General features: G+C 62.0%; 23 protein-coding genes and 2 pseudogenes. 16 read left to right on the forward strand and 9 right to left on the reverse strand.

The annotated features are described in order from the left end of the window. Window positions 1–249 precede the first annotated feature (249 nt). Entirely contained in the window at window positions 250–1,821 is a 1,572-nt protein-coding gene (locus tag NTD82_RS11100) for a TerC family protein (RefSeq protein ID WP_262128782.1), read from the forward strand. Here NTD82_RS11100 and rarD read toward each other — a convergent pair. Continuing rightward, window positions 1,784–2,671 carry an EamA family transporter RarD gene (gene rarD / locus NTD82_RS11105; protein ID WP_095157506.1) on the reverse strand — a complete coding sequence of 296 codons (888 nt, stop codon included), beginning with the start codon at window positions 2,669–2,671 and terminating at the stop codon, window positions 1,784–1,786. The genes NTD82_RS11100 and rarD overlap by 38 nt on opposite strands. 43 nt (window positions 2,672–2,714) lie before the next feature. Next, on the reverse strand, window positions 2,715–4,295 hold the full coding sequence (locus tag NTD82_RS11110; RefSeq protein WP_262128783.1) for an EAL domain-containing protein: 1,581 nt from the start codon (window positions 4,293–4,295) through the stop codon (window positions 2,715–2,717). Between the two features lie 362 nt (window positions 4,296–4,657). Here NTD82_RS11110 and hppD point away from each other — a divergent pair, with 362 nt between their 5' ends. Beyond that, on the forward strand, window positions 4,658–5,734 hold the full coding sequence (gene hppD / locus NTD82_RS11115; protein WP_262128784.1) for a 4-hydroxyphenylpyruvate dioxygenase: 1,077 nt from the start codon (window positions 4,658–4,660) through the stop codon (window positions 5,732–5,734). Window positions 5,735–5,905: 171 nt separating this feature from the next. On the opposite strand, the gene NTD82_RS11120 is transcribed toward hppD, so the two are convergent. Together NTD82_RS11120 and NTD82_RS11125 are read right to left on the reverse strand one after the other, a co-directional pair. After that, on the reverse strand, window positions 5,906–6,706 hold the full coding sequence (locus NTD82_RS11120) for a CSS-motif domain-containing protein (RefSeq protein ID WP_095157512.1): 801 nt from the start codon (window positions 6,704–6,706) through the stop codon (window positions 5,906–5,908). Between the two features lie 140 nt (window positions 6,707–6,846). Further along, entirely contained in the window at window positions 6,847–7,551 is a 705-nt protein-coding gene (locus tag NTD82_RS11125; protein WP_262128785.1) for a type 1 glutamine amidotransferase domain-containing protein, read from the reverse strand. Window positions 7,552–7,697: 146 nt separating this feature from the next. On the opposite strand from NTD82_RS11125, the gene NTD82_RS11130 reads away from it, so the two are divergent. Together NTD82_RS11130 and NTD82_RS11135 are read left to right on the forward strand one after the other, a co-directional pair. After that, a complete protein-coding gene (locus NTD82_RS11130; protein ID WP_262128786.1) occupies window positions 7,698–8,168 on the forward strand; it encodes a nucleoside deaminase in 471 nt (156 codons plus the stop codon). A 25-nt stretch (window positions 8,169–8,193) separates the two neighbouring features. Continuing rightward, the gene (locus NTD82_RS11135) at window positions 8,194–10,260 is read left to right on the forward strand and encodes a PAS domain-containing sensor histidine kinase (RefSeq protein WP_262128787.1); all 2,067 of its coding nucleotides are present in this window, start codon (window positions 8,194–8,196) and stop codon (window positions 10,258–10,260) included. Here NTD82_RS11135 and NTD82_RS11140 read toward each other — a convergent pair. The 5 genes from NTD82_RS11140 to NTD82_RS11160 form a co-directional block, all read right to left on the reverse strand. Next, window positions 10,212–11,189, reverse strand: coding sequence for a lysylphosphatidylglycerol synthase domain-containing protein (locus NTD82_RS11140; protein ID WP_262128788.1), 978 nt, complete (start codon window positions 11,187–11,189; stop codon window positions 10,212–10,214). The two genes, NTD82_RS11135 and NTD82_RS11140, sit on opposite strands and share 49 nt — an antisense overlap. After that, a complete protein-coding gene (gene clsB / locus NTD82_RS11145; protein WP_095157521.1) occupies window positions 11,186–12,397 on the reverse strand; it encodes a cardiolipin synthase ClsB in 1,212 nt (403 codons plus the stop codon). Before clsB ends, NTD82_RS11140 begins: the two co-directional genes overlap by 4 nt. Continuing rightward, window positions 12,394–13,176 (reverse strand): endonuclease/exonuclease/phosphatase family protein, encoded by a 783-nt coding sequence (locus NTD82_RS11150; protein ID WP_095157523.1) that lies wholly within the window; start codon window positions 13,174–13,176, stop codon window positions 12,394–12,396. The genes clsB and NTD82_RS11150 overlap by 4 nt, the downstream gene beginning before the upstream one ends. Continuing rightward, window positions 13,173–14,804 carry an ATP-binding protein gene (locus NTD82_RS11155; protein ID WP_095157525.1) on the reverse strand — a complete coding sequence of 544 codons (1,632 nt, stop codon included), beginning with the start codon at window positions 14,802–14,804 and terminating at the stop codon, window positions 13,173–13,175. The genes NTD82_RS11150 and NTD82_RS11155 overlap by 4 nt, the downstream gene beginning before the upstream one ends. Window positions 14,805–14,919: 115 nt before the next feature. Beyond that, window positions 14,920–15,975, reverse strand: coding sequence for a tetratricopeptide repeat protein (locus tag NTD82_RS11160; RefSeq protein ID WP_095157528.1), 1,056 nt, complete (start codon window positions 15,973–15,975; stop codon window positions 14,920–14,922). Window positions 15,976–16,145: 170 nt separating this feature from the next. On the opposite strand from NTD82_RS11160, the gene NTD82_RS11165 reads away from it, so the two are divergent. From NTD82_RS11165 to NTD82_RS11220, 12 genes and pseudogenes are all read left to right on the forward strand, one after another. Further along, window positions 16,146–17,858 carry a ShlB/FhaC/HecB family hemolysin secretion/activation protein gene (locus NTD82_RS11165; RefSeq protein WP_262128790.1) on the forward strand — a complete coding sequence of 571 codons (1,713 nt, stop codon included), beginning with the start codon at window positions 16,146–16,148 and terminating at the stop codon, window positions 17,856–17,858. Between the two features lie 30 nt (window positions 17,859–17,888). After that, window positions 17,889–39,833, forward strand: a complete 21,945-nt coding sequence (locus NTD82_RS11170; RefSeq protein ID WP_262128791.1) for a hemagglutinin repeat-containing protein — start codon at window positions 17,889–17,891, stop codon at window positions 39,831–39,833. Further along, on the forward strand, window positions 39,833–40,108 hold the full coding sequence (locus tag NTD82_RS11175) for a YrhB domain-containing protein (protein ID WP_069023864.1): 276 nt from the start codon (window positions 39,833–39,835) through the stop codon (window positions 40,106–40,108). Before NTD82_RS11170 ends, NTD82_RS11175 begins: the two co-directional genes overlap by 1 nt. A gap of 51 nt (window positions 40,109–40,159) precedes the next feature. Continuing rightward, window positions 40,160–40,471 carry a polymorphic toxin type 50 domain-containing protein gene (locus tag NTD82_RS11180; RefSeq protein WP_410017041.1) on the forward strand — a complete coding sequence of 104 codons (312 nt, stop codon included), beginning with the start codon at window positions 40,160–40,162 and terminating at the stop codon, window positions 40,469–40,471. Beyond that, entirely contained in the window at window positions 40,468–40,773 is a 306-nt protein-coding gene (locus tag NTD82_RS11185; RefSeq protein ID WP_053255812.1) for a hypothetical protein, read from the forward strand. The genes NTD82_RS11180 and NTD82_RS11185 overlap by 4 nt, the downstream gene beginning before the upstream one ends. Before the next feature lie 273 nt (window positions 40,774–41,046). After that, entirely contained in the window at window positions 41,047–41,436 is a 390-nt protein-coding gene (locus NTD82_RS11190; protein ID WP_262128793.1) for a contact-dependent growth inhibition system immunity protein, read from the forward strand. 210 nt (window positions 41,437–41,646) lie between these two features. Further along, window positions 41,647–42,322 (forward strand): annotated as a pseudogene (locus tag NTD82_RS11195) (transposase). 60 nt (window positions 42,323–42,382) lie between these two features. Beyond that, window positions 42,383–42,805: a hypothetical protein gene (locus NTD82_RS11200; RefSeq protein WP_262128794.1), complete on the forward strand. Its 423-nt coding sequence runs from the start codon at window positions 42,383–42,385 to the stop codon at window positions 42,803–42,805. 265 nt (window positions 42,806–43,070) lie between these two features. Further along, a complete protein-coding gene (locus NTD82_RS11205; RefSeq protein ID WP_262128795.1) occupies window positions 43,071–43,427 on the forward strand; it encodes a hypothetical protein in 357 nt (118 codons plus the stop codon). A 384-nt stretch (window positions 43,428–43,811) separates the two neighbouring features. Further along, window positions 43,812–44,162, forward strand: a complete 351-nt coding sequence (locus tag NTD82_RS11210) for a hypothetical protein (RefSeq protein ID WP_262128796.1) — start codon at window positions 43,812–43,814, stop codon at window positions 44,160–44,162. A 21-nt stretch (window positions 44,163–44,183) separates the two neighbouring features. Beyond that, on the forward strand, window positions 44,184–44,714 hold the full coding sequence (locus NTD82_RS11215) for a contact-dependent growth inhibition system immunity protein (protein ID WP_262128797.1): 531 nt from the start codon (window positions 44,184–44,186) through the stop codon (window positions 44,712–44,714). Window positions 44,715–44,852: 138 nt separating this feature from the next. Next, a pseudogene (locus NTD82_RS11220) lies at window positions 44,853–47,600 on the forward strand (DUF637 domain-containing protein); the annotation flags it as partial.

A 47,600-nucleotide genomic window follows, 5' to 3' on the forward strand; every position in this document is an offset into this window, starting at 1 on the left:
GGGCGGACATTTTTTTTTTGGTTGGGGGGCGGGGGGGCCCCCCCCACGGCGGCAGAGCGGCCCTGAATTTGCCGCCACAGATTGAAATACTTTCCCTGTGTAGTAAAACGCCGCTACAACTGTAGGATCAACGTCCCTTTTTTGATCTCAGGTTGATATGACAGCGTTCTCGGAGCCCCCCAGTAGCAGGCCTTTCCGGCCTTCCTTTCTTCACCGTCCTTGCGACGCTTCCTGCATGAGTGCCCAACCATGGAATGGCTAGCCGATCCCACCGCGTGGCTGGGACTGGCCACGCTGATCGTCCTTGAACTGGTTCTGGGCATCGACAACCTCGTCTTTATCGCCATCCTCGCCGACAAACTGCCGCCCCATCAGCGCGACCGCGCGCGGGTGATCGGTCTGTCGCTGGCGCTGATCATGCGCCTGGGCCTGCTGGCCTCGATCTCGTGGATGGTGACGCTCACCGCGCCGCTGTTCGAGGTGTTCGACAAATCCTTCTCCGGCCGCGACCTGATCATGCTGTTCGGCGGTGTGTTCCTGCTGTTCAAGGCCACCATGGAACTGCACGAGCGCCTCGAAGGCCATGTGGTGCAAGCCAACGGCCCGGTCCGGCATTCGGCGTTCTGGCCGATCGTGGCGCAGATCGTGGTGCTCGACGCGGTGTTCTCCCTCGACGCGGTGATTACCGCGGTCGGCATGGTCGAACACCTGTCGATCATGATGATCGCGGTGATCTTCTCGATCGGCATCATGATCGTCGCCAGCAAGCCGTTGACCCGCTTCGTCAACGCCCACCCGACGGTGATCATGCTGTGCCTGGGCTTCCTGATGATGATCGGCTTCAGCCTCACCGCCGAAGGTCTGGGCTTCCACATTCCGAAGGGCTACCTGTACGCGGCGATCGGTTTCTCGATCCTCATCGAGCTGTTCAACCAGTTGGCCCGGGCCCGCCGCAAGCGCAGCCTGCAGGAACACCGGCCGCTGCGTGAGCGCACCGCCCATGCCGTGCTGCGCCTGCTGGGCGGACGCCGGGTCGAGGCCGACGAGGTCGGTGAAGATATCGCCGACCTGGTGGGCGACGGCGAGGAACAGGTGCTGTTCGACCGCCGCGAGCGGGTGATGATCAGCGGTGTGTTGAACCTCGCCGAGCGACCGATCAAGACGGTGATGACCGTGCGCGCCGAAGTCGATGCCATCGACCTGGCGCAGCCGCCCGAGGTGATCCGCAACGCGCTGATCAATTCCTCGTATTCGCGCCTGCCGCTGATCCGCGGTGGCCGCATCGAGGAACCGCTGGGCTACGTGCACAAGAAGGAGTTGCTCAAGGCCATGCTCGCCGGCGAGCAACCCGACCTGGAGCAACTGATGCGTGCGCCGCTGAACCTGCTGGAGAGTTTCAGCATCCTCAACGCGCTGGAGCAGATGCGCGCCGAGTCGACGCACATCGCCTTCGTGGTCAACGAATTCGGTGATTTCACCGGCGTGTTGACCATGACCGACATTCTTGAGTCGATCGCCGGCGAGTTGCCTGACGCCAGTGAAGTGGAAGGCCCGGGCATCGTCGCCGACCAGGAGGGTTACTTGGTCAGCGGTGCGCTGAACCTGCGCCAGATCCAGGCGCAGATCGGTTTTGCCGCCAGGCCGACCGACGACTACCAGACCCTCGCCGGGCTGGTGATGAGCCTGCTCGATCGCCTGCCGAGGGTGGGCGACCAGTTGGCCTGGAACGACTGGCGGATGACGGTAGTGGAGGTCGAGGAACGGCGGGTGCGGCAGGTCCGCCTTACACCGGCCGGCGCCGCTGACGGAGCAGGTGCCTGACGCCTTCGAGCACCAGCACCACCACCGCCAGCCAGATCGGCAGGTACGTCAGCCATTGATCCTGGGCGATGCTTTCGCCCAGGAGCAGGGCCACCATCACCAACAGCACCGGCTCGACGTAGCTGAGCAGGCCGAACAGGCTGAACGCTAGCACCCGGCTTGCCAGCACGTAGCTGATCAGCGCCAGGGCGCTGATCGCCCCCAGCAGCGGGATCAGGCCATAGAGTTGCGGATGGCTGGCCAGGTCGTCCGCGCTCAGCGGGCCCTTGATCACGAAATACAGCGCCGCCGGCATCAGCAGGCACATGTCCGCCCACAGCCCGCCCAGGTGATCGGTGCGCAGCCGTTTGCGCAACACGAAATAGATCGGATAACCACCGGCCACCACCAGGGTTTCCCAGGCGAAACTGCCGTGCTGGAACAGTTCGTGGCCAACGCCGGTAATGGCAAAAAACACCGCCACTTTCTGCAGGCGCGACAGGCGTTCGCCGTACACCAACCGCCCGGTCAGGACCATGGTCAGCGGCAGTAAGAAATACCCCAGCGACACTTCCAGGCTGCGCCCGTGCAGCGGCGCCCAGAGAAACAGCCACAATTGCACGCCCATCAGCGCCGACGTGCCGCACAGGCCAAGGAGTAACGCCGGGGTCCGGCGGATGCGCGCCAGCAGCCCGGTGACCAGCGGCCAGTCGCGGCTGATCAGCATGAACAGGGTGATGCATGGCAGGGTCAGGAGCATGCGCCAGCCGAAGATTTCCTCGCCATCGAGCGGGGCGAGGAGGGAGGTGTAGTAATACATCACGGCAAACAGGCAGGATGCCATCACCGATAAAGCAATGCCTCTGGACAAGGGGGCCTCGATACAACGAAAAGCGGGGGGAAGGATTGACCGGTCATGATCTCAGGGGCACCACCGGTTCGGCAACCGTCGCCCCGGTCGGTTGTTCGGCCAGAGCGTTGATGAAGTCGTTCAGGGGCATGGGCCGGCCAAACAGGTAGCCCTGTTGGTAATCCACCTGGTAGCGGGCCAGGTAGTCGCGTTGCTCGGTGGTTTCCACGCCTTCGGCGACGATGCCCAGGCCGAGCTTGCCCGACAGCTCGATGATGCTGTCGAGAATGTGCAGCGACAGCGCATCGACGCCAATCATGGCGACGAAGCTCTGGTCGATCTTCAGGTAATCCACTTCGAACTGGCGCAGATAGCTCAGGCTCGACTGGCCGGTGCCGAAATCATCGATGGCCAACAGCACGCCGAGCGCGTGCAGGCGTTCGAACAGGTGGTCGGTGGTGTCGCTGGGGATGATCGGCGTGCGCTCGGTCAGTTCCAGGGTGAGCCTCACCCGACCGGGCGGGAAGCGCGCCAGCAGTGCCTGGCAATCGTCGTACAGGGAGAGGTCCTGGCAGTGCGCGGCGGTGATGTTGATGCCCAGGTGGAAACCGTCCTCGAAGGTATGGGCCAGCGGCGCCAGTTGCTCGCCGACCTTCTCCATCAGGCGCCGGGTCATGGGCACGATCAGGCCGCTGTGCTCGGCGTAAGGAATGAACAGGTCGGGGCGCACCAGGCCCTCGCGCGGATGCTGCCAGCGCATCAGCACTTCGGCGCCGGACCAACGGTAGTCGCCGTTGCGCACTACGGGCTGGAAGTAGGGGAGGAATTCGTCGGCATCCAGCGCCCGTTGCAGCTCCGCCCGATGCGACGAAGCGCGGCGCAACTGCCAGTAGCAGGCGGCGCCGGCGCTGACGCCGAGAAACAGCAGCAGGCCGAACAACGCCGGGTATTCGCTGCGTATCAGTTGCCAGGTCTGCCCGGGGCCGAAGCCGCTGTGCAGGGAAAAGGCATAGCGCTGCGAGCGCACTTGCTCGGCCGCCAGGGCGTAGCCGGGCACCGGGCCGTCGTTGACCTTGCCGCGCTGGTCGATCCAATGCCCGCCGACCTGCAGACGCAGGTCGATGTTCGGTGCGATAAGACGCAGGGCGCTGGTCAGGTGGTCGCCGTCGAGGGTGCTGATGGCGCCTTTCTCGCCTTCGGTGAGGCGGTACACCAGCAGCGGATGGCCGGGTGACACCGAGTTGCCGTTCATCAGCCACAGGCTACCCTCGGTGTAGTCGGCCGGATTGACCTTTTCCCGGAAGTCGCCGAACAGCGAGGTGCAGTAGATCTCGTCGTGGAAGGTCAGGTTGGTGGAGCGTACGAATGAGCGCCGGGTGACCTGTTCGCGCAGCGCCAGGTTGACCTGCTCGCAGGGCTGGCCGGCCAGTGGCAGCAAGTCGCGGGCGGCACCGGCGACGTTGTCCAGCACCCGCTCCAGGTGGCTGACCGCTTCATGCGCGCTGCCCAGCGCCCGCGCCTGCAATTCGCGTTGGGCCTGCCAGTGCATGATCGCCAGGCCGCAGACCACCGGGACCGCGCCCACCAGCCAAGGCACCAGGCGGCGCGTGAGGCGGCCGCGGTTACGGGAATACTGCAGAGGCATGCCGGGTCCGTCCGTGTGTTTGGTGTTCGCTCATGATAGCGGAGAGATAACCGGGCGCCGGGGCGGGGCGCCTGCTATCGGTTGTAGGTGGGGCGGGGCCTGTACGCGGTGCGCGACAAATTCATTTACGCCCTGTAGAATCGCGTTACGCATACAATAATAAGGTTCCCCGCCTCATGGGGAATCAAGCCCGCCGGGAATGGTCCCCTATGAAGTGTCATGGGTTCAAACTGATTTATGGTGACTACCTCGCCCGCAGTGTGAGGGGCATCTCTTGCGCGCCACCAGATTCTTCCGCATCGACCGCAGGTAACGCTGGCTACAACCGTTATTGAACCGTTTTGATGATGAGGAATACGAACATGGCAGATATCTTCGAGAACCCGATGGGCCTGATGGGCTTCGAATTCATTGAATTCGCCTCGCCGACCCCGGGCACCCTTGAGCCGATCTTCCAGATCATGGGCTTCACCAAGGTCGCCACCCACCGCTCCAAGGACGTCCACCTGTACCGTCAGGGCGATATCAACCTGATCCTGAACAACGAGCCGAAAAGCGTCGCGTCGTATTTCGCCGCCGAGCATGGCCCGTCGGTCTGCGGCATGGCCTTCCGCGTGCGCAACGCCCATGCCGCCTACGCCCGGGCCCTGGAGCTGGGCGCGCAGCCGGTGGAAATCGAAACCGGCCCGATGGAACTGCGCCTGCCGGCGATCAAGGGTATTGGCGGTGCGCCGCTGTACCTGATCGACCGCTTCGAAGAAGGCAGCTCGATCTATGACATCGACTTCAACTTCATCGAAGGTGTCGACCGCAATCCGGTCGGCGCCGGGCTGAAGCTCATTGATCACCTGACCCACAACGTCTATCGCGGGCGCATGGCCTACTGGGCCGGCTTCTACGAGAAGCTGTTCAACTTCCGCGAGATCCGCTACTTCGACATCAAGGGCGAATACACCGGCCTGACTTCCAAGGCCATGACCGCGCCGGACGGCATGATCCGCATCCCGCTGAACGAAGAGTCGTCAAAGGGCGCCGGGCAGATTGAAGAGTTCCTGATGCAGTTCAACGGCGAAGGGATCCAGCACGTCGCCTTCCTCACCGACGACCTGCTCAAGAGCTGGGATACCCTGAAACAGATGGGCATGCGCTTCATGACCGCGCCGCCGGAAACCTACTATGAAATGCTCCAGGGTCGCCTGCCGGATCACGGCGAGCCGACCGAAGAACTGCAGTCCCGCGGGATCCTGCTGGACGGCTCGTCCAACCCGGATGACAAACGCCTGCTGCTGCAGATCTTCTCGGAAACCCTGATGGGCCCGGTGTTCTTCGAATTCATCCAGCGCAAAGGCGACGATGGTTTCGGCGAGGGCAACTTCAAGGCACTGTTCGAGTCGATCGAGCGTGACCAGGTTCGTCGTGGCGTGCTTAGCGCCGACTGACTAGCTGAAAGCAAAAAAACGCCGGCATGCCGGCGTTTTTTTATGGGTTTTCAGTGGCCCTTCGCGAGCAAGCTCGCTCCTGCACGAGCGGCGCGGCTCATGATGCTGTAGGAGCGAGCTTGCTCGCGAAAGGCCCCACAGGTTCAACCGCCTTGCATCCTTAAGCCCATTTCACACCCGCCGCGCGGTGGGCTGGCGTCGACGGTACATCGCCCAGTAGCTACCGATGGCGGTCATCAGGCCGACCAACAGCAGCGACGGGGCGACGGCCAGGCTGTTTTCCAGCAACTGCCGGGCGGTGTGGCCCGGCCGATAGCCGACGTGCAGGGTGTAGCCGTACATCGGCGAGACCAGGCTCGCGTACTGCTCCATGTCCACGATGCCGGCGTTCTCCTGCACCTCGCCGCTGGCGCCGATCGATGTCGGCCCGAATTGCAGGATCACATTGGCCGGCTCACGGATGCCATTCAGCAGGCGCTGAAGAATCGCGCCGTCAGCCACCGCCAGTACACCGTAGGGATATTCCTGCAAGCGGTAGTAGAGAATCGCCGAGTCCGGGGTGTTGTCGTTGCCCGGTTCCAGGCGCAGCCGGTGATTGAAGTAGTCGCCGGGATCCACCAGCAGCCCGGACTCCCCGCGCAGGGTGCTGCAATAAGCACGATTCTCCCGGACCAGTGTCAGCGAACGCAGCTCGGGATTTGCCACCACCTCGGTGTACAGCGTCGGCAGGGCCTTGTCGCACGGTAACTCTGCGAGGTTGAGTACCTTGTTGCTGGCTCCGTGCAGGGACTCGATCAGCCCGTCAACGCGCCGCAAGGCTTCGCGCTGGGCGGCATCGACGGACTCTTCGAGCTTCTTGTCCACCTGCCACGCCATCACCAGCAGGCCGCAGGCGACAGGTGCCAGACCGATCAACAACGTGGTGAGCAGTTCGAGCAGCGCACGACCGGAATCAAAAGTACGAGAGGGCATGGTTCACCTATGTTGGAGGGCAGGGCCCGGCGTGGGGAAAGTCGCCGGGCCGAAGCCGATCAGCATAAGTGAGCGCTATACACCACTCCTGTACGAGAGCCAGACATGGCGTGTGTGAATGGTCGCTTCGTCGTCGCTGGCTAACGGCCGCTTTTGCCTGCCAGGGCGGCCACCACCAAGTGGCCCACCGCGGCGCCGGAGGCCGGGTTCTGCCCGGTGATCAGCCGACCTTCCTTCTGATCGGCAATGGCGAAGGCTTGCCAAGGCTCCTCGGTCTTGCAATAGAGGCCGCCGCGGGCGCTCAGCTCGGTTTCGGTCAGGTAGGGCACGACTTTGTCCAGCTCGACCAGTTGCTCCTCGATGTTGGAGAAACCGGTCACTTCGCGGTCCTTGACCAGCAGGCTGTTGTCGCTGAGCTTGATGTTCAGCAGGCCCACCGCACCATGGCAGACCGAGGAGACGACACCACCGTTCTCGAAAATCTGCCGGGCGATTTCTTGCAGGTCATGGTTGTCGGGAAAGTCCCAGATCACACCATGGCCACCGGCGTAATAAATGGCCTGGTAGTCCCGGGCCTTGACCTGGCCCGGCGCCAGAGTGGTGCCAAGGCGGTTCATGAAGGCCTTGTCGTCGTACCATTGCCAGTCGATGTCCTGGGCCATGCTCAGGCTGTGCGGGTCGACCGGCACATAGCCGCCGGTGGGGCTGACGTAATCGACGTGGTAACCGGCCTTTTGCAGCACATCGGCGAAATGCACCGCTTCGCCCAGCCACAGGCCGGTGGCGCGTTTCAGGTTGGGGTATTTGGCTGTGTTGGTCAGCACCACCAGAACTTGCTTGCTCATTGCGGTGATCCTTTTGAAGGGGTTGCACAGGCGGCAATTCGTGGACAGCAAAACGTATACAGCATAGTCGTCCAGGAAAAGCCCGCCATCGGCTATGGCGATGTGCTAGCGTTTAACCTTGATGCCTTGAATCAGGAGAGCCGGACATGGCAGGTGCCCAGGAGCAATCGCAGGTTTTCATGCAGGCCGCCATCGACGAGGCGCGCAAGGGGCTGGCAGAAGGGGGCATTCCCATCGGTTCGGTGATCGTCCACGAGGGCCGGATCATCGGCCGTGGCCACAACCGCCGGGTGCAGCAGGGCAGTGTGGTGCTGCATGGCGAGATGGACGCTTTCGAGAACGCTGGCCGGCAGAACGCCAGCGTTTATGCCGAGGCCACGCTGTATACCACGCTGTCGCCGTGTTCGATGTGCAGCGGGGCGATCCTGCTCTACGGTATCCGTGAAGTGGTAGTTGGCGAAAACCACACGTTCCTCGGCGAAGAAGCCTTGTTGCGGGAACGTGGGGTGCAGGTCACAGTGCTACAGGATGAGCACTGCATCGGGCTGATGCGCCAGTTCATTCAGGCGCAACCCGCCCTCTGGAACGAAGACATCGGGCAGGAGTCCGAAGCCTGAGTACCTGTAAGGAAGCGACTCGAACATGCACATCATTCATGTCGAACCCCGCCCGCTTCAGCAAGGCGGAATGAGCGAAGAGGTCCGTCAGTTCGACTGGAGCAAGACCTCCCTTGGGCCGATGCATCGCTGGCCGGCCTCGCTGCGTATCGCCGTCGATTTGTTGCTGGCGTCCAAGTTTCCCGGCTGCCTGGTCTGGGGCCGTGACATGGTCAGTATCCACAACGATGCCTTCGTGCCCATTCTCGGCACCAAGCCGGCGCCCTTGGGGCGTGGCTTCCACGAAGTCTGGAGCGACGTCTGGCACGATGTCGGCGCCTTGGCGTTCCGGGCCCTGCAGGGCGAGGCGGTGTTCCAGGAGAACCTGCCGCTGGTGACCAGCCGCAACGGCGTGCTGGAGCAGGTTTATTTCACGTTTTCCTACAGCCCGGTCCGGGACGAGAACGGCGATGTGGTCGGTTTTCTCGACACCGTGCTGGAGACCACCAGCAACGTCGAATCGGAACGCCAATGGCGTGATCTGGCCTGTTCGTTCGAGAAACAGGTTCAGGAGCGCTCCACCGAGCACCAGCGTTTGTGGGAACTGTCCAGCGACCTGATGCTGGTGGTGCAGGGTGATTTGCGCCTGCGCATCGTCAACCCGGCGTGCCGGCAACAGCTTGGCTGGGACGACGGGATTGTCGGGCAGACCCTGCTCGATATCGGTCACCCGGATGACGCCGCCAATCTCGCCCAGTTGCTCGATGGCACCCAGCAAAGCGGCGAAGGGCGCTTGCGCCATGTCGACGGGCACTACCGCTGGTTCAGCTTCGGCGTCATGCCCGGTGCCGGCAGCGTTACCTTGGTGGGGCGCGACATTACCCAGGAGCGCGAGCGTGAAATGGCCTTGCGCCAGGCCGAGGAACTGCTGCGCCATGGCCAGAAGATGGAGGCCGTCGGCCAGTTGACCGGGGGCATGGCCCACGATTTCAACAACCTGCTGGCGGGCATCAGCGCCAGCCTGGAAATGCTCGAACGGCGCGTCGCCAAGGGCCAGACCCAGGACCTCGGCAAATACCTGCACGCCGCCCGCCAGGCTTCCGAACGTGCCGCGCAACTCACTCACCGGCTGCTCGCCTTCTCCCGTCGCCAGCCGCTGTCGCCGCGTCCCACCGACCTGAACGACCTGCTCAATGACATCCAGCCGCTGATTCTCCAGGTGATAGGCCCGGACGTGAACCTGCAACTCCAGGTCGACCCGCGGCCCTGGCTGATGCTGGTCGATATCAGCCAGATGGAAAACGCCCTGATCAACCTCTGCGCCAATGCCCGCGATGCCATGAACCGCCGTGGCAGCCTGAAGATCAGCACCAGCAATGAGCGTTGCGAGACCGCCATCCCGGGGCGCGATCTGCCGCCCGGCGACTACTGCTGCCTGCGGGTGGAAGACGATGGTTGCGGCATGGCCGCAGAGATTGTGCAGCGCGCCTTCGATCCGTTCTTCACCACTAAACCCGTGGGCGAGGGCACTGGCCTGGGCTTGTCGATGGTCTACGGTTTCGTCCGCCAGTCCGGCGGCGGCGTGTGGATCACCTCGGAAGAGGGCCGCGGCACCCGCATCGAATTGTTGCTGCCGCGCTACGTCGGCCCGTCGCTGCCGCTGCCGCAACCTCTTAAAGTGCTGCCGGCAAGCCCGGCGCAATTGCGCAACGAGCGCATCTTGCTGATCGATGACGAGCCGAACCTGCGCATGTTGATCAAGGAGGCGCTGATGGATCAGGGGCTGGAGGTGCTGGACGCCGCGGATGCCACCAGCGGCCTGGCGTTGTACGACAGCGCCGGCCCGATCGATCTGGTGGTTTCCGATATCGGCCTGTCGGGCGGGATCAGCGGCGTTCAGGTAGCACAGCGCTTGCGCAGCCGTTCACCGGACCTGCCGGTGCTGTTCATCACCGGATTCACCGAAGAGGCCCTCGACCCCCGCGATATGCTCGCACCGGGCCTCGAACTGATGACCAAGCCCTTCGGCCTCGACGCGCTGGTGCATAAAGTCACCGCCATGCTTCACCCGACCCGGCCACTGTTGGCGGAAGGGGAGGTGCGTTCAGTCTGACCGGCCCGGCTGGCCAGACGCTCCAGCACCAAATACACCGCCAGCGCCACCAGCAACGGCAGCAGGAAATACACCGCCCGATAGCCGATCAGCGCCGCCAGCAGCGTGCCCTGGCTGTATTGCCCTTGCAGCAGGGTGATGAACACACTCTCCAGCACCCCCAGCCCCGCCGGGATATGAGTAATAACCCCGGCAATGCTGCTGACCATCAGAATGGCGAGAATGGTCGGATAGCCGGCCTTGTCCGGCAGCAGCGTGTACACCACCAGCCCCATCAGCGCCCAGTTGCCGGCGCCCATCACTGCTTGCAGCAGCGCCAGGCGCCAGGACGGCAGGCGGATTTCCTGCCCGCGTACCTGCCATTTTCGACGTCGGGAGAAGCGGCATGCCAGCAGGTACGCCAGCGCCACCAGCAGCATGCCGATACCGATCAGACGCAGCCCGGTGCTGCCGATTTCCAGCCCCGCCGGCAGGCGCGGGAATCCCATGGCGAAAAGGCTGCCGGCCACCAGCAGATAACCCAGCCAGTTGGTGACCAGGCCAAGGCCGAGGATCCGGGTGATGGTCGGCGTGTCCAGTCCCAGCCGTGAATACAACCGATAGCGCAGCGCCACGCCGCCGACCCAGGCGCTCAGGTTGAGGTTGAAGGCGTAGCAGACGAACGCCAGCGGCAGCACGCGGCGCACCGGCAATGTGTGCCCGGTGTAGCGCCGGCCCAGCAGGTCGTAGCTGGCGAACAGGGTGAAACTGCAGGCGACGAACCCGAGGGCGGTCAGCAGTACGCTGGGGCGGTAGGAGGTCAGTGCCTGCCAGACCTCGCCCCAGTCCTGGTTGCGCAGCAGCATGAACAACAGCACCGGGACGAGGATGAAAAAGGCCACGGTCAGCACCTGCCGTGCGCGTTTCCACAGCGAATGACGACCCTTCATGACAGCCGCTCCTGACCGATGTCGGCCTGGTACAGCGGCTTGAGCCGTGGCTTGTGCGCCGGCAGCCAGCCGACCAGCGCGGGAAAGTAGCGGGTGAAGTGGAACGTCAGGAAGATCAGCGGCGCTCGCCACCAGTAGCCGCGCAGCACCCGTTGCAGGGTCACCCGCTTGCAGCGTTTGTGCATCAGCTCATCGAGGTGCTCGAACAGGCGCTGGTTGAAGGCTTCGTCGCGGATCACCAGGTTGGCCTCCAGGTTCAGCGACAGGCTCAGCGGGTCGAGGTTGCTCGAGCCCACGGTCGACCAGTGCCGGTCCACCAGCGCCACCTTGCCGTGCAGCGGGCGTTCGCAGTACTCGTGGATTTTCACCCCGTCGCGCAGCAGGTAGTTGTAGAGCAACCGCGAACACAGCCGCACCCACGGCATGTCGGGCATGCCCTGCAACACCAGGGTCACGTCGACCCCGCGGCGGGCGGCGTTGCGCAAGGCCCGCAGCAGGCGGTAGCCGGGGAAGAAATAGGCGTTGGCGATGATGATCCGTTCATGGGCGCTGACGATGGCCCGCAGGTAATGCTGCTCGATATCGGTGGGGTGCTCGTCGTTGTCGCGAATGCACAGGCGCATTCGCGCTTGCTCGCTGTCCGGTTGCAGCACCGGCGCGCGACGCCACCACGCACGGTGGCGGCCGCCAAGGCGGGCGCGGCTGTCGAGCAGCTTGAGGGTGGCCTGGCGCAGGTCATCGACGATCGGGCCGCGGACCTGCACGGCGTAGTCCTGCTTGGCCATGTCGCCGAAATCGCCCAGGTGGTCCGCCGAATAATTGATCCCGCCGATGAAGCCCAGGCTGCCGTCGATCACCAGGATCTTGCGGTGCAGCCGGCGGAACAGGTTGGTGCGCACGCCCAGGCGCATCGGGCTGGGATCGAAGGCCTGCAACTCGACGCCGGCATCGAACAGCGCCTGCAGGTACGCGTGGCTCAGTTCCGCGGTGCCGTAGCCGTCTACCAGCACCTTGACCCGCACGCCACGGCGGGCGGCGTCGATCAGCGCCTGTTGCAGTTCGAGGCCGACCTTGTCTTCGTAAATGATGAAGGTTTCCAGCAGCACTTCTTCATGGGCCTGGCGGATCGCCTCGAACGCCGCCGGGTAATATTCCTCGCCGTTGATCAGCAGTTGCACGTGGTTTTCGTCGCGCCATTCGGTGTTCATAGCAGTACCTCTACACAGAGTGGCAGGTGATCGGACAGGTGCGACCAGGGTTTGCGCGCCATCACCCGTGGCGCGCGGGCCCGGGCGTTGCGCAGGTAGATGCGGTCCAGGCGCAGCAGCGGCCAGCGCGCCGGAAAGCTGCGCGCCGGCGCGCCAAATGTCTGGCTGAACACTTCGAACAGGCCGCTGGCCGCCAGCACCTGATCGGCGCGCTGGCGCCAGTCGTTGAAGTCGCCGGCCACCACCACCGGGGCGTCCGCCGGCAGGCTGTCGAGCAGCCGGCACAGCAGCGCCAGTTGTTGGCTGCGCTGCTTTTCGTCCAGGCCCAGGTGCACGCAGATGGCATGGAGCTGCTGGCCGGCCGGCAGCGACAACACCGAATGCAGCAAGCCGCGCTGCTCGCTGCCGCCGACGCTGACGTCAAGGTTCTGGTGCTCGAGGATCGGAAACTTCGACAGCAGCGCGTTACCGTGCTCGCCGTCCGGGTACACCGCGTTGCGCCCGTAGGCGAACACCGGCCACAGGCTGTCGGCGAGAAATTCGTATTGTGGCTGCGGCGACCAGCCGGGATAGCGCTCGCCGTGGCGGCTGTGGCTGCCCAAGACTTCCTGGAGAAACACCAGGTCGGCGTGGTGGCTGCGTACCGCCTCGCGCAATTCCGGCAAGACGTAGCGCCGGTTCAGCGGGCTGAAGCCCTTGTGCACGTTCACCGTCAGCACCCGCAGGACCTCCAGCGGCGCCACCTCGGTCAGGTCCACCGGGCGTTGCGCCTGACTCATGAAGTGCCCTCGCTACTCAGCATCTGCGCCACCTTGTCTTGCAACTGGCCGAAGCTGAAGGGCTTGTTCAGCACCTGCATGCCGGGGTCGAGACGGCCCAGATGGGCCGACGCCTGCTCGGCATAACCGGTGATAAACAGCACCCGCAGGCCGGTGCGCAACTTGCGCGCCACCTCGGCCAATTGGCGACCGCTCATGCCGGGCAGGCCGACATTGCAGATCAACAGGTCATAGGCCCGGCCGGAGCGCAGCAAGGTCAGGGCCAGGTTGCCGTCGGAGACGTCCTGGCACTGGTAGCCCTGTTCGGACAAGGTGTTGCGCACCAGTTGGCGCACGGTGTTGTCGGACTCGACGATAAGCACCCGGCGCTCGTTGCTGCCCTGTGCCCTGACCGCTTCGGCGAGCACCGGATCGGGGCTTTCCGGGTGATGCCGCGGCAACAGCAACTCGACCTCGGTGCCCTGGCCGACGCGGCTGTGCAGGTTGACGTGGCCATGGGACTGGCGGCTGAAGCCATAGACCATCGACAGGCCGAGGCCGGTGCCCTGGCCCATCGGCTTGGTCGTGAAGAAGGGATCGAAGGCCCGGTCGACGGTGCTTTGCGGCATGCCGCAACCGTTGTCGCTGACGCTGATCCGGACAAAGTCGGAGCCGGCCAGCGGGTGGGCCTCGGGCAGCGGGCGGGGCAGGTGACGATTGCTCACCACGATACGCACTTCGCCGCCTTCGGGCAGGGCGTCGCGGGCATTGACCAACAGGTTGTCGAGGGCTTCCTGCAATTGCCGGGCATCGGCCTTGGCCGGCCACACCTGTTCGTCGATCTGCACCTGCAGGCGCACGCCCGGTCCCAGCAGGCTGCCCAGCCGTTTGCGCTCCAGCAGCGCGGCGAGTTGCACTGGGCGGTCGTCCAGCGATTGCCGGCTGGAAAACGCCAGCAGCCGATGGGTGATGCTGGCCGCGCGTTGCACCGCGCTCAGGCCGATGTCCACCAGCTTGGGGATGTCTTCGGGGCGCTTCTGGTTCAGGCGTTGGCGGATCAGTTCAAGGCTGCCGCCGATACCGGTGAGCAGGTTGTTGAAGTCATGGGCAACGCCGCCTGCCAGTTGGCCGATGGCTTCCATCTTCTCGTCGTGGCGCAGGCGCTGTTCTTCTTCGCGCAGGTGGCGCACCCGCTCCTCGGTCTGTTGCTGCAGGCTGGCCAGCTCCATGCCCTGCTGACAGGAGTAATACTGCCGGCGGCGGGCACGCAGCGATGAGTGCGTGAGGTCGAGCAGGTCCTGATCGGGGAAGGGAAACGGCAGTACGAACAGGTTGCCCAGGCCCAGGCACAGCTCGGGGCTGCTGCTCACATGGCGCTCGCCGTCGCCGAGCAACACCACCGGCAGGTCTGACCACTGGGGCTGATGGCCCAGGTAATGTTGCAGCGCCGAGTGATTGAAGCGGTCGAGACAGGTGTGGGCGATGATGGCCATGCCGGCGCCGTGGTCCAGCGCGCCGCCCAGTTCCTCCAGGGTATCGATGGCCAACGCACTGACACCGGCCTGGTCCAGCAGGCTCAGCGCCAGGCCACTGATCGCTGGCGGAGCCAGGATCAATGCACGCTCGCTGTTGGCTGACGAATCGTTCACGGTCGATCTCCTTTGATAGCGCGCAAGCGGCAGGCCGCAGGCACTGTCGCACTATCACTGGACCACGCCGTTCACGACGGGGTTCAACCGGTGTTGCCAGATGGTTCGGGGCGGCCTAGAGGCCTTGCTGCACCAGGGGATCGTCGGGGTTCTGCTGCTCCAGTTGGGCAAGCAGCACCTGCACATTCTGTAATTGCCCGCTCTCTTTCCAGTACTCGATCAACAAGACCCGTGCCTTGCGGTTCGCCGGCTGGCGGGACAGCACCGTTTCCAACTGCTTTTGCGCCGCGTCCAGCTGGTCGAGGCTGTGCAGGCTGGTGGCCAGGGTGTAGCGGTAATCGTTGTTGTCCGGCTCCAGCTCCAGCGCGCGGGAGAAGGCCAGCAGGGCGTATTCGTTCTGGCTGTGACGCAGCAACCAAAGGCCCAGTTCGTGTTGCAGGAACGCCGATTCCGGGTGGCGTTGCAGCGCCGACGCCAGCACTTCGCGGGAGGTGTCGCCCTGACCCTGGCTGTCCAGCAGGCGGACCTTGGCGGCGATGGCGTCGAGATTGTCCGGCTCCAGCGCCAGGGCGCGGTCCAGCGCCGCGTTGGCCGCCTGCAAATCCCGCTCGTGGATATACAGCCGCGCCAGGTGCACCTGGTCCTGCGGATATTCGGTGCGCAACAACAAGTCCTGCTGGTACTGCTCGAGGACTTCCTGCAGCGGCCCGAAGTACAGGCCCACTTCATCCGGCGTCAGCCCCAGCAGCGCGTCCACCGCGGCAAACCGCACGCTTTCCTCCTCGTCATCCAGCATCGGCCCCAGCACCAGGCTGCGCTGCGCCGCCGGCACCAGCGCGGCAATGCTCTCGACGGCCGCACGGCGGACCAGCGGGTCTTCGTGTTGCAGGTCCTTGCGCGCCAGCTTCAGCGCCAGCGGCGACGGGTAATTGGGCAGCTCGGCATACAGGCTGGCGCGGCGAATCGGCGACAGATCATCACGCCCCAACTGCTGATACAGCACCCGCGCCGCGCCCGGCAGCCCGTTATGCGCCTGGGCCAGCGCCTTGGCGTAGGACTGCTGCAGCGCCGGAGTGGGGGCGGGGGGATCGTTGCGCAAAAACAACCCGGCCAAGGCGAGAAGCAACAGCACGACAAGGCCGGCCAACAGATAGACACGCGGTCTGGACATGCAGAATCCGGGAAAATGGCTTACGGAAAAGGGGTCAAGCTTGGGTCAGGTAAATGGTTGAGTCAATGTGTGGGGTATTGGCTGCGGTCTTTTGGCGATATTGACGCCGGATTTCCAGCTCTTTAATATCGCGCCGCCAATGATGGCGTAGTGATATCGGAAGGATACCGATGCTGTTCACCCACCACTTTCTGCTGAGAGTGTTGCTCTGCCTCGTGGCAACGGGGCTGACCGCTTTCGCGCCCGTGTTTGCAGCCACTCCGGGCGAGCAGGACCTGATCCGCGATCGCCAGGACCGCCTGTTGCAAGAGCAGCAACGCCGTCTCGAAGAGCTGCGCGAACTGCCGGGCAATGAACCCCCGCCGGTTATCCCCGAGCCCGCGCCGGACACCCGCTGCTTCCCCATCGACAGCATCGAAATCAAAGGCGCCGACCGCCTTTCCCAGGCCGAGCGCGAGCGCCTGGCCCAGCCTTATATCGGCCAATGCCTCGGCGTGCAGCAGCTCAACGCGCTGCTCAAAGCCATCACCGATCATTACCTCGCCATGGGCCTGGTCACCAGCCGCGCCTACCTGCCGCAACAGGACTTGAGTAGCCGGCACCTGGAAGTGCAGGTGGTGGAAGGGCGGCTGGAAGGCATCAAGAGTGGCGCCGACAGTGGCTTGTCGCCGCGGGAACTGGCGATGGCCTTCCCCGGTACGGTCGGCGAACTGCTCAACCTGCGCGATATCGAGCAGATGGTCGACCAGCTCAACCGCCTGCCATCCAACCAGGCCAAGATGGAGCTGGTTCCTGGCACGACGGTAGGCGGCAGCACCGTAGAGGTCGGCAACACCCCGAAAAAGCCCTGGCGCGCCAGCCTGTCGCGTAACAACGACGGCCAGCGTTCAACAGGCGAACAGCAATGGGGCTATGGCCTGGAATGGGACAGCCCGTTGGGCCTGGCCGATCAATTGATGCTGCGCGGCGGCCGTGACGCGGTCAGCGATCACCAGCGCACCTCGCACAGCGAAATGCTCTTCTACAACCTGCCTTGGGGCTGGTGGAACTTCAGCTATTCCTACAGCCAGAGCGCCTACCGCTCACAGGCCGAAGCCAACACCTTCACCTTCAAGCAAACCGGCGACACCCAAAATCACCAATTGCGCGCCGAGCGCGTAATCCATCGCGACAGCCTGTCGAAGACGTCGCTGAGCACTGGCCTGGCCTACCTGCGCTCGAACAACTACATCGAAGACAGCCGCCTGGAAAACAGCAGCAACCGCCTCAGCGAAGCGCAGTTCGGCATCAACCACGGCCGCCGCATCGGCGGCGCGTTCGTCAACCTGGACTTGGGCATGCAACAGGGCATCGGCGCTTTCGATGCCCAGGCCGACCGCACCGCCAGCCCCAGCGACCCCGACGCCCGCTACCGCAAATACAGCCTGACCGTCAGCTACCTGCAGCCGTTCCAGATCGGTGATGAGGCTTTCAGTTTCAGCAGCCTCGCCACCGGCCAGCGCAGCGAAGACCCGCTGTACAGCCCGCAGCGCCTGAGCCTGGGCGGGTTGTCCTCGGTGCGTGGCTACAAGGACCAGTCCCTGACCGGCGACAGCGGCGCCTACTGGCGCAACGACCTGCGCTGGACTCGCCCGGTGGCGCTGGAATGGCTGCGCCCGGTTGTGGCCGAGTACGGCGCCAGTGTCGGCTACGACCAGGGCGTGATCCGCGGCGACCGCTACAACGGCGACCAACACGGACGTGTCTCCAGCAACGCGCTGGAACTGTTCGCCCGTGGCCAGCACCTGAGCGCCAGCGTGACCTTCGCCCATTCCCTGGAACGCCCCGACGTCATTACCGAGCGCGAAGCGCCGATCTATTTCCGCGTGGAGTTGCTGTTGTAACGCCCGCCTTAGCTGAATCGAGACCACGACATGGATGTCCGTCAATTCGCTTTTCTCCTGCGCCAGCCTTCGGCGACCGTGCAGCCGCGCGAGACCTTCTGCGGCCTGCCGAAACGCGCCCTGGCGTTCCTGCTCGCCAACGTCATGTTCTGGCAGCCGCTGTGGGCCCAGGCCGACGGCATCGCGGTCAGCGCTGCGGGCACCGGCCTGGCCCAGGCGGGCAATGGCGTGCCGATCATCAACATCGCCGCACCCAACGCCAATGGCCTGTCGCATAACCAGTTCAAGGACTACAACGTCGATGCCCAGGGCCTGATCCTCAACAACGCCACCGACCGCACGCAGAACACCCAACTGGGCGGGATCATCGTCGGCAACCCGAATTTCAGCGGCCGCGCCGCCGACATCATCCTCAACGAAGTCAACGGCGGCAGCCCCAGCCAGTTGCGCGGCTACACCGAAGTGGCGGGCAAGTCCGCCCACGTCATCGTAGCCAACCCCCACGGCATCAGTTGCGACGGTTGCGGCTTCATCAACACCCCGAAAGTCACCCTCAGCACCGGCAAGCCGGTGATCGAAAACGGCCAGCTCAACCGCTACCAGGTCGACCAGGGCAACGTGTCCATCGACGGCGCCGGCCTCAACGCCAGCAACGTCGACCAGTTCGAAATCATCACCCGCGCCACCCAGATCAACGCCCAACTCCAGGCCAACAAACTGGACATCGTCGCCGGCCGCAACGATGTCGATGCCCGCACCCTCGCCGCCACCGCCCGCGCCGCCGACGGCAGCCCGGCGCCGACACTGGCGATCGACTCCTCGGCCCTGGGCGGCATGTACGTCAACACCATCCGCCTGGTCGGCACAGAAGCCGGGGTCGGGGTGAAGCTGGCGGGCAATATGGTGGCCGGCGGCGATATCCAGATCGATGCCAACGGCAAACTGAACCTGGGCCGGGTGTCCGCGGGCGGCTCGGCGACGGTCAAGGCGCAGGGCGTCGATGCCCAAGGCCCGGTGTACGCCGGCAAGGACCTGGCAATCAGCAGCCAGGGTGATCTGGACAACCGCCAGAGCCTTGCCGCGCGCGACAGCATTACCCTGGACAGCGGCGGCACCCTGAGCAACCGCGGCATCATCGAGGCCGGTGTCAACGCCGACAGCAGGCGTAACGGCCAGGGCGACGTGCGCCTGTCGGCGGCGCGCATCGACAATAGCGGCACCACCGTGGTCGCCAGCCGCGACCTCAGCATCAGCACGGCGGAACTGGCCAACCAGGGCGGCACCCTGAATGCCCAGCGCCTCGCACAAATCGACGCCACGCGGCTGGACAACCAGAACCGTGGCCGGGTGCTCGGCGGCAGCGTGGTGGTCAACGCCAATCAGGTAGTCAACAGCCAGGGCGGCCTGCTGATCGGCAACGACGCGCTGACCGTCAGCGCCGGGCAACTGGTAAACCGCAACGGCGAAGTGTCGGGGCAGGGCGATGTGATCCTGCGCCTGGCGACGCTGGATAACGTCACCGGTCTGGTGACCGCGGGCCGTTCCCTGAGCCTGGACGCGACCGGCGCGGTGAACAACAGCGGTGGCCAGATCGGCGCCGCCCGCAGCCTCAATGCACGGCTCGGCAGTCTCGAACAGCGCGACGGCGGGCGCCTGCACAGCGACGGCGACTTGACCCTGGACCTCAATCGCGGCCACCTGGACAACCGCACCGGCGTGATCAACGCCAGCGGCCAGTTGACCCTCGACAACCTGAGCACCGTCGATAACCGCCAGGGCGAAATCTCCAGCAACCGCGCCTTCATCACTGCCGCGAACAGCCTCGACAATGGCGCCGGCAAACTGTTGAGCGACCAGGGGCTGACCCTGCGCATCGCCGGAGCGCTGAACAACGGCGCCGGGATGATCGCCGCCAACGGCGTGCAAATCGACGTCGCCAGCCTGCTCGACAACACCAAGGGCGTCTTGTCCAGCCGCAGCGGGCTGGACGCGCGGGTGGGTGGGGCGCTGGTCAATGCCAGCGGCAATATCTCCGCGCAGGGTGACAGCCGGCTGTCGGTTGGCAGTCTGAACAACAACGCCGGGCGCCTGCTCGGTCAGGCGGCGTTCAGCCTCGACCTCAATCGCGGCCACCTGGATAACCAGGGCGGCCTGATCAGCACCCCGGGCTGGCTGCTGCTGAGCAATCTGTCCAGCGTCGATAACCGTGCCGGCGAAATCTCCAGCGTCCATAGCTTCGCGCTGCGCAGCGACAGCCTCGACAACCGCGCCGGCAAGGTCCTGAGCGAGCAGACCCTGACCCTCGCCACGACTCTTGGCCTGGACAATCGCAACGGGTTGCTCAGTGGCGCTGCCTTGCTCATGGCGGCCGGTAGCCTCGACAACAGCGCCGGGCGCCTGACCGCACGCGATGGCGTGAACCTGCTGGTCGGCGCCGCGCTGGACAACCGCGGCGGCGAGATCCTCGCCCGTGACGTCACGCTGGCGGCGGGTTCGCTGGACAACGGCGGAGGCCGGATTCAGGCCGACACCCTGCTGGACATCGGCAGCGGCGTCCTCGGCAACCGCTACGGCACCCTCGTCAGCGCTCAGAACCTGACGCTCAACGCGGCCAGCCTCGACAACAGCTTCGGCCAACTGAGCGGCAACGCCGCACTGACCGCGGTGATCGCCGGCAACCTGCTAAATGGCAGTGGCCTGGTCAGCGCCGGCAGCCAACTGCAACTGAGCAGCGCGAACCTGTTCAACCAGGGTGGCCAGCTCAGCGCTGGCGACACGCTGCACTTGCGCGCCGGCAACCTCGACAACCGCAACGCCGGGCAGGTTTACGCGCGCAACCTCAGCGCCAGTGTCTCCGCCCTCGACCAGGAAAACGGCGGCCGTTTCTACAGCCAGGGCGACCTCAGCCTGGACCTCAACCATGGCGCGCTGAACAACCGGGGCGGCCTGATCAATGCGCCGGGCCAGTTGTTGCTCAGCAACCCGAGCGACGTCGACAACCGTCAAGGCGAGATTTCCAGCAGCCGGGCCTTCCTGTTGTCGGCCACGCGCCTGGACAACCGGAGCGGCAAGCTGCTCAGCGACCAGCTACTGACCCTGCGCGTTGCTCAGACATTCGATAACGGTGCCGGCCTGCTGTCGGCACTGCGCCTGGACGCACGCGCGGGTAAGCTCGACAACGTTGGCGGCAAGCTTAATGCCAGCCAGGACTTGAACCTCATCGTCGACGGCGCGCTCGACAACACCCGTGGCGCCATCCTTTCCCGCGACGCTGGCCTGACTGTGACGTCGCTGAACAACCTGCAAGGGCAGGTGCAGGGCGATCAGACCCTCACCCTCAACAGCAGCGGCGCGGTACTCAACAGCACCGGCAGCCTGAGCGCCGGTAATCGCCTTGTGCTCGCGGCTGGCCGCCTGGACAACCAGCAGGGCACCTTGACCAGCAACGGCAGCCTTGAGGCGAACATCGCCGGGGCGCTGTCCAACCAGGCCGGGGTACTGGCGACGGAGGGCGATCTCAGCCTTGTACTCGGCAGCCTGGACAACCAGCAGCAGGGCCGAATCAGCAGCAAAACCAATTTGCTGATCAAGGGCGGCGCGGCAAACAACAGCGACGGCGGCCGCATCAGCAGCGAGCGGCAGCTCACGGCATCGCTCACGGCACTGGACCAGCACAACGACGGCCGGCTCTACAGCCTCGCGGGCGTCAGCCTCGACCTCAATAACGGCCACCTGAACAACCAGGGCGGCCTGATCAACGCGCCGGGTCCGTTGCTGTTGAGCAACCTTGGTTCGGTGGACAACCAGGGCGGTGAAATCTCCAGCAGCCTGGCCTATGCATTGGCGACCGCCACGCTGGACAACCGTGGTGGCAAGCTGCTGAGCCAGCAACTGTTGACCTTGCGCATCGCTCGCGCGCTGGAGAACGCCAGCGGGCTGATCTCGGCGGCGGGGCTGGATGCGCGCACGGGCAGCCTTGGCAATGCCCGCGGCACGTTGAACATTGGCAACGACCTCAACCTGCGGGTCGATGGAGCGCTCGATAACAGCCTTGGCGAAATCCTCGCCCAGGATGTCGCGCTGAGCGTCGCCACACTGGACAACCGCGAAGGACGCATCCAGAGCGACCGCGCGCTCGCCATCAACAGCAGCGGCGCCGTGCTCAATGGCGCCGGCCGCCTGATCGCCGGCAGCCATTTCACCCTCGGCGCCGGCCGCCTGGACAACAGTCACGGCACCCTCACCAGCAATGCCAGACTCGACGCGACCATTGCCGGGCAATTGCTCAACCATGACGGGCTGTTGGCCGCCGCCTGGGACCTCAACCTCGGACTGGACAGCCTGGACAACCAGCAACAAGGCCGCATCAGCAGCAAGGCCAACCTGCTGATCACCGGTGGTGCGCTGGACAATCGCAACGGCACCCTTGCCGCTGACGACACACTGCAATTGACCGCCAACAGCCTCGACAACCGTCAGGGTGACCTCTATGCCGCGCGGCACCTCGACCTGCAACTGAGCGCCGCACTGAACAACGCCAACGGCGTGCTGCGCAGTGACCGCGAACTGGACCTGAAAGCCGGGCAAGTGGACAACAGCAACGGCGGGCGCATCAGCAGCGCCGGCCCGCTCAACGCCAGCGTCGCCGGTCTCGACCAACACGCCGATGGGCAATTGCTCAGCCAGTCGAGCCTGACCCTCGACCTCAATAACGGTCATTTGGACAACCAGGGCGGGCGCGTCAATGCGCCGGGCCAATTGCTGCTGAACAACCTCGGCAGCGTCGATAACCAGGGCGGTGAAATCTCCAGCAACTTGGCCTTCAACCTCGTGGCCGGGGCCCTCGACAACCGCGGCGGCAAGCTGCTCAGCGAGCAGGCACTGACCCTGCGTATCGCCCACGCCCTGGAAAACGCCAAGGGCCTGATCTCCGCGCCGGCCCTGGATATCCGTGCCGGCAGCCTCGGCAACGAGTCGGGCAAACTCAGCACCAGCGGCGCGATCAGCCTGCTGGTGGACGGCGTGCTGGACAACCAGAACGGGCAGATTCTGGCCCGCAGTTCGGTGGTCACTGCCGGCTCGCTGGACAACCGCCTTGGCCTGCTGCAAAGCGACAGCACCCTGAACCTCACCAGCCTCGGCGGCCTCGACAACCGCCAAGGCACACTGTTCGCCGCGCAGGGTTTCGACCTCGTTGCCGCGAGCCTCGACAACAGCGGCGGTCAGCTCAGCAGTGACACCCGCCTGAGCGCGCGGATCGCCAGGCAACTGCTCAACCAGACCGGCCTGTTCAGCAGCGCCGGCGAACTGCACTTGAACGCCGGCAGCCTGGACAACAGCGTCAAGGGCAGCCTGTTCGCCGCCGAACAACTGAACCTGCAACTCACAGGCTCGCTGAACAACTCCGCGGGCAGCCTTCGCAGCGACGGCACCCTGAATCTCGTCGCGGGCGAGACGGACAACAGCGACGGCGGCCGCATCAGCAGCAGTGGGCAGCTCGACGCCTCGGTCAGCGCGTTGGACCAGCACAATGATGGCCGCCTCTACAGCCAGGCCAGCGTCAGCCTCGACCTCAACCATGGCCATCTGAACAACCAGAGCGGCCTGATCAACGCACCGGGCGCGTTGCTGCTGCGCAACCTCGGCACGCTCGACAACCAGGGCGGTGAAATCTCCAGCACCCTGGCTTTCGAGCTGGCGGCGGCGAGCCTGGACAACCGCAACGGCAAGGTTCTCAGCCAGCAGGCGCTGACCTTGCGCATTGCCCGCGAGCTGGAAAACAGCAAGGGGCGAGTGTCCGCCGCAAGTCTGAACCTGAGTGCCGGCAGCCTCGGCAACCGATTGGGCACGATCGAAGCCCGCGACAGCCTGTTGGCGCAGGTCGACGGTGCACTGGACAACCAGCAGGGCACGCTGCTCGGCGCTTCTACCGTGTTGACCAGCGCTTCGCTGAATAACGATGCCGGCCTGATCCAGGGCGACACGCTGCTGGCGCTGCGTCAGCAAGGCGCGCTGCTCAACCGCGACGGACGCATCGTCACGGGCCAGACCTTGATGCTCAACGGCGGCAGCCTCGACAACAGCCGCGGCACCCTCACCAGCGACGGCGTCTTTAACGGGCAGATCAGCGGGCAACTGCTCAACCAGGGTGGGTTGCTGGGCGCGGTCGACAATCTGGTGCTCGGGCTGGGCAGCCTGGACAACCAGCAGCAAGGTCGCATCAGCAGCAAGGCCAATCTGCTGATCACCGGTGCTGCGCTGGACAACCGCAACGGCACACTCGCCGCCGACGACAGCCTGCAATTGACCGCCAACACCCTCGACAACCGTCAGGGTGACCTCTATGCCGCGCGGCACCTCGACCTGCAACTGAGCGCCGCACTGAACAACGCCAACGGCGTGCTGCGCAGCGACCGCGAACTGGACCTGAAAGCCGGGCAAGTGGACAACAGCAGCGGCGGGCGCATCAGCAGCGCCGGCCCGCTCAACGCCAGCGTCGCCGGTCTCGACCAACACGCCGATGGGCAATTGCTCAGCCAGTCGAGCCTGACCCTCGACCTCAACAACGGTCATCTGGACAACCAGGGCGGGCGCGTCAACGCACCGGGTCAATTGCAGCTGAACAACCTAGGCAGCGTCGATAACCAGGGCGGTGAAATCTCCAGCAACTTGGCCTTCAACGTTACGGCCGGGTCCCTCGACAACCGCGGCGGCAAACTGCTCAGCGAGCAGGCACTGACCTTGCGTATCGCCCGCGCCCTTGAGAACGCCAAGGGCCTGATCTCCGCGCCGGCACTGGATATCCGTGCGGGCAGCCTCGGCAACCAGTCGGGCAAACTCAGCACCAGCGGCGCGATCAGCCTGCTGGTGGATGGCGCGTTGGACAACCAGAGCGGGCAGATTCTGGCCCGCAGTTCGGTGGTCAGCGCCGGCTCGCTGGACAACCGCCTTGGCCTGCTGCAAAGCGACAGCACCCTGAACCTCACCAGCCTCGGCGGCCTCGACAACCGCCAAGGCACACTGTTCGCCGCGCAGGGTTTCGACCTCGTTGCCGCGAACCTCGACAACAGCGGCGGCCAGCTCAGCAGCGACACTCGCCTGAGCGCCCAGATCGCCGGGCAACTGCTCAACCAGACCGGCCTGTTCAGCAGCGCCGGCGAACTGCGCCTGAGCGCCGGCAGCGTCGACAACCGCCTCAAGGGCCTGATCACCGCAAGGCAAACCCGCATCGACGCGGGCAGTCTGGACAACAGTGGCGAAGGCAGCCTGCACGCCGCCGAGCAACTGACCCTGCAAGTGGTCGGCGCGTTGAACAACGCCAAGGGCGGTATCGACAGCGACGGCACCTTGAATCTCCTCGCGGGCGAGACGGACAACAGCGACGGCGGCCGCATCAGCAGTCGCGGGCAACTCGACGCCTCGGTCAGCGCGCTGGACCAGCACAACGATGGCCGGCTCTACGGCCTCGCGGGCGTCAGCCTCGACCTCAACCACGGCCACCTGAACAACCAGGGCGGCCTGATCAACGCACCGGGCCAATTGCAGTTGCGCAACCTCGGCACGCTCGACAACCAGGGCGGTGAAATCTCCAGCGCCCTGGCCTTCGAGCTGGCGGCGGCGAGCCTGGACAACCGCAACGGCAAGCTTCTCAGCCAGCAGGCACTGACCCTGCGCATTGCCCGCTTGCTGGAAAACGGCAAAGGGCTGCTGTCCGCCGCGAGCCTGGACTTGAGTGCCGGCAGTGGCGGCAACCTGCTGGGCCGTATCGAGGCGCGCGACGCCTTGCTGCTGCAGGTCGAGGGCGCGCTGGACAACCGCCAGGGCGCCATCCTTGGCGCGACCACCACGCTGGGCAGCGCTTCGCTGAACAACGATGCCGGGCTGATCCAGGGCGATCATCTGCTGACCCTCACCCAGAGTGGCGCGGCGAGTAACCGCAACGGCCGGCTGCTGGCCGGGCAGACCCTGAACCTCACGGCCGCCAGCCTCGACAACAGCCTCGGCCGCGTCGCCAGTGACGGCACGCTGGGCGTGACACTCAGCGGCCAGGTGCTCAACCAGGAGGGGCTGCTGGCTGCGGTCGGCGCATTGCAACTCAACGCCGCGAGCCTGGACAACCAGTTCGACGGCGTCATCTCCAGCAAAGACAACCTGACCCTCGACATCACCCGCGTCGACAACCGTGGCGGCAGCGTAGTGGCGGTAGGGCAGTTGCAACTCGACAGCGTCGAACTGGACAACCGTCAGGCCGGCCTGCTCAATTCCGGCAAGGCCATGACCCTGCGGGTCGCCAGCCTGGACAACCGCGCCGGTGAAGTTGCCAGCGTCGCCAACCTGATCGTCAGCGGCAGCCGCTTCGACAACAGCGGCGGCGGCCGTCTGCTGGCCAATGGCGACCTGCAACTCACCGTGACCACCCTGAGCAACCGGCTCAAGGGCGTCATCTCCGGGCAAAAATCCGTCACCCTCAATGCCGGCCAGTTCGACAACAGCGACCAGGGCAGCCTGTTCGGCAAGACCGGCCTGAGCCTGACCCTGCGCGACGGCACTGGCGCCAGTGGCCATCTGAACAACCGCCTCGGCACCCTGCGCAGCGACGGCGGGCTGACCTTCGACGGCATCAGCCTGAACAACGACGGTGGACGCGCCAGCAGTGCCGGCGCGCTGGTGCTGACGGCGCGCGATGCCGTCAGCAACCTTGGCGGCGAAGTACTTGGCAGCGGCACGCTCAGCCTGTCCAGCGCCAGCCTCGACAACAGCCGCGGGCGCATTGCCGCCGACAATCTGCTACGGGTCACTACCGGCGCCCTGACCAACCAGCAGGGTCGGTTGACCACGGTCGATCGGCTCGAACTGAGCGCGGGTCTGGTGGACAACCGTCAGGCCGGGCGCATCGCCAGCGCCAAGGCGCTGAGCGCCAGCATCACCGGCCTCGACCAGCGCAGCGGTGGCGAGCTGTTCAGTAACAGCGCGCTGACCCTGGACATGAACGGCGGCCAGTTGAACAACAGCGGCGGCCTGATCAATGCTCCCGGCCCGCTGGTATTCAGAAACCTCGCCGCAGTGTTCAACCAGGGCGGCGAAATTTCCAGCGAGCAGAGCTTCAGCCTCAGTGCGCTCAGCCTCGACAACAGTGGCGGTGAACTGCTCAGCGACCAGGCCCTGACGCTGGTGATTGAACAAGCGCTGAACAACCTCGACGGGGTGATTTCCGCCCACGGCCTCAGCGCTTCGGCGGCTTCGCTGGACAACCGCAACGGCCTGTTCAGCAGTTCCGCCCACCTGACCCTGAACCTCACCGGCAACCTGCTCAACGCCAGCGGCGAAGTCTCCGCCGCCACCCGCGCGGTGATCACTGCCGCGGGCCTGGGCAACGGCAGCGGCCAGGTCATGAGCGACAACAGCCTGGAACTGACGGTCAGCGGGCTGCTGTTCAACCAGGCCGGGACCCTCGGTGCCGGCGCCAACCTGCAAGTAACCGCGGGCAATCTGGATAACCGCAAGGCCGGCAGCCTGGTCAGCGATGGTGGCCTGACGCTGACGGTCCACGGTCTGCTCGACAACCAGACCGGCGGCAACCTGCTGGCCAAAGGCGCCATGGACCTGCGTGTGGACGCCCTCGACAACCGTGGCGGACGCGTCTCCGGGCAGCAAACGCTGGCCCTGCGCGGCACCTCGGCAGACAACCGTGACGGCGTGCTTCGCGCCAGCAAGGACGTCACCTTGCGCCTGGCCGTGCTGGACAACCGCGACGGGCTGCTCGGCGGCTCGCAGGCGCTGGACCTCGACGCCCGGCAACTGTTCAACCAGGCCGGTCTGATCAGCACCACCGGCAACCTGCTGCTGAGCGCCGACAGCCTCGACAACACCAAGGGCCGCATCGCCAGCCAGAGCGACCTCGCCGCCACCGTCGGCACGCTGGAGCAGCAGGGCGGCGAACTGGTGGCCCGGGGTGAGCTGAGCCTGACCGGCACCGCGCTGGACAACCGCAACGGCGGTCTGGTGGGCAGCACAAGAGCGCTGAAACTGGAGGTGCAGTCCGTCGACAACCGCGCCGGGGAAATCTCCAGCCAGCAAAACGTCACTTACATCGGCCAACTACTCGACAACAGCGGCGGCAAGCTACTGGCCGGGACCCGACTGGAGGCGACAATCGCCCGGGTCATCAACCAGGCCCAGGGCCTGGTGTTCGCCCAGGACGTGCGCCTGACCGGTGCGCGCCTCGACAACAACCAAGGCACTTTCGCCGGCCAGCGCTCGCTGGTGCTGCAATTGAGCGCAACGCCACAGCTCGACGGGCACCTGAACAACAGCGAAGGCCGCCTCAGCAGCGAAGGCACCTTGAGCCTCGGCGCGCAGCAACTGGACAACCGCGTTGGCAGCATTTCCAGCGCCGGACTGCTGGAGGTGCGCAGCATCGCCGGGTTGCTCAACCAGGGCGGCACCGTTGAAAGCGCGCAAGCCCTCAGCCTCAGCAGCGCCAGCCTGGACAACGGCCAGCAAGGCCTGATCAAAAGCCAGGGCGCCGCCACCGTCAGCACCGGCCGTTTCGACAACAGCCTCGGCGGTCGCCTGATCAGCAGCGCCGGCCTGGACCTGAGCGCCGGCCAGCTCAGCAACGGCGGTCGTATCGCCAGCGCCGGCCTGTTCAACGCCAGCCTGACCGGGCTGGTGCAGAGCAACGGCGAGCTGTTCAGCAACAGCCAGTTGAACCTTGACCTGAACCACGGCGACCTGACCAACCTCGGCCTGATCAACGCCCCGACCTTGCTGCTGAAAAACCTCGGCAACGTCAACAACCAGGGCGGTGAACTTTCCAGCCAGAACGCCTTCACCCTGGCCGCGCGCAGCCTGGACAACGGCAATGGCAAGCTGGTCAGCAACCTCGGCCTGACCTTGCGCATCGAACAACTGCTGAGCAACGTCAACGGCCGTATCAGTGCCGCCAGCCTGGATATCGCCAGCCTGCGCCTGGACAACGGCAGCGGCCTGCTCAACAGCCGCGGCGGCCTGACCCTGGTGACCCGCGAATGGCTGAACAACTCACGTGGCACCTTGGTCGCCGACGGCAACCTGCTGGTCAATGCGGGCAGCCTGGATAACCGCTTTGGCGAGATCGCTGGCAAGGCCGCCATCGAGCTGGACGCCGCGCAGATCGACAACCAGCAGGGCCAGTTGATCGGCACCCAGACCGTGCGCGTCGGTGCGACCACGCTGGATAACCGTGGCGGCCTGCTGGGCGCCACAAAAGCGCTGAAACTCGACATCGGCGAGATCGACAACCGTGGCGGCGAGCTGACCGGCAACGCCGACGTCACCATCAGCGGCGCGAGCCTGAACAACAGCGACAAGGGCCTGGTGTTTTCCGCGGCCACCCTCGACCTCGCGGTGCAGCAGGTGATCAACCAGACCCGCGGCCAATTGAGCGGCCAACGCGTGCTGTTCAAGGGCGGCAGCTTGGTAAACAGCGGCGGCGCCGTTATTGCCCAGCTACCGCTGTTGCTGGAACTGAGCGGTGAGCTGAACAACAGCCAGGGCCTGCTGAGCAGCGAGTCGAACCTCGAAGTCAGGGCGCGCAGCCTCGACAACAGCCACGGCACCCTCAGCAGCGGAAACGGCCTGACGCTGGTGGTGGACGGGCAGATCAACAACCTCAAGGGCGAGCTGCTCACCGACGGCGCTTTGGTGCTGAACAGCGCCAGCCTCAGCAATGAAGAGGGCAGCCTCAGCGCCAAAGGCGCGGTCACCCTGATCACCGGCGCGCTGAACAACCTCGCGGGCCGCCTCAACAGCGCCGACACCTTCAACCTCACCGCCACTCAGGTCAGCAATAGCGCTGGCAAGATCGCCAGCGTCAAAGCGCTGACCGCCAGCATCAGCGGCCTAGACCAACAGGGCGGCACGCTGTTCAGCAACACCGGCCTGAGCCTGAACCTCAACAATGGCCTGCTGGACAACAGCGGCGGCCTGATCAACACCTCCGGCAGCCTGCTGCTGAGCAACCTCAACGCGGTGCGCAACCGCAACGGCGAACTCTCCAGCAGCCAGGCCTTCACCCTCACGGCGGGCAGCCTGGACAACGGCAACGGCAAGCTGCTGAGCAGCCAGGCCCTGAGCCTGGTGATCGACCAGACCCTAGGCAATGCCCAAGGCCTGATCGGCGGCGCCAGCCTTGTGGTGCGCGCCGCTACCGTGAGCAACCTCGGCGGCACCTTGAGCAGCCGCGGTGACCTCGACCTGATCAGCAACGGCGTGCTCGACAACCGCCAGCAAGGCCTGATCAGCGCGACCGGCAACCTCACCCTGCGCAGCGGCGACCTGGACAACCGCGACGGCAGCCTGTTCGGTGTCAGTGGCGTCACCCTCACAGCGGCGGCGCTGGATAACCGCAGCGCCGGCCTGATCAACAGCCGCGGCGGCCTGACCCTCAGCGCCAGCAGCCTGAGCACCGACGCTGGCGAAGTCTCGGCCAAGGGCAGCCTGGGCCTGACCCTCGGCGCACTGCTGCTGGGCAGCGGCCGCATCGTCGGCGACCAGAACGTCAGCTTCGACCTGAACAACGGCAACCTCGACAACAGCGGCGGCCTGGTCGTGGCGAAGGGCGCCCTGAGCTTCCTGCGCGTCGGCACCTTCAGCAACAACGGTGGCGAGCTCTCCAGCCAGCAGAACATCACCGTCAACGCCAACCGCCTGGACAACAGCAATGGCCGGCTGATCACCAGCCAGGTGCTGACCCTCAACGTCTCCAACCTGATCAACCAGAACGGCCTGCTGTCTGGCTGGCAAGGCCTGAGCTTGACCGGCGCCAGCCTCGACAACCGCAATGAAGGCACCTTGTCCAGCCGCAACGGTGCGCTGGATGTGCGCTTGTCTGGCGCCTTGCTCAACGGCGACAAGGGCGCCCTGGTCAGCCAAGGTCGGATGGATGTCAGCGCCGGCAGCCTCGATAACGTTGGCGGGATTCTGTCCAGCGGCGCGCTGCAAAGCCTGGTGGTCAGCGGCCTGTTGAATAACGCCAATGGCGGCTTGATCGACAGCGGCGCCGGCCTTGACCTGATCGCCGCCACGCTCGCCAACCAGTCCGGCACCGTCAATGCACAACACGCACTGACCTTCACCGGCACCGACCTCGTCAACACCGGTGGCACCCTGGCGGGCAATGGCCAGATGACCCTGGACCTGCTGGGTTCGCTCTACAACGACAACGGCACCCTCGCCAGCGCCGGCAGCTTGCTGCTCAAGCGTGCGCTGCAAATCAGCAACCAGAACGGCAAGATCGTCAGCCAGGCGCAAATGACCCTGGCCGCGGGCGCGATGGACAACAGCCAGAAGGGCACCCTCGCCGCCAAGGGCGCGGTGCTGGTCAATGCGACTGGCCTGCTGCGCAATGATGCCAACGGCCTGATCTACAGCCAGGACGCCGACGTCCAGGTGATCGCGGCCAGCCTCAACAACCAACAGGGCGCCGTGCAAGGGCAGGGCGCTGTGACCCTCGACAGCAGCGGCGCACTGGACAACCGCAACGGCACTCTGCTCGCCCAGAGCGGCAACCTGCTGCTCAAGGCTGGCAGCCTCGACAACAGCGGCGGCACCGTCGCCAGCGTTGCGGGATTACTTGATGGCAGCGCGACCGGCGCAGTGGTCAACAACGCGGGCGGTGTGATCCAGGGGCAGCACCTGAAATTGTCCGGCGCCAGCGTCGACAACAGCGGCGGCCGCATCGCCGCCCAGACCGGCGATGCGCGGATCGGCGGCGGCAACTTCACCAATACCGCTGGCGGCCTGTACGCCAAGGGACTGGTGCGCGTCGACGGCCAGGGCTTCGATAACGCAGGCGGGCAGGTGGCTGGCAGCCGCGTCGAGCTGGCGCTCGGCGGTCAACTCGGTAACCGCGCGGGCATCGTCGAAAGCGACAGCCACCTGCAGGTGAACGCGGCGTCGCTGGACAACCAGAGCGGCGTACTGCGTGCGTTGGGTGACGCGGGCAAGACCGAGTTCCAGATAATCGGCGGCTTCGACAACCGCGACGGCAAAGTCGAGGTCAGCAGCCATGACCTGACGTTGAATACGCAGGCACTGAACAACCTCGGCGGCAGCGTGCTGCACGCCGGTGTCGGCACCTTCGATATCGCCACCGCCAACATCACCAACAGCGGCGGCACCGCCGTGACCCGCGGCGGGCTGACGCTGACGGCGGACAACTGGACCAACAGCAGCGTGATCCAGGCCGGGCGCTTGACCGTCAATGTCGGGCAGTTGACGCAGACCGCCAGCGGGCAGTTGTTGGCGACCAGCAGCTTCAGTGGAAGCGGGCGGAACTGGACCACCGCCGGCCTGATCGCCAGTGACGGCAGCCTCGACCTCAACCTGACCGGCAGCCTGACCAGCACCGGCCGCGCCACCAGCCAAGGCGCCATGAACCTCGTCCTCGGCCAACTTGAACTGAGCAGTGCCGCCAGTGTGGCTGCGGCTGCTAACAGCACGCTCACTGTCGCTGGACTGGTGAACAACGCGGGGCGGCTGACTTCGGCGGCGGATCTGAGCCTGACCGCGGAGAGTATTCGCAACTACGGTTCGCTGGGGAGTTCGCGGGCATTTACGGCGAATGCCGGAAGTTTGTTGAACGAAGGTGGGTTGATTTATAGCGGTGCTGATATGGGGCTGTATGTTGATAGCCTCAGTAACAAGAGCGCTGATGTTTATAGTTTGGGTGCGATTCGTATTGCGAAAGATGCGCAGGGTGCGCGGTCTTCGTTGTTGGAGAATATTTCTGGATCGATTGAGAGTGGTGGGGATTTCTCGATTACGTCAGCTTCTATTACGAATAAGCGAGCAGATTTTGAGACGGAGTCGCATCTTGAGTCTGGTTACATTGGTGTCAGGTGTTATTACTGCGACAGTGTTATCGATTATCACTCGGACAAGAAAAATCCCTCGCATCTGGTATGGGCGCAGACTTATAGCGGTGCGTCTGTTTCTGGTGAAGGATCTAAGCAAGCCAGCCTAGTCTCCGCCAGGAATTTTTCCATTGAAGGAGGGGCAATTGTAAATTCGAATTCGCTTATTTCTGCTGCGGGTAATTTAGACGTAAAAGTTGAGTCTTTCTCTAATTTGGGGACTTCCCTGGGTGGTTTTACAGTTCTTAAATATATCGATATTCGTGACCCGAGCTGGGAGCTTTGGGCGGAGATTCTCAGGTATAACTCAGAGAATGACCCGAATTATAACGGTGGTATGCATTCCTGGAATGCGGCCGGAGATGATTTGGTAAGGCCGGTTAAGGTTGACGGACCAAGACCTGCCAATGGTGCGGATTGGAGTTTAAGTCAAAGATTTGGAACCATCTGGAAGTACCTTGATAAGTGGAGCCCCCAGAACGGCATTCCAATTCCCACCGCCAACTATAAAGCTGACGGCGCGGTTGATGCCCCCTCCGTAATCAAATCCACCGAAGCATTTTTAGAAAGAACAATTGCGGATACCGGCTCAGACTTCCTGCCTTCAGTAGTCCAGGCCGGCGGCACCGTCTCCATCAACGCCACCAACAAAATCTCCAACGGCGTGGAGCGCTCCTTCACCAACGGCACGCCAGGCGTCACCCGCACTATCGACACCACAGCCACTGGCACCGGCGTCTCCAACATCATCCTGCTGAACAAGCAGCTACCGCCCAACCTGGCCCAGCAACAGGTCAACCCGCTGACCTTGCCCGGCTTCAGCCTGCCCACCGGCGCCAACGGTCTGTTCCGCCTCAGCGACCAGGCGGCCAAAGACAGCTCGATCAGCCAAGGCAGCAGCGCTCCGGCAAGCTGGACCTTGAGCGGCGCCACGATCGACGTCGCGCAGCGCGAAAAAAACCTGCCTGCCACCCAAGGCCGCACCTTGCAACTGGACGATATCGCCCAGCTCACCGCCAACACCGGCCAGTTCTCGGTGGTCGCGCGCGTAGCCAGCGGCATCGGCGCCAGCGGCAGTTCCATCAATGCCTCCGGCATTGGCAACACCGACAACGGCACCTGGCAACCGGGCCGTAGCAAAGGCGGCGATATCACTCGCAGCGATGGCATCGGCAGCCAGGGTTCCGGTGGCAGCTCCGGAGATTCGTTCAGCGCCTCGGGCCCGAGCGTGAACCTGGACGGCCTGACCCCGACTGACCGCGATACCCGCATCACCCTCACCACGCCGGGCGGACAGTCGGGCGCTAACGGTCCTCAACTGAACGTACCGGGCCTGGCGACGGGCGATCGCAACACCACGGTCGCCGGCAGCCAGCAGGGCGGCAATCGTCCTGACCTGCAACTGCCAGGCTTGACTCCGGGCGGGCGCGACACCCAGATCGCGGTGACCACCCCGGGCGCCTCCACCGGCAACCAGCCTGGCCTGAATGTGCCCGGCCTGGCGTCTGGCAACCGTGACACCACGGTGAGCAGCAACCCGCAAGGCGGCACTCGCCCGGACCTGCAACTGCCGGCGCTGACGCCAAGCGATCGCGATACTCAGATCGCAATCACTGCTCCTGGCGCGCCAACCTCGGGCGGTGTCTCGCTTCCGGCGCTTACTCCGCAGGCTCAGCAGGTCAACGTTGCCGCTCCGTCGCCCAGCACCGTGGCAACCGTTGCACCCGCTGCTCTCGGCACTCAGACAGTGCAAGCCCCGACCGATCGCCCGGCGACCCCGGCGGTGGACAGCCGCGCCACGGCCATCGCGCAACCAAGCACCGCGCAGACCATCGACCGCGTCCAGGGCCTACCGGACCGCAGCGCCGCTTCCCAGCCGCACAAATACCTGATCGAAACCAACCCGCTGCTCACCGAACTCAAGTCGTTCATGAGCTCCGACTACCTGCTGTCCGGCCTCGGCTACAACCCGGACGACAGCGCCAAGCGCCTGGGCGACGGTTTCTACGAACAGCGCCTGATCCAGCAGGCAATCGTGGCGGGTACTGGCCAGCGTTTCATCGCCGGCCTGAATAGCGACGAAGCGATGTTCAAGTACCTGATGGACAACGCCATCGCCAGCAAGCAACAGCTCAACCTGTCGCTGGGCGTCACCCTGACCGCGGAACAGGTCGCGGCCCTGACCCACGACATCGTCTGGCTGGAAGAAATCGAGGTGAATGGCCAGAAAGTCCTGGTGCCAGTGCTCTACCTGGCCGACGCCGCCAACCGCCTCGCGCCCAACGGCGCGCTGATTGCCGGCAACGACGTCACCCTGATCGCCGGCCAGGACCTGCTCAACGCCGGGACCCTGCGTGCCAGCAACAACCTCTCGGCCATGGCCGGAAACGACATCGTCAACAGTGGCGTGATCGAGGCCGGCAACCGCCTCGACCTGCTCGCCGGCAACAACATCGTCAACCGCGCCGGCGGCATCATCAGTGGTCGTGACGTCAGCCTGACCACGGTGCTTGGTGATGTGATCAACGAACGTTCGGTCACCAGCCATATTGGCAACACCGGTGGCCGGAACGAGCGCACCGACTACCTCGACAGCGCCGCGCGTATCGAAGCCGCGAACGACATGAGCATCAACGCCGGTCGCGACTTCATCAGTACGGGGGGCGCGCTGCAAAGCGGTCGCGACACCAGCATCCAGGCTAGCCGCGATGTGCTGCTCGGTTCTGCCGAAACCATCAGCAGTACCGCCTATGGACGCACCACCTCCCAGACCGTCACCCAGAACGGTTCTACCGTCACGGCGGGTCGGGACTTCAGCGCCGTGGCGGGACGAGACTTCACCGCAATCGCCAGTCAGATCAGCGCGCAGCGCGATATCGACATCACGACGACGGGCGACCTGACCCTGGCGTCGGCGGCCAACGAAGAGCATTTCTTCTCCCAGTCCAAGAAGGTGACCCAATCCCAGGACCGTATCACCCAGGTCTCGACCACGCTCAAGGCCGGTGGCGACATTGCCCTGAATGCCAGCCAGGACCTGCTGGTCAGTGCCAGCCGGATCGAAGGCGGCGGCAACGTCGACCTCGATGCCGCTCGCGATCTGCTGATCACCTCCGACCAGGACGAAAGTGCCTCCTTCTACCAGAAGAAAAGCAAGGGCTCGTTCGGGCGCAGCAAGCTCACCCAGCAGGAGAGCTACCACAGCACCAACATCGAGTCGGTGGTCACCGCCGGCAACGACCTGACGATCAATGCCAGCAAGGCAGAAAACGGCGGCATTAACCTCGACGGTGGTCGCGACGTCACGGTCATCGGCAGCGAGCTCCGCGCCGGCAACGATCTGCTGATCGGTGCCACCGGCGATGTGGCGGTGCTCTCCGGCATTGAAGAGCACGGCGAGTACAGCAAGAAAACCAAGTCCGGCTTCCTCGGCTTGTCCAAGAGCGGCAAGAGCCAGCTCCAGACCAGCGCGACCCAGGTCGGCAGCGAGCTGGAGGCCGGCAACGACATCGTTCTGGTAGCGGGCAGCGATCTGCGCCTGCGGGCCAGCGAGGCCAGTGCCGGTAAGGATGTCGAGTTGCGTGCGGGGCTGGTGGACAAGGACGGCGATATCGACCTGCTGGCAGCCAATGACACTGCCTACAGCCGTACCGAGGAGTACAAGAAGAAGATCGGCCTGTCGCTGTCGCCGGACTTCATCCTGCCGCCGTCGGTCTCCATCGCATCGGCCAAGGCCGCCGGGAAGGAGGCGCAGAGCAGCACCAGCGTCGGTAGCCAGGTTGTAGCCGAGCAGGATGCCACGCTCAAGGCCGAGCGTGACGTCAACCTGGTGGGCAGCGGCGTCAGTGCCGGGCGCAACGTCAGCATCAACGCCGGCCGCGACGTCAATGTGGCCGCCGCTGAAAGCCAGCGCGACGAGCGCCAGTGGTCCAGCAGTTCCAACACCGGGCTGCGCTTCGACAGTGACGACAATGGCGTCAGCTTCTTTGCCGGAGTCGAGAAGGAAAAGGCCAAGGATCGTGTGCTCGAACAACTGGCCAGTGGCAGTCAGATCCAAGCCGGACAGGACCTGAACGTCAACGCCGGGCGTGACATCAACCAGAGCGGTTCCGACCTGAAGGCGGGGCACGATATCAACCTTGCTGCCGGGCGCGATATCAACATCGATGCCGCCGGCGAAACCCGTGTCGAGGAACATGAGCGCGAATTCGCCAGCCAAGGGGCGGGCGGTTCGATCAACCACAACCTGGGTCGCACCAAGGATGCGGTCAGCAACGCCGGCAACGGGGAGAACAACGTCAGCAAGGGCTCGAGTACCTTGCAGGCAGTGGATGCGGTCAGCCAGTTCTTCGCTGGCCCCACCGGCGACGGCAAGTTGGGCAACACCACCCAAAGCAGCAGCCAGCAGACGGTCGAACAGGGCAATCGGGCATCGACCCTCGACGCGGGCAACGACATCACCTTCACCGCAGGCAACAATGTCAACGTTGCGGGCAGCCAGCTCCAGGCTGGGCGCGATATCACCATCAAGGGCCGCGATATCAATATCGACGTGGCTCATGGTGGTACCAGCCAGCAGACCAGCGAATCGCAAAGTTGGGGCGGCATCCACGGCGGCAGCAGTGGTGGCTTCAAGGTCGGCATCGGCGGCAGCCATGGCACCGCCAGCACCGATGGCAACCAGGGCAACTCGACTGCCAGCCAGCTCGACGCCGGGCGTGACATCAAGCTCGAGGCCGGCAACGACCTCAACGTCATTGGCAGTCAGGTTCAGGCTGGGCGCGACATCGACCTTGCTGCGGGCAAGGACATCAATATCCGCGCCGCGCAGAACGACTCCGAGCACGAGCAGAACCGCGCCAGTGGTGGTGGCGAGGTCGGCCTTGCATTCGGTTCGGAAGGCGTGGGCATCTATGCCAGCGTCAACCTGGGCAGGGGCCACCTGGAGCGCGAAGCGCAGCGACATCAAGAAGCCTACCTCTATGCCGGCGACCAACTGAAGTTCACCAGCGGCAAGGACACCACCATCAGCGGCGCCCAGGTGCGTGGCGATGAAGTGATTGGCCGTGTGGGGGGCGACCTGAAGGTGTCGTCGGCGATCGATACCGGCGAAGTCAAAGGCAAAGAGTTTGACGTCAGCGTCACCGTGACCATCGGTCCGGGTGCTGGCGTCAGCGGCTCGGTGGGTTACGGCCAGACCACTGGCAAGACCGAGTGGGTGGAAAACCAGACCCGGGTGACCGGCGCCAGCAAGGTCGACATCCGTACCCAGGACCACACCCAGATAGACGGCGCGCTGATTGCCGCCGACAACGGCAATCTCAAGCTCGATACCGACACGCTCGGCTACAGCGATATCGCCGGCTCGGACAAGGAGCACGGCTACTACCTCAATGTCGGCGGGAGCTGGAAGCAGGGCGGCGGCAGCACCCAGCAGGACCCGAGCCAGGAAGGCAAGGGCAAGAAGGGTGAGAACGGCTGGAGCGTGAGCGGCTGGGAGTATGAAAAAGAGCGCGAGCAGATAGTCCGCGCCACGGTGGGCGAGGGCGAGATCGTGGTGCGCGAGGATGCCGCGACGGGGCAGGACTCGACGGCAGGGCTGAACCGGGATCTGGACAAGGCCTACGAGATCACTCGGGACCATGAGGAACGGACGGATCTGTACGTCACCGATAGTTCGTTGCATGACGTGATGAATCCCAAAGAGACACTTGATAAGTGGGTCACTGGACTGCTCACCTACCACGAGACGGCGCAGCATAACTATGAGCAGGCCAGTACCGGTTTGAATGCCACCGTCAACCGTATCGAGCGAGTGCTTGGACGGGAGATGGCCGCCGGCGTCAGCAGCGTCACCACCAAAGACTTTGCCGAAGAGACGCTTGAACAGTTGATTCGTGGTGGCAAGAGCCGGACTGAAGCCATGGCGATGATGGCGGATGAGAAGTTTCAGCAGAACGTGCTCAAGGAACTGAGCAGTTTCTGGGGAATAGCACCGGAGATTGCAGCCGCCAAGGTGGTGATAGACCAGGCTTTCCCAGAAAAATCAGGTGTCGTGCAGTTGCCCGCTTCAGGCGTCACGCTGAACGAGCTGAAGTTAACCCTTCGCACACTTTCCAGCATCCAGGAATTCATTCAAGAGAATGAAGACAAGGCACAAGCGGTGGCTGTGGTGCTGGCGCTGACCCAAGGTCCCAAGGGTGTCGTTCAGGCTTTGGCAATGAGTGCTGCTGAGCAGACACCGCTGGGCCAAGAGCTGATGTCGCGCCTGCAAGGAATGCAGGAGTATGTGGGCGAAAAGATCGCTGCACAAATGGAAGGTCGAGGCCTGGATGAAACTGAGGCTTACGATAAGTACCTGTTGGGCGGCGGTAATCTCATTGGCAGCATTCTTGGGACGGGTATTTCTACTGTACGAATGGGTAAGGGCGACAAGGTTGGTGGCCAAGGCGCTGAAAAAACCGGTGGTTTAGAAACAGAAAAAAATAGTCCAGATCTCACGGGGCAGGGACGGACTGAGGCCGTTGATTCTGGGTATGGCGGAAAGTTGTCCGGCGAATATACTGCTGGAACCACGACCTACAATGGTAAGACTGTAGAGGGTGCCGGAGATTTTAGTGGTGGGGTAGGTTCTGGCAAGGTTGAGGTTGGTGCAAAAGCGGCAGGGGTTGCGGACGAAACTGCCGGTTCAATAAGGAACGTCAATCCAGGTTACCCAGACGCTGGGCGAACTCATAACTGCGTTAATTGTTCAATTGCTACTGATGCAACACTGGCAGGTAATCCAGCATCTGCATTGCCGATAAACTCAACCAAGGGTGTTCCGTTGACCGTGCTGGAGAAGCAATATGGAGCTAAGTTTAGCGGTGTGTCTTCACCCGAAACCATCACCCAGCACATGATTAGTGGTGGGGACGGCGCACGTGGGATTGTGTTTGGCTCCTATGGTCCAGGTCAGCCAGGCCATGTATTCAACGTAGTTAATCAGAATGGGGCTATTCGTTATCTCGATGGGCAGACTGGAAAGCCGGCAAATATGAGTAATTTTAAGACATTGCAGTTATTGAGAACTAACTAATGATTACCTACGAATACGCTTTGGAAAGAGCTAAGGAATATTTGAAAGACTCTGAGATTCCTTTGCAGCTAACGCATGAGGGCACGTTCTCTGAGGGATGGTTTTTTTGCTATCAATCTAAAGAGTATTTGGAGACAGGGAACCTGTCGGCTCAACTGGCTGGAAACGGACCATTCCTGATTGATAAGGAAACTGGAGAGATTCATGTTTTAGGGACCGCCAAGCCGCTGAAAGAATATCTTGATCACTATGTGATCAGTAAGTCAAAAAAATAAGATTGGTTTTTCGGTGCAAAAGGCATTCTTACACCTAGAGACTTTCCAGAGGTGGCTGGCAAAATCAGCCAGAAACAGCTTCGGCATATCGCTGGAAGGCCTGAGCTTGAAGCTCGAGGAGGCGGTGGGTTCTTGAACAGCGTTGATGATGCTCAAAAAGTACTAGATGCTTACCGCATAGGGCAGGTTAAGATTTTAGGTAAGAATGCTCAAGGGTTTCCGGTGGTCAAGTTTGAAGGCGTAACCGGCACCAACGTTAACGCTGGCGTTGGTATAACCGCTCAGCCAACTAATGTCTTTATCATCAAAGGTACAAAAAGCCCAAGTATTGTCCCTGCTAACCCTAATTGGACTCAGAAATGAATGCAGAAGCCGAATTGAAAACTTGGAATTTCCAAGTCTTAATGCTTGTTCAAGCGATGCTGGGGGCAGTTACTCCAAACTTCAGGATGGTGGTATTGTCTTGTGAAGATGATGTTTGGCTAATTAGATTTTATCTTGAAGAAAATATAGAGGATGATATTGATGAAGTCGAAGATATCATATGTCAATATACTGCTTATCAGGACTCAAATTTAAAATGCAAGTCGGAAATTTTGGTCGGCAACGAAGACCTACCTAGCTTGTCGGAAGCTGAGAGGGTCGTTTATCGTCGAAAAGAGTAATTTTTACTTGGTGCAAAGAAAGAAAAGGGGACAGATTTATTTTTAGCTGAATAAAAAATAAATCTGTCCCCTTTTGCGCTTTTGCGGTCCTTTTGCGCCGTCCCCTTTTGCGCCGTTATTGGGATCACCTAAAAGAGATGAACGACACTCTTCGAGGTTTACGGAACCATGCGGACACCTTGAAGGGGGTGAATGAACCGTCAGCGCAAGCTGCACGCCAGCGAGCGGTCGATACTATCGATCGTATTGAGTCAGCTTTAATGGTGCCGGGATATGACGTTTCGTGAGTTGGAAAGACTTACTCAAATTAGTTGGTTGCCAGAAGACAGCCCGTCGTTTTTGACCGAATGGTATCTTTTGGTATGTGATACTCCACTAGATCACTTAGGTGTAGGAGATGTATGCCGCGCAATTAGGCAAAATCTTTTTGTTAATGAGCTATTACCCTTTGCTGTGGTATTACTACATGATGATGTGTTGGCAGGAGAGAGATACGACGGCGAGCTGCTTGCAGCTCTTGCAAGTGTGAGTGCAGAGTGTTGGCAGAGAAATACAAGTGCGGCGCAAAAGGCCGTTTGCGCTTTGGCCGAAGTGAAGAATTTAAGCCAAGATCCCGAGCTGTTAAAGGATGCTTCGACTTTGATGGGGGCGCTTGGCATTTAAGTAGTTTGTAGGTTGGTGCAAAAGAAGTAGGCGCTGTAGGACAAAAGCTGCCATCTGCTTTGCCAGAAAACTTGACTGGTTATGCGAGCCCGAAGGATATCCGGTTCAAGCAAAAAAGGGACGGATTTATTTATTTCCCCGGCGAAAAAGGGGACAGATTTATTTTCATTCGCTTTGCTAAGCTGAAAACCTCAATGGAATGAGGTTGCTATGCCAAGAATAGGACGAGTCGTATTACCCAACTACCCCCATCACGTCGTTCAGCGTGGTCACAACCGACAGGTGGTATTCGCTGCTGCGGAGGACTACCAGCGCTACGTCAATGATCTACAGGAACTGAAGGACGCATTTGGTATAAAAATTTATGCTTACTGCCAGATGACAAATCATGTCCACCTGTTGTTTGGAGCCTGGAGAGGCAGTCGCAGGCCTTGGTCAGATGATGAAGGCGTTGGCAGCCCGAGCGACGCGATATCGGAATAAGTTAGAAGGGCGATCAGGAACGTTATGGGAAAGCCGACATAAGTCCAGTGTGGTGCAGTCAGAGAGCTGATACATTGAGCTAAATCCCGTGAGGGCTTGCATGGTGGATGATGCTGAAGACTATACATGGTCGAGCTACAGAGCCAGAGTTCAACTTCAACCAGGTTTTGATTGGCTGGATATTTCTGCCTGCTATTCCGCTTTGGGAGAAACTTCTGAAATACGAAAAGATCGGTATATATCGTTTTTAAGGCAGGCTGCTTCGAAGGACGAGTTAAATCTCATTAGGTCAGCCTTGCAGCGAGGGCAGTTGACCGGCGCTGATCGCTTTGTTGATGAGGTGGAGAAAATATCAGGTGTCAGATTAGAACTGCGGGGACAGGGTCGGCCAAGGTCGGGTTAAAGAAAATAAATCCGTCCCCTTTTTCCCTAATCCTGAAGATTTTAAGCCGAGGTAGATTTCATGAGGTTAAATTACAGTCAGTCTAATGGTCTCGAGAATTTCTTTTGCGGGCAAGGTAGAGAGGAAGTTAGGAGAGTGATTGGTTTGCCGTATAGGGTTTTTCCTGAAACTGAATTTTCAGAAAATTCAATTGACGCCTTTGGTGAAGCTGTAATGCAAGTTTGGTACAACTGCTCTAATGAGTTGTTGGGGTTAGAGGTGTATCTTCCTAATGCTTGTTTTTATTATGATGGCAAGCAGGTTTTAGGTCTGTCTATTGATGATGTTGAGAGTTTTTTTGATGCTGAGGGTGTGCCTTTTGAAGTGGAGAAGGACAAAACCGGCATAAACGTTAATCAAAACTCGGTCAGATTTTATGCTCCTGATATGAACGATTTAGGGGGGCGAGCCACGGTAGAGGCTGTATACGTTGGTTTTAAATAGGGGCGGGGCTTTAATTTAAAGAACTGAAAAGGGGGCGGATTTGAATGGCACTTACTTAGGCTCTGTATGAAAAGTCTTGAGACGCCGCTCAGGCAAGGCGACAACAGCCGAGGAATCGGAGTTTACGGGTTGTAAATGAGCAGTCCGAGGCTGTTTTCAACGCAGCATGACCAAGTATTAAGGCTTTTCGTAAAGGGCCTAGTCCCGTCAGTACCTTTCAAAGAAATTTTTCAGGTGAGGTTGTTGTTTCTTGGAGTGCACTTAAGTGAAATTAAATATCGACTTCCCTGAAAACATGATCACGGATGAATTACTCAGGCAGGAACGAATACCCTGCTTTTGCAAGGTTTCAAAAGAATTTGAGATTTCGTTTTCGGATACTGTTCCTGAGTCATCGGGGGTGGTATCAGAATGGGATCGTAGAGAGTTGGAGTTAAGAGCCGTTGCAGGGGCGGGCGGTCGATATACGCATTTTGCTAATGGTTTGATTACATTGCAGAAAATTAATGAAGGCATTTACAAGATCCTTGATCTTGAGATGTTTTATAGAAGTTACGGCTGGTGCGCTGTCTTACGTGGTGGGAAGTATGCGCCTCCCGGAAGTTTTTGGGATGAAGAGTAAAGACTTTCTGATGAATGCTAGGCTAGGGATTCAATTGCATGAACGGACTCTCCTAGTCGAATTTCGAATCCAATCATTGATATGGCTTAACTGAAGCGCCCTAACTTTTTACCACGCTAACACCGGCCTTGTGCCGGTGTTTTTGTACCCGGTCTGCACCCCTTTTGCCGCCTTCCTGCACCCATCCTGTAGCCTTTTTGCACTCAAGCTGCACCCTTTCTGCAGTCAAGTTGCACACCCTTTTACGCTCACCCTGACGACCTACGGCGCGTGTAGACAACGAAATTCGCGTCGGGTGATACTGTTGGTACAAAAGCAACTGGCGGGGCGGTAGACCGTGCTACTACTGGGATTGAGTGGGGCAAGGGTATTCAAGGTCAAGGAATGCCTTGGGAGGATTACCTTGGGACGCAACTGCCAGCAGGCTCTCGACTACCGCCTAACTTCAAGACGTTTGACTTTTTTGATAGAACGACCGGTGTTGCGACCAGTGCAAAAACACTTGATACGACCACCGCGGCTAAAATTGCCAATCCAAGTCAGGTTTATTCATCGCTTAAAGGAAATATTGATGCCGCCGCAGGGTTTACTGAGTACGGTTTGAAGGACGTAACAGTATCCTCTAGTCAAATTACTAGTCGTGAATTGCAAGTGGTAGTTCAAAAATCTACGACGAGTGCTGGGATCAAATTAATAGAGCTATTGAGTATGGCCAGGGCAAAGGCGTTACGGTAAAAATTACCAAGGTGGATTAAGATGAGTGATGTCGTAAAAACAGCTTGGGCAGATGCGAAAATAAATAAGGATTTTATTTCCGTAAAAACTTTTTCTGGTTATCGAAGTAGCCAAGCGGACCCGCAAGGTGTGGAGCATTTTTTCAGCCCTGACGCTGCCGATAAAGAGCTAGGCTTTGCTGTGCTTGACGCCTTGGCTCATAGCCGATTTGTGCTTCCCGAGCCGCGAAAGGATGTTTGGATTCATCCTGAAGCTACTTTTGATATGGAGTTATACGACTACAACTTGACCAATCAACGATATGATCAATGGGTTGGCAGTACTTTGGGACGCTATAGCTACAAGAATAAGCGTGCATTATTTAAAGACATGAAAAAATGCAGTATCGAAAGTAAGGGGAGGCAGATAACTATTCGTCCTAGCCATCACGAAAAGCTAGAAGCCTGGAGTGGTAAGGGACTAAGTGAGAGTGACTATGTCATTATCCCCAGCGGTAGTAGTCCTTCCGATGTAGGTGCGGCCTTACGCTTGGCTTTTAGTCGGTGCACCTAATGTGTAGAGGTTTCGAGTTGATCTGACACCGGCCTCGTGCCGGTGTTGTTTTATCTGCTTACTGCAAAACCTCCCGTCCTTCGCTGCTCGTTTTAGTCGTGGCCTGAGCGATCAGGGCATCACGAGAGAAAAGGGGACAGCCGCGTCACCGCCGGAGACGAAGCCTACCTGGTGGCGGGCGGCAGACTCGACCTGCTGGCGGCTGAAGACAGCGACTATTCGCTGGACAACAAAAAGAAAAAAGGCAGCTTCGGCAGTAAGAAAACCCAGCGCGACGAAGTTACCCAGATCACCAACATCGGCAGCGAAATCACCACCGGCGGTGACCTGACCCTGGAGAGCGGCAGCGACCAGCACTACCTGGCCGCCAAGCTCAACAGCGGCGGCGACCTGACCATCGACAGCGGCGGGGATATCACCTTCGAAGCCGTGAAGGACCTGCATCAGGAGAGTCACGAGAAGAGCAAGTCCGATGCGGGCTGGTTCAGCATGAAGGGCAAGGGCAGCACCGATGAAACCGTGCGCCAGAGCGAACTGGTGGCCCAGGGTGAACTGGTCATCAATGCGGTCGGCACCATTCACGCGGACGTGTTGCAGGTCAACCAACAGACTGTGCACGAATCCATCGACGCCATGGTCAAGGCCGACCCGAAACTGGCGTGGCTGAAAGAGCTGGAAGCGCAGGGCGGGGTTGATTGGCGGCAGGTGGAGGAGATTCACACCAGCTTCAAGTATTCGAACTCGGGGTTGGGGCCGGCGGCGCAGATCATTATTGCGATCATCATGGCTGCAGTTGTGGGCCCGGCCGCAATGGGCGCGCTGGGAGCGGCTGGGGCAAGCACTGCGGTCGCAGCTGGTGGAGCCGCGGTCGCTACCAGCGCGGCTACTAACGCAGCTGTTAGTGTTGTCAACAATCGCGGCAATCTGGGAGCTGTCCTCAAAGACGTCACTTCTTCGGACGCAATGAAGGGCTACGTTATCGCGGGTGTCACTGCGGGTATCACCGAGGGGCTTATTGATCCGAAGCTGAAGGGAACCAATGCGGCCTTTAAAAATACCGCCGGCTTTGACCTGAGTACTCTTGAAGGCATTGGCGGTTTCAGTTTGCGCGCTGGGGCAATTGGCGTAACCAGTGGGGCAATCAAGACTGTGGTTTCTGGGGGAAGCTTCGGAGACAACCTTGCAAATGGGTTGGTCACCCAAGCTGCAAACGTTACAGCGGCTGTAGGTTTCAACTTCGTTGGAAACTATGCCGAACAACAGTTTGCAGCGGCCGACTTGGCCAAAGACAGTGCTGGTATGGCGATGTGGGCCGAAGGTGGGGCCGGTCGTGTGGCGCTTCACGCCCTCATGGGAGGTGCGGTATCGGCGGGTACCGGCGGCGACTTTATTTCTGGCGCGGTAGCTGCCGGCGCCAGCCAGGCCTTGGCTGGTGTGCTCAATGACGCTTTCGAAACCCAGCCCAAAATGCGTGAGGCCTTTGCTCAAATTGTAGGCATAGCCTCGGCAGGTTTGGCGGGCGGTGACATTGAGAAAGGCTCCTGGGTCGCCCAGATGGCCGACCAATACAACCGCCAAGCGCACCCGGAAGAAATGCGGCTTATCAAGCAACAGGCCGAGGCGCTGGCCAAGGATCAGAACATTAGCGTTGCCGAGGCCGAGCAGCGTATGGCTCGTGCTTTTGCTTATTACACCGATAAGGACTGGCAGGCGCTGCTGATCAAAGATGGGTTGGTGATCGACGCCAAAACCATGGTTCACCTGGGGCAGGCGTTGGCGCCCTTGGCCACTTGGTATGAGGTGAACCCGGTCCCCGCTATTGGTGATGTACCACTGTCTACGGGCATTGCCACATATACCTCGGAGCAAACAGTTGCACTGCTTCAAGGGTATGCGACCAACCATAGCGATGTATTCAATGACGCCAAATTCAACAGCGAATACCTGCTGAGCGGAGTTGGGGGCCGCAATGCCGAATATGCGGACTACTACGACCGCAACCTGAATTTCAACGCTATAGATTCAGGCGCTCAATTGATTGGTGCGGGCAAGGGAGTCAGCGACGCGTTGATCGAGATGGCCAAGGGCATCTATGGACTGGGCGAGGGATTGGTAACGCGACCGTTGGATACTGCCAACGGTGTACTGGAAGAGTTGATCGCATCAGCCAGTAACCCGACTCAAGTCGTTAATGCTTTCTTGCAAGCGAAGCAGGATGCTGAAGTCCAGGCTCGTTTGTACCGTCTCCAAGGCAAGGTCGAAGATGCAGCTCGGGTCGAAGCGGATTGGCAAACCGAGTTCTACAGCAACTTCGTTGCGCTCAACCGTGCCGTAGAGCTAGGAAAGACAGCGCAGTTACTAGCCGCACGGGAAGCAGCATTGAAGGGGCTTGACGGACCTTGCTGTTTCGCCGCAGGAACGCTGGTGGCTACACCCGACGGCGATCGCGCAATCGAAACCCTCGAGGTGGGCGATATCGTCTGGAGCAAACCGGAGCATGGTGGCGAGCCATTCCCGGCAGCAATTCTCGCAACTCACGTTCGTAATGATCAACCGATCTACAAATTGGTGCTTGAGAACACCCGTTTGGATGGCAAGGTAACGCGCGAGATTCTGATGGTTACGCCTGGTCATCCCTTCTATGTGCCTGCCAAACGTGATTTCATCCCCGTCATCGATCTAAAACCGGGCGACTTGCTGCAGTCACTGGCTGATGGCGATACCGAAGACACCTCGTCCAAGGTCGAGTCACTCGGGCTGTACCTGCCCGAGGGTAATACTTACAATCTGACAGTCGACGTGGGGCATACGTTCTACGTCGGCAAGCTCAAGACTTGGGTACACAATACTGGGCCTTGTAGGTTGCCTCCGGATTATTTCGAAGGC

Origin of the sequence: Pseudomonas sp. 5P_5.1_Bac1, from assembly GCF_025466015.1 — a bacterium.
GTDB lineage: Bacteria > Pseudomonadota > Gammaproteobacteria > Pseudomonadales > Pseudomonadaceae > Aquipseudomonas.

Excerpts from the sequence above, each read along its gene's own strand:
- NTD82_RS11100 (WP_262128782.1), top strand. The coding sequence starts at position 250 with ATGGAATGGCTAGCCGATCCCACCGCGTGGCTGGGACTGGCCACGCTG.
- NTD82_RS11110 (WP_262128783.1), bottom strand. The coding sequence starts at position 4,295 with ATGCCTCTGCAGTATTCCCGTAACCGCGGCCGCCTCACGCGCCGCCTG.
- hppD (WP_262128784.1), top strand. The coding sequence starts at position 4,658 with ATGGCAGATATCTTCGAGAACCCGATGGGCCTGATGGGCTTCGAATTC.
- NTD82_RS11120 (WP_095157512.1), bottom strand. The coding sequence starts at position 6,706 with ATGCCCTCTCGTACTTTTGATTCCGGTCGTGCGCTGCTCGAACTGCTC.
- NTD82_RS11125 (WP_262128785.1), bottom strand. The coding sequence starts at position 7,551 with ATGAGCAAGCAAGTTCTGGTGGTGCTGACCAACACAGCCAAATACCCC.
- NTD82_RS11130 (WP_262128786.1), top strand. The coding sequence starts at position 7,698 with ATGGCAGGTGCCCAGGAGCAATCGCAGGTTTTCATGCAGGCCGCCATC.
- NTD82_RS11135 (WP_262128787.1), top strand. The coding sequence starts at position 8,194 with ATGCACATCATTCATGTCGAACCCCGCCCGCTTCAGCAAGGCGGAATG.
- NTD82_RS11140 (WP_262128788.1), bottom strand. The coding sequence starts at position 11,189 with ATGAAGGGTCGTCATTCGCTGTGGAAACGCGCACGGCAGGTGCTGACC.
- clsB (WP_095157521.1), bottom strand. The coding sequence starts at position 12,397 with ATGAACACCGAATGGCGCGACGAAAACCACGTGCAACTGCTGATCAAC.
- NTD82_RS11150 (WP_095157523.1), bottom strand. The coding sequence starts at position 13,176 with ATGAGTCAGGCGCAACGCCCGGTGGACCTGACCGAGGTGGCGCCGCTG.
- NTD82_RS11160 (WP_095157528.1), bottom strand. The coding sequence starts at position 15,975 with ATGTCCAGACCGCGTGTCTATCTGTTGGCCGGCCTTGTCGTGCTGTTG.
- NTD82_RS11165 (WP_262128790.1), top strand. The coding sequence starts at position 16,146 with ATGCTGTTCACCCACCACTTTCTGCTGAGAGTGTTGCTCTGCCTCGTG.
- NTD82_RS11170 (WP_262128791.1), top strand. The coding sequence starts at position 17,889 with ATGGATGTCCGTCAATTCGCTTTTCTCCTGCGCCAGCCTTCGGCGACC.
- NTD82_RS11175 (WP_069023864.1), top strand. The coding sequence starts at position 39,833 with ATGATTACCTACGAATACGCTTTGGAAAGAGCTAAGGAATATTTGAAA.
- NTD82_RS11185 (WP_053255812.1), top strand. The coding sequence starts at position 40,468 with ATGAATGCAGAAGCCGAATTGAAAACTTGGAATTTCCAAGTCTTAATG.
- NTD82_RS11190 (WP_262128793.1), top strand. The coding sequence starts at position 41,047 with ATGACGTTTCGTGAGTTGGAAAGACTTACTCAAATTAGTTGGTTGCCA.
- NTD82_RS11200 (WP_262128794.1), top strand. The coding sequence starts at position 42,383 with ATGAGGTTAAATTACAGTCAGTCTAATGGTCTCGAGAATTTCTTTTGC.
- NTD82_RS11210 (WP_262128796.1), top strand. The coding sequence starts at position 43,812 with ATGCCTTGGGAGGATTACCTTGGGACGCAACTGCCAGCAGGCTCTCGA.
- NTD82_RS11215 (WP_262128797.1), top strand. The coding sequence starts at position 44,184 with ATGAGTGATGTCGTAAAAACAGCTTGGGCAGATGCGAAAATAAATAAG.